The organism is Gemella haemolysans (assembly GCF_001553035.1).
In the GTDB taxonomy this organism is placed as follows: domain Bacteria; phylum Bacillota; class Bacilli; order Staphylococcales; family Gemellaceae; genus Gemella; species Gemella haemolysans_B.
On the sequence record NZ_KQ959927.1, the window covers coordinates 1 to 42,601 of the forward strand.

Annotated in this window: 45 protein-coding genes, 1 tRNA gene and 1 riboswitch; of the genes, 17 read left to right on the forward strand and 29 right to left on the reverse strand. The window is 29.1% G+C overall.

Annotated features, from left to right (window positions below; translation table 11 throughout):
- Positions 1–6: 6 nt before the first annotated feature.
- From HMPREF3186_RS01495 to HMPREF3186_RS01555, 13 genes are all read right to left on the reverse strand, one after another.
- Positions 7–171, reverse strand: coding sequence for a hypothetical protein (locus HMPREF3186_RS01495; RefSeq protein WP_060913604.1), 165 nt, complete (start codon positions 169–171; stop codon positions 7–9).
- 189 nt (positions 172–360) lie between these two features.
- On the reverse strand, positions 361–534 hold the full coding sequence (gene rpsU, locus HMPREF3186_RS01500; protein WP_003147339.1) for a 30S ribosomal protein S21: 174 nt from the start codon (positions 532–534) through the stop codon (positions 361–363).
- Positions 535–748: 214 nt separating this feature from the next.
- Positions 749–1,651, reverse strand: coding sequence for a class I SAM-dependent methyltransferase (locus tag HMPREF3186_RS01505; protein WP_060913605.1), 903 nt, complete (start codon positions 1,649–1,651; stop codon positions 749–751).
- A gap of 301 nt (positions 1,652–1,952) precedes the next feature.
- A complete protein-coding gene (locus HMPREF3186_RS01510; RefSeq protein ID WP_060913606.1) occupies positions 1,953–2,390 on the reverse strand; it encodes a GNAT family N-acetyltransferase in 438 nt (145 codons plus the stop codon).
- 66 nt (positions 2,391–2,456) lie between these two features.
- Positions 2,457–3,839 (reverse strand): L-seryl-tRNA(Sec) selenium transferase, encoded by a 1,383-nt coding sequence (selA, locus tag HMPREF3186_RS01515; RefSeq protein WP_060913607.1) that lies wholly within the window; start codon positions 3,837–3,839, stop codon positions 2,457–2,459.
- A 10-nt stretch (positions 3,840–3,849) separates the two neighbouring features.
- Positions 3,850–5,001 (reverse strand): aminotransferase class V-fold PLP-dependent enzyme, encoded by a 1,152-nt coding sequence (locus tag HMPREF3186_RS01520; RefSeq protein WP_060913608.1) that lies wholly within the window; start codon positions 4,999–5,001, stop codon positions 3,850–3,852.
- Positions 5,002–5,048: 47 nt separating this feature from the next.
- The gene (gene selB / locus HMPREF3186_RS01525; RefSeq protein ID WP_060913609.1) at positions 5,049–6,932 is read right to left on the reverse strand and encodes a selenocysteine-specific translation elongation factor; all 1,884 of its coding nucleotides are present in this window, start codon (positions 6,930–6,932) and stop codon (positions 5,049–5,051) included.
- A gap of 96 nt (positions 6,933–7,028) precedes the next feature.
- Positions 7,029–7,301 carry a putative Se/S carrier protein gene (locus tag HMPREF3186_RS01530; protein ID WP_060913610.1) on the reverse strand — a complete coding sequence of 91 codons (273 nt, stop codon included), beginning with the start codon at positions 7,299–7,301 and terminating at the stop codon, positions 7,029–7,031.
- 11 nt (positions 7,302–7,312) lie between these two features.
- Positions 7,313–8,113, reverse strand: coding sequence for a sulfurtransferase-like selenium metabolism protein YedF (gene yedF / locus HMPREF3186_RS01535; RefSeq protein WP_060913611.1), 801 nt, complete (start codon positions 8,111–8,113; stop codon positions 7,313–7,315).
- A gap of 26 nt (positions 8,114–8,139) precedes the next feature.
- Entirely contained in the window at positions 8,140–9,114 is a 975-nt protein-coding gene (gene selD / locus HMPREF3186_RS01540; protein ID WP_419865824.1) for a selenide, water dikinase SelD, read from the reverse strand.
- Positions 9,115–9,308: 194 nt separating this feature from the next.
- On the reverse strand, positions 9,309–10,412 hold the full coding sequence (locus HMPREF3186_RS01545; RefSeq protein ID WP_060913612.1) for a tyrosine-type recombinase/integrase: 1,104 nt from the start codon (positions 10,410–10,412) through the stop codon (positions 9,309–9,311).
- 574 nt (positions 10,413–10,986) lie between these two features.
- Positions 10,987–11,712 (reverse strand): Fic family protein, encoded by a 726-nt coding sequence (locus HMPREF3186_RS01550; RefSeq protein WP_060913613.1) that lies wholly within the window; start codon positions 11,710–11,712, stop codon positions 10,987–10,989.
- Between the two features lie 74 nt (positions 11,713–11,786).
- Complete coding sequence (locus HMPREF3186_RS01555; RefSeq protein ID WP_060913614.1) at positions 11,787–12,884, reverse strand: helix-turn-helix domain-containing protein; 1,098 nt, start codon at positions 12,882–12,884, stop codon at positions 11,787–11,789.
- A gap of 176 nt (positions 12,885–13,060) precedes the next feature.
- Between HMPREF3186_RS01555 and HMPREF3186_RS01560 the strand changes: the two genes are divergently transcribed.
- The 10 genes from HMPREF3186_RS01560 (at position 13,061) to HMPREF3186_RS01595 (ending at position 20,497) form a co-directional block, all read left to right on the forward strand.
- Positions 13,061–13,273, forward strand: a complete 213-nt coding sequence (locus HMPREF3186_RS01560; RefSeq protein WP_060913615.1) for a helix-turn-helix transcriptional regulator — start codon at positions 13,061–13,063, stop codon at positions 13,271–13,273.
- Positions 13,274–14,056: 783 nt separating this feature from the next.
- Positions 14,057–14,647: a hypothetical protein gene (locus HMPREF3186_RS01565; protein WP_060913616.1), complete on the forward strand. Its 591-nt coding sequence runs from the start codon at positions 14,057–14,059 to the stop codon at positions 14,645–14,647.
- Between the two features lie 16 nt (positions 14,648–14,663).
- Positions 14,664–14,795 carry a hypothetical protein gene (locus HMPREF3186_RS09495; RefSeq protein ID WP_003147358.1) on the forward strand — a complete coding sequence of 44 codons (132 nt, stop codon included), beginning with the start codon at positions 14,664–14,666 and terminating at the stop codon, positions 14,793–14,795.
- Positions 14,796–14,814: 19 nt separating this feature from the next.
- Complete coding sequence (locus HMPREF3186_RS01570) at positions 14,815–15,084, forward strand: hypothetical protein (protein WP_060913617.1); 270 nt, start codon at positions 14,815–14,817, stop codon at positions 15,082–15,084.
- 16 nt (positions 15,085–15,100) lie between these two features.
- Complete coding sequence (locus tag HMPREF3186_RS01575) at positions 15,101–15,451, forward strand: hypothetical protein (protein WP_060913618.1); 351 nt, start codon at positions 15,101–15,103, stop codon at positions 15,449–15,451.
- A 273-nt stretch (positions 15,452–15,724) separates the two neighbouring features.
- Positions 15,725–16,045 (forward strand): hypothetical protein, encoded by a 321-nt coding sequence (locus HMPREF3186_RS01580; RefSeq protein WP_003147360.1) that lies wholly within the window; start codon positions 15,725–15,727, stop codon positions 16,043–16,045.
- A 194-nt stretch (positions 16,046–16,239) separates the two neighbouring features.
- Positions 16,240–16,788: a tyrosine-type recombinase/integrase gene (locus HMPREF3186_RS01585; RefSeq protein ID WP_060913619.1), complete on the forward strand. Its 549-nt coding sequence runs from the start codon at positions 16,240–16,242 to the stop codon at positions 16,786–16,788.
- A gap of 304 nt (positions 16,789–17,092) precedes the next feature.
- A complete protein-coding gene (locus HMPREF3186_RS01590; protein ID WP_060913620.1) occupies positions 17,093–19,288 on the forward strand; it encodes a virulence-associated E family protein in 2,196 nt (731 codons plus the stop codon).
- Positions 19,289–19,915: 627 nt separating this feature from the next.
- Entirely contained in the window at positions 19,916–20,065 is a 150-nt protein-coding gene (locus HMPREF3186_RS08970) for a hypothetical protein (protein ID WP_156438952.1), read from the forward strand.
- A 135-nt stretch (positions 20,066–20,200) separates the two neighbouring features.
- Positions 20,201–20,497 (forward strand): hypothetical protein, encoded by a 297-nt coding sequence (locus HMPREF3186_RS01595; protein WP_060913621.1) that lies wholly within the window; start codon positions 20,201–20,203, stop codon positions 20,495–20,497.
- Positions 20,498–22,797: 2,300 nt separating this feature from the next.
- Here HMPREF3186_RS01595 and HMPREF3186_RS01600 read toward each other — a convergent pair.
- From HMPREF3186_RS01600 to HMPREF3186_RS01610, 3 genes are all read right to left on the reverse strand, one after another.
- Positions 22,798–23,070: a VldE C-terminal domain-containing protein gene (locus HMPREF3186_RS01600; protein ID WP_060913622.1), complete on the reverse strand. Its 273-nt coding sequence runs from the start codon at positions 23,068–23,070 to the stop codon at positions 22,798–22,800.
- Between the two features lie 147 nt (positions 23,071–23,217).
- Complete coding sequence (locus HMPREF3186_RS01605) at positions 23,218–24,585, reverse strand: CAP domain-containing protein (RefSeq protein WP_060913623.1); 1,368 nt, start codon at positions 24,583–24,585, stop codon at positions 23,218–23,220.
- Between the two features lie 436 nt (positions 24,586–25,021).
- Positions 25,022–25,744 carry a metallophosphoesterase gene (locus tag HMPREF3186_RS01610; RefSeq protein WP_060913624.1) on the reverse strand — a complete coding sequence of 241 codons (723 nt, stop codon included), beginning with the start codon at positions 25,742–25,744 and terminating at the stop codon, positions 25,022–25,024.
- A 195-nt stretch (positions 25,745–25,939) separates the two neighbouring features.
- Here HMPREF3186_RS01610 and HMPREF3186_RS01615 point away from each other — a divergent pair, with 195 nt between their 5' ends.
- Complete coding sequence (locus tag HMPREF3186_RS01615; protein WP_060913625.1) at positions 25,940–26,779, forward strand: TehB-like domain-containing protein; 840 nt, start codon at positions 25,940–25,942, stop codon at positions 26,777–26,779.
- A gap of 45 nt (positions 26,780–26,824) precedes the next feature.
- Here HMPREF3186_RS01615 and HMPREF3186_RS01620 read toward each other — a convergent pair whose 3' ends face one another.
- Entirely contained in the window at positions 26,825–27,328 is a 504-nt protein-coding gene (locus tag HMPREF3186_RS01620; protein ID WP_060913626.1) for a GNAT family N-acetyltransferase, read from the reverse strand.
- 140 nt (positions 27,329–27,468) lie between these two features.
- Positions 27,469–27,927, reverse strand: coding sequence for a low molecular weight protein-tyrosine-phosphatase (locus HMPREF3186_RS01625; RefSeq protein ID WP_060913627.1), 459 nt, complete (start codon positions 27,925–27,927; stop codon positions 27,469–27,471).
- Positions 27,928–28,087: 160 nt separating this feature from the next.
- On the opposite strand from HMPREF3186_RS01625, the gene tehB reads away from it, so the two are divergent.
- The 4 genes from tehB (at position 28,088) to HMPREF3186_RS01645 (ending at position 31,748) form a co-directional block, all read left to right on the forward strand.
- Positions 28,088–28,951 (forward strand): SAM-dependent methyltransferase TehB, encoded by an 864-nt coding sequence (gene tehB / locus HMPREF3186_RS01630; RefSeq protein ID WP_060913628.1) that lies wholly within the window; start codon positions 28,088–28,090, stop codon positions 28,949–28,951.
- Positions 28,952–29,014: 63 nt separating this feature from the next.
- A riboswitch (TPP riboswitch) is annotated at positions 29,015–29,103 on the forward strand.
- Positions 29,104–29,183: 80 nt separating this feature from the next.
- Positions 29,184–29,741: an ECF transporter S component gene (locus HMPREF3186_RS01635; RefSeq protein WP_060913629.1), complete on the forward strand. Its 558-nt coding sequence runs from the start codon at positions 29,184–29,186 to the stop codon at positions 29,739–29,741.
- Positions 29,741–31,111, forward strand: a complete 1,371-nt coding sequence (locus HMPREF3186_RS01640) for an ABC transporter ATP-binding protein (RefSeq protein WP_060913630.1) — start codon at positions 29,741–29,743, stop codon at positions 31,109–31,111. The genes HMPREF3186_RS01635 and HMPREF3186_RS01640 overlap by 1 nt, the downstream gene beginning before the upstream one ends.
- Positions 31,092–31,748 (forward strand): energy-coupling factor transporter transmembrane component T family protein, encoded by a 657-nt coding sequence (locus tag HMPREF3186_RS01645; protein ID WP_060913631.1) that lies wholly within the window; start codon positions 31,092–31,094, stop codon positions 31,746–31,748. The genes HMPREF3186_RS01640 and HMPREF3186_RS01645 overlap by 20 nt, the downstream gene beginning before the upstream one ends.
- A gap of 61 nt (positions 31,749–31,809) precedes the next feature.
- Here HMPREF3186_RS01645 and HMPREF3186_RS01650 read toward each other — a convergent pair.
- A tRNA-Sec gene (locus HMPREF3186_RS01650) sits at positions 31,810–31,906 on the reverse strand.
- Positions 31,907–32,134: 228 nt separating this feature from the next.
- Between HMPREF3186_RS01650 and HMPREF3186_RS01655 the strand changes: the two genes are divergently transcribed.
- Together HMPREF3186_RS01655 and HMPREF3186_RS01660 are read left to right on the forward strand one after the other, a co-directional pair.
- Complete coding sequence (locus HMPREF3186_RS01655; RefSeq protein ID WP_060913632.1) at positions 32,135–32,587, forward strand: LytTR family DNA-binding domain-containing protein; 453 nt, start codon at positions 32,135–32,137, stop codon at positions 32,585–32,587.
- A 6-nt stretch (positions 32,588–32,593) separates the two neighbouring features.
- On the forward strand, positions 32,594–33,277 hold the full coding sequence (locus HMPREF3186_RS01660; protein ID WP_060913633.1) for a LiaF transmembrane domain-containing protein: 684 nt from the start codon (positions 32,594–32,596) through the stop codon (positions 33,275–33,277).
- A 44-nt stretch (positions 33,278–33,321) separates the two neighbouring features.
- Here HMPREF3186_RS01660 and HMPREF3186_RS01665 read toward each other — a convergent pair whose 3' ends face one another.
- The 10 genes from HMPREF3186_RS01665 to HMPREF3186_RS01710 form a co-directional block, all read right to left on the reverse strand.
- Positions 33,322–33,900, reverse strand: a complete 579-nt coding sequence (locus tag HMPREF3186_RS01665; RefSeq protein ID WP_060913634.1) for a TVP38/TMEM64 family protein — start codon at positions 33,898–33,900, stop codon at positions 33,322–33,324.
- 10 nt (positions 33,901–33,910) lie between these two features.
- Entirely contained in the window at positions 33,911–35,401 is a 1,491-nt protein-coding gene (locus tag HMPREF3186_RS01670; RefSeq protein ID WP_060913635.1) for a TIGR04282 family arsenosugar biosynthesis glycosyltransferase, read from the reverse strand.
- A 123-nt stretch (positions 35,402–35,524) separates the two neighbouring features.
- Entirely contained in the window at positions 35,525–36,373 is an 849-nt protein-coding gene (locus HMPREF3186_RS01675; RefSeq protein WP_060913636.1) for a rhodanese-like domain-containing protein, read from the reverse strand.
- 218 nt (positions 36,374–36,591) lie between these two features.
- Entirely contained in the window at positions 36,592–37,323 is a 732-nt protein-coding gene (locus HMPREF3186_RS01680; RefSeq protein WP_060913637.1) for a rhodanese-like domain-containing protein, read from the reverse strand.
- Between the two features lie 222 nt (positions 37,324–37,545).
- Positions 37,546–38,259: an HAD family hydrolase gene (locus tag HMPREF3186_RS01685; RefSeq protein ID WP_060913638.1), complete on the reverse strand. Its 714-nt coding sequence runs from the start codon at positions 38,257–38,259 to the stop codon at positions 37,546–37,548.
- 223 nt (positions 38,260–38,482) lie between these two features.
- Entirely contained in the window at positions 38,483–39,022 is a 540-nt protein-coding gene (cysE, locus tag HMPREF3186_RS01690) for a serine O-acetyltransferase (protein WP_060913639.1), read from the reverse strand.
- Positions 39,022–39,930, reverse strand: coding sequence for a PLP-dependent cysteine synthase family protein (locus tag HMPREF3186_RS01695; RefSeq protein ID WP_060913640.1), 909 nt, complete (start codon positions 39,928–39,930; stop codon positions 39,022–39,024). The genes cysE and HMPREF3186_RS01695 overlap by 1 nt, the downstream gene beginning before the upstream one ends.
- A gap of 282 nt (positions 39,931–40,212) precedes the next feature.
- Positions 40,213–41,094 carry an RluA family pseudouridine synthase gene (locus tag HMPREF3186_RS01700; RefSeq protein ID WP_060913641.1) on the reverse strand — a complete coding sequence of 294 codons (882 nt, stop codon included), beginning with the start codon at positions 41,092–41,094 and terminating at the stop codon, positions 40,213–40,215.
- Positions 41,087–41,899 (reverse strand): NAD kinase, encoded by an 813-nt coding sequence (locus HMPREF3186_RS01705; protein ID WP_060913642.1) that lies wholly within the window; start codon positions 41,897–41,899, stop codon positions 41,087–41,089. Before HMPREF3186_RS01705 ends, HMPREF3186_RS01700 begins: the two co-directional genes overlap by 8 nt.
- Entirely contained in the window at positions 41,880–42,446 is a 567-nt protein-coding gene (locus HMPREF3186_RS01710; RefSeq protein ID WP_060913643.1) for a DUF402 domain-containing protein, read from the reverse strand. Before HMPREF3186_RS01710 ends, HMPREF3186_RS01705 begins: the two co-directional genes overlap by 20 nt.
- Positions 42,447–42,601: the final 155 nt, after the last annotated feature.

Here is a 42,601-nt window from a genome sequence, read left to right on the forward strand (position 1 = left end):
ACGAAATCACGATTTTTGAGTCACTCCCTCTTCTAATGCTGATAATCTTTTAATTGCTTTATTTAAATCATCTTCTAAACTATTAATTTTAGATTTATTCTTTTGATTTTCCGCAATCAAATACCAACATGAGATTAATAACATAACATTTAAACAAATTATTGCAAACATACTATTCTCCTAATGTTTATAATTAAAATTAGAATAACACAGTTTCTCTTTTTTAACAAGTGATGCTCTATTCATTAATAATAGATATAAAAAAACCTCATCTTACGATGAGGTCATTATTTCTAAATAAATCTAAAAGAGGGAAAATTTTTAGATTTTATTAATAAATTGCGTGTTAATTACCAATTATTAATATTTACGTTTTCTAGCCGCTTCAGATTTTTTCTTACGACGAACGCTTGGTTTTTCATAAAACTCACGTTTACGAACTTCTTGGATAGTTCCGTTTTTAGAAACAGCACGTTTGAAACGACGTAGTGCATCTTCTAGTGATTCATTTTTACGAACTACAGTTTTTGACATTGGATTTCCCTCCCTCCGATACTACAAAATCTTAATTTAATACTTAATTAAATGTTTAAGATATAAAATAAATACAAACATTCAATCAATAAGACTGCTCTTTAAGCAATCTACTTACATATTGTATTATATTCTCACGTTCTTGTCAACCTTTAATAGCAATTTATTAACATATTTCTACGAAAATAACCTTTTTATTTATACATTAATGATGCTATTTTTCTGATAACCAATTTTTAAATTCTTCAATAAAATTAGCATAACCATCTTTATTTTTGTGGCTAGGTACTTGTGCTAAGAATACTTGATTTGGCAATTTAGTTTGTTCTTTTTTAGTTATTAAAATAATAGCTTTTTGTTGAGAAGCATTTTTGAACATCTCATCAGGTAAAGTAATTACCGCATTTAGATTAATATCTTCTTCTAAAAATTTCTTGAAATTGTCTTCAAGCTCAAGAACTTTCTTAGGTACTACTAATACCCCTACACCATTATCATTTAAGTAATTAGCAGCTTGTTCGATAAATAGTAAAGCATTTAAACTGTATCCTTCTGCACTGCAAAGTTTATAGTTTAGGCTGTTATCCTCATCTGAATAATAGCCAAAAGGTACATCACTGATGATAACATCTTGCTTCTTAATATTTAATGGTTTAAGAGCATCTTGGTTAATAATTTCAACATTAGTTTCTAATAAATTGAAAATATTTTGTTGTAATCTAGCGTAGTTATTATCAACATCAACAGAAGTTAACTCATAGTCTCCTTTTGATAAAGCTGATAAATTAATTAAAAAGTTTCCACTTCCACTAGCAAAATCAGCTACAGAAATCTTCTCGTTATTGTATAAACACTCTAAAATATGAGATACATACATAGTTATCACTTCTGGTGTAATGTCATAACTAGGGTTATTTAACTCTTTAAGAGCTTTTAATAGTAAAAACTGATAAGCTTTTTTAATATCCTCTTTAGAGAAATTGTCGACAATATCAAAATAATCCTCATCATTCTCCAAAGTTAAGTAATTCACTAAAGAATCAAAATACAACCCTTCACCTTTGTTCTCTTCTACCTGTTTATCTATCTTAAAAAATAATTTTTCTAAATCTGACATGGTTCCTCCTATATCAATATCTATTTATAATTCTAACACCTTACTATTATAACCTAATATTACAAAAGAGGAAACATTTTGTAATTAAAACCTTCATAATTTTTATAAAGCTTCATCTCTAATAAAATTCTCATGCAAATTCATGTGGAGTTAGTGCGGAATTTTACATCTATCTATTTTCTCTATAAACCGAAAACAAACGAAAAAGATTTACATAATTAAACACTTTACATGTAATTATATAAATCTTTTTAAATTCTATAAAAGTGAGTTAAACTGTCAAACTTCTGTTTCAACATCCTTACTCAAATACCTTTATAAACCTTTTTTGAACTTTATCACAGGTATAACCAATATGTTCATAGAAATTATGCGCATCTTCACGTTTCAAGGCAGAATTTAATCTAATAAAACTAATATTATTGTCTACGGCATAGTTTTCTAACTTACTCATAAGTTTTTTACCTATTCCTTTACCTTTAAAATCAGGATTAACAGCAAGTCCTAGAATATTTAAACCAAGATCACTATAAAAACTTTCATACATTTGGGCATGAACAAATCCTATAATCTTTCTTGTATTTTCGTCTTCATAGCCTATAATAATATGCTGTTTCTTGTCATTAGTTAGTTTCTCTATTTGTCTTTTCACGTTTTCAACATCTACATCATAGTCTAATGCTACTTTACAGATTTCTGCAACTTCTTGTGCATCTTCTATATTTATTTCTCTAAACATATACTCACCTTCTGATTTTATCAAATATTATTTAACGTGCAACTTACTGCAACTTAAATTCTATCTTTACTTCACAACTTCTATTAATGCTTGTTTTACTAAATCAAATTCTCTAGTACGAAGAGTTCTCATATCAAAGATAAGCTCGTTATCTTTGATACGTGTAATAATTGGAATTTCTACTTCTAATAATCGACGTTCAATATCTGTCGCACTTAGTCTTGGATGCTCTAATTTAACTACAACACTATCTAAATAACTTGCTGGATAACTTCCACCACCTACTTCTGCTTTATCTTCAGCTATTGTAATCTTGAAGTCTAAGTCGCTAAGTCTTGTTTTCAGTACTTCTGCTTTTTCAAATAAACGTTCTTTTGATAATGAAATCATGTGTAATGTAGGAATGTGTTCCAACGCTTCTTTTTCATCTAGATATAATTTCAATGTAGCTTCTAGAGCTGCTAGAGTCATCTTATCTACACGTAATGTACGAGTAAGTTGGTTCTTCTTCATTTGTTCGATATATTCTTTCTTACCAACAATAATACCTGCCTGTGGACCTCCAAGAAGTTTATCTCCACTAAATGTTACAATATCAATACCACTATTCAGAACCTCTTTTACAGTTGGTTCATATGGTAAGCCAAATTTAGAGAAATCAACAAATTGACCGCCTCCTAAGTCATTTATAGATACCAGTTCATTCTCACGAGCAAGATATGATATTTCTTCATTTGATACTTCTTTAGTGAATCCTACAATCTTATAGTTACTAGTATGAACTTTTAGTAACGCCCCTGTATTGTCAGTAATCGCGTTCTTATAGTCTTTTAAGTGTGTTTTATTCGTAGTACCTACTTCTACAGGAGTACCTCCACTTAATTTAATAATCTCAGGAATTCTAAATGCTCCACCGATTTCTACCAGTTCTCCACGAGAGACTACTATTTCTTTATCTTTAACTAGAGTATTCAATGTTAATAATACCGCCGCCGCGTTGTTGTTAACTACAAGTACGTCTTCTGCTCCTGTTAATTTTTTGATAATATCAATAAGATGAACATAACGACTACCGCGTTTTTTATTATCAATATCAAACTCAAGGTTAGAATAGTTAAAAGCTACACTTTCAATGTTTTCTTTAATCTTCTGGCTTAGCAAACTACGTCCTAAATTTGTATGTAAAATTGTTCCAGTTGCATTAATAACTCGACGTAAAGAATTTTTATCTTCACTTTTCACTATTTGTGTAACTTCTTCTACAATATTCTCTAAACTTGGAACTTCATGTAGTTCTTCGTTTAATATTTCTTGTTTGATTTCATTAATATAGTTTTTTATCGCTGATTTTACTCCTACTTCTGTATACTCTTGAATTAATGATTTCACTTCATCTAATAATAAAATCTTATTTATTGCAGGAATTTGTGATAATAATTGTTTTGACATAATATTTCTCCTAAATTTCTTTTGCTAATGTTTTTATAGCGTTAATAGCGTAGTCTACTTCCTCATCTGTATTCATACTTGAAAATGAGAACCTTACTATCCCTTGTTCTTTTGTTCCCAATACTTCATGCATTAAAGGTGCACAATGTGCTCCAGGCCTAACTGCAATATCGTATTCTTCAGCAAGAACATCTGCAACGTCTGAGGCTGATATTCCTTTGAAGTTTAATGCTACTACCGCAGTACGATCTTTTGTAAAATCTCCATAGAACTCTAAACACTCTAAGTCTTTTAATTCATTATAGAATCTATTCGCAAAGTCGACTTGTTTTTTATAAAGATTTTCAATGCCATGCTTATTTATATATTTTATTCCCTCATGTAAACCTAGGATTCCAGAAGTATTCAAAGTACCCGCTTCTAAGCGCAGTGGATATTCCCCAGGGTGTTTCTCATCAAATGTTCTAACACCACTTCCACCTACTTTAAATCTCTTAATCTCTGGTTCTTTAAGTCTCACACATAGACCACCTATTCCCTGCGGCCCATATAAACTTTTGTGTCCAGTAAAGCATAATACATCTATTCCCAATTCATCCATATTAATAGGTACTACTCCTGCTGTTTGCGAAGCATCTACAACTGAAATAATATTATGTCTTTTACAAATATCCGCAACTTTTTCTAGATCCACTATACTTCCTGTTATGTTAGAACTATGTGTAATAGCAATCATCTTCGTATTAGGTTTAATAGCTTTTTCTAGTTCATCATAATCGATTAATCCTGTTTTACCAGCTTTAACAATAGTATATTCACAACCTATTGTTTCATGCGCTAAATATATCGGTCTTAAAACTGAATTATGCTCCATAGAAGTCGTAATAACGTGATCTTCTTTTTCCAATAATCCTAAAATCGCAATATTTAAGCTTTCCGTAGAATTACTAGTAAAGACAACCCTATCTTCTTCCTTAATACCGAAAAATTTTGCAACATCACTTCTCGCTTCAAAAACTTCGCGGAATGCATTATTTGCTTCATAATAACTACCTCTTGAAGCATTGGCATACTTTGCCGATGACAATACCTCATAGACTTTATCAGCTACTTCTTTTGGTTTTTTTAGTGACGTTGCACCGTAATCAAAATAATAACTCATATTACTTACCCTGTCTAAGTTATAAACAACCTAGCTCCCTTCAATATTTATTTCTTAACTAAAACTCTATAATTTTCTAAGCGTCTAGTTATGCCAATTTTATCCATATACTCTAAAATGGCCATAGAGTACTTTCTACTAGAACCTGTCATATCTCTAAATTCTGCTAGTCCTATTTGATCATTAGTTTTAAAATGATCTTCTACTTTTTGAACAGCATCTTTAAATACTTTTTCATGTAAAACTAAATCAGCATCTAGTCTTACTACCGTATTATCTATAAGAGATTCTAACAACTCAACATTTGCTTTTTCTCCATTTGTTAGTTCTTTAACACTTGGAGGTGTGAAGCCACCATCTAGTAATGCTTTTTCAATTCTTTCTTTTTCTGCCAGTTGTTTTTTATCATAATTAACTACGAAATCTTTTTCTGCAACTAAATTACCTTCTAAGCGAATTTCGTTATTTAGTATGAATAAGTCTAATAACTCTAACATTTCTTTTTGAGAGATTTTAAACTTAGAAAGTACTTCAATCTTAGGAATTCCTACTTTTAATTTATATCTATTGTGGTAGTCACTTAATAGTTTCTTAAGTTTTTCTAACACTTCATCATATTTTTTCTTATGAATATAGCCTAATTTTGTTTCATAGATTGTAGTGTTTTCTACTAATTGTGTTAGTGACTCCTCAACCTCTTCTTTAGGAAGTTGAAGTTCTTTTAAAATATTCTCTTTAGAATTTAAGTAGTCAGTATGCGATAATAAATAGTTGGCAATTAAATCAGTTGTATTACCTTCAAGCTGAACTTTCAGTTTTTCTAAGACTTCTTCATTAAATCTACTGTGTTTTTTAGGATTAGCATCTAATATTACTCCTCCACCTATTGTGATCATAGGTGAATATGTACGTATAATAAATTTATCATAGTTTTTAACCGCAATTTCTTCTTCAAGTCGAAGCTGCGCAAAACTACTTTCTCCAGCTTTTAATAAATCTGTTCCAAGTGGTACAACACGTGCCATTACTTCCTCAGTACCGATATAAACACGTACTCTATCCCATAATTCAAGATTTGCTCTCTCATCATTTATTAGTTTGATTTCAGTATCAAGCATATATGTTTTTGTTAATGAACCTGCAGTGGCTAATGTATCACCACGTTTCACATCATCAAACTTAATATTCGCTAAGTTTATAGCTGTTCTTTGCCCTGCATAGGCAGTTTCTACATCCTTCGAGTGAACTTGAATATTTCTAACTTTTGCTTTTACTTCTTTTGGATAAATTACTAATTCATCTCCTACATTTATAACACCTTCTGTAAGAGTTCCTGTTACAACTGTTCCAAATCCTTTTACTTGGAATGAACGGTCAATGTTAATTCTAGCATTTTTCTCAACATTTTTTGCTGCGATATCTTCTGTTTTCTTATCGATTGTAGCTAATAATGTATCAAGTCCTTTTTTGCTAATTGAATCAACTTCAATTATTGGAGAATTTTCAAGAACTGTACCTGAAATAAATTCTTGGATATCTTCTTTTACTAATTCTCTATATTCTTCTTCAACTAAATCTATTTTCGTCATTACGATAATATAATTTTCTATCCCTAATAACGTTAAAATATCAATATGTTCTTTAGTCTGTGGCATGATTCCTTCTCTAGAATCAACTAGTAGTAAAACTAAGTTTATACCACTAACCCCAGCAAGCATATTTTTAATAAACCTCTCATGGCCAGGAACATCAACAACTCCACATCTTTTTCCACTCGGTAGATCAAAATATGCGAACCCAAGGTTAATAGACATCCCCCTATCTTTTTCTTCTTGAGTAGTATCTGTCTCAATTCCGCTCAGAGCCTTAATCAACGTAGTCTTACCGTGATCGATGTGCCCTGCCGTACCAATAATTACATTGTTATTCATATATTTCACCTTTACACTATATTAAGAATAGAGATTATTTAAGAAAATTAAATCAAACATTTTAATCTTTCTCTATGTTAATCTCTATTCAAAATTTTATTTAATTTTATAATCTTCTAATTCTTTTATTACTCTCTTGATTCCAGTTTTTTTAGAATAGTATAGTCCACGATATTCAATATTTTCCTCTTGTAACATTCTTACAATGTTATCAAAATTATCCCATGCTGTTTTTAGCATAAAACCACATCCTATACTTATTGATGGGTGAGTAGGGATTAATGATGCTGCAAGTTTTCTTTCTAAACAAATGTTATCAGCCTTTATCGAATCATGCGTACTATTAAAAACAATTAAACCTTCTTCCACGCTATTTCCTCCTATGGTTGAATTACTTTGTTCGCTTTTCTCATATCTTCTACGATGAAGTACATGTTTGTTGGATTACCAACTGCTAAGTCAATCTTATGATAGTCAATACATGCTCCACAACAAACTATTTCTACACCAGCATCTTCTAGTGTTTTTAATTCTTCAATTACATGACTACGAGTTTTATCTACTAAAACTCCTCCATTATTGTAGAAAATAATTTTTTTAGGTAATACTTCTTGTTCCCCTAAAGCGTATAGATAAGCTTTTATTAATCTTTTACCTAGCTCTTCACTACCATGCCCCATTTGATCTTTGTTAATTACAACAATGTAGCTATCATCTTTAACAACTGGAGCAACTTCTAATTGCGGTGCTTCTTCTTTAGTAATTTCTACTTTAAAGCCACCTTCAATATCAGAAACTTTAAATTCATAACTATTTTTATCGGCAAATTTTCTAAGACTTTCAACACTGTCTTCAGTTTTTACTAATAACGTGACTTTTGTTTCTTCTTCTAATACACGTATAGCTTGAGTTACAGGTACAACACATGTATCACATAATGTATCAACAACTACACCTTCAGTAACCTCTCCTTTAGAGATTGTAACGATGTATTTATCTTTTGCTTCCTCTTTTACCGCAAAGTTATATCCTAATTGAGTTGCCATTTTTTCTAAATTTTGTGTAGCAATAACGTTATCTACAATTGTTTCGACTACATCATTATCCACTAATAATTTTTTTGTTTGAATAACTGGCATTGGACAAACTAAACCTTGTGCGTCTAGAATTTCTTTTTTCATACTTATATTCTCCTTTTATAACAGTTCTATTTAACGATAACTGCTTTTTCTTGTTTTTCTATAACTTTTCCTACGATAGCACTCTTAATTTCAAGAGTATTAAGTTTTTCTAATAATTCATGTGCTTCATCCTCTGGTAAGCTTATTAATAACCCACCTGAAGTTTGTGGATCATACATGATTTCTTCTAATGCAAAGTCTTTAACCTGATATTCTACATTCGGCTCAACAAACGTTCTGTTTAATTGTCCACCGGCAGTAATAACAAATTCATTAGCACATTTATATGCTTCTTCAATATATGGAATATCTTTTGTATATACTTCTGCAGAATATTTGCCATCTAGCATCTCTACAAGATGTCCTAGGAAACCAAATCCTGTGATATCTGTACAACTATTTACGTTGAAATCTTTCATCATTTGAGCAGAGTATTTATTAAGTGTTGTCATTTGTTTAACGCTTTGAGCAAATGCTTCTTCAGAACACTCTTTAACCATATGGGCTGTATTAATAATACTTACACCTAAAGGTTTTGTTACTATTAGTAAATCCCCTACTTTACAATTGTTATTTTGTAATATTTTATCAGGATGAACAATTCCTGTTACTGATAAACCATATTTTGGTGTAGCATCATGAATAGAGTGCCCTCCAGCAAGCACTCCCCCTGCTTCATGAACTTTCTCAGCTCCACCTTTTAATATTTGATGTAATATTTCTAAGTCCATATTTTCTGGGAAGGCAACGATATTCAATGCTGAAATAACTTCCCCACCCATTGCATACACATCACTTAGTGCATTAGTAGCTGCTATTTGACCATATAAATATGGATCATTAATCATCGTTGTGAAGAAATCTAAAGTTTGAATAATCGCCTTATCTTCAGATATTTTATAAACGGCTGCATCATCTGAAGATTCATATCCTACTATTAAGTTTTTATCTTCTTTTTTAGGAAGATCTCTTAAGATATCTGACAAGGCCCCTGGCCCTATTTTCGAGTTTCACCCTCCGCAAACTATCATGTTCATTTTTTTCTCTGACATATTTACCTCCAATTTATACTACTACTTAACTATAATTATACTACTTCAAAACATTTTTTAAAAGTATTATTTAGTTTTTTAATGTAAATTATCCTTGTTCTATTAGATATCTAGCAACCTGCTCTCCGTTAACTCTCCGACTTTTAAATACTCATGAATTTATAGAATTTTTCTGTAGTTTCTTTACTTTTTTCATCTGTAATATGAGTGTATGTATTCAATGTAGTTGTTATATCTTTGTGACCTAATCTATTTTGAATTTCTTTCGCACTCAAGTCACTTTCAAATAATAAAGTTGCGTGAGTATGGCGGAAACCGTGCGGGGTTATCTGTTTTAGTTTTGGAAAATCTCTGTATATCCTTAGTAACATACCATTAAAATAGTGTCTTGAGTTTTTTATAAATACTCCATTATTAATACTTATAAAGTTATCTAGTTCTCTATAACTCTTCAATTCTTTAATGGTTTCATCATCAAGAAATATAATTCTTTCACTTGATTTTGTTTTAGTCGTTGAGATTTTCGACTTACTTCCGATATTCATCATATTTTTACTAATAGTTAATGTTTTTTTCTTAAAATTAATATCTTTCCATGTTAAAGCCCTCAACTCTCCTAAACGAATACCAGTAAAAGCTAGTATGCGAAAAGCTATATAAGTTTCACTTGAATAATTTTCCTTAACTATTTTTAAAAACTGTAACAATTCTTTTTTAGTGTAATAATTCTTTTTCTTTTCTTCTATCTTCTTAGGTACTTTAGTTAATTTCATATAGTTGGTAGGTATTATCTCCATCTTAACAGCATAATCTAAAATTTGAACTATAGTACCTTTTATTAAAGTTACATAGCCTTTTTTATAAGTTTTTGAAACCTCATTTATAAAGTTTTGGCAATATGGCAACTTAATATTAATGATTTTTAACTCTTTAAAAACTGGTAGTATCCTTTTATCTAGAATAGTTTTTATAGTATGATAGCTACTTTCTTTTACTTGTGTTTTGTGTTGTTCTTCCCAAAGTTTGTACACATCACCAAAAGTAATATTTTCACTTCGTAGAAAGTTACTACCATTTAAAAACTCGTTCTTAGCCTTAACTATATAATTTTGTGCTTCTCTCTTTGTTCTAAACCCTTTTTTAGAAATTCTTTTTTCTTTTCCTGTGTAAACATTTTTACCAAGGTATTCATTTTTTACCTCGTAGTATTTTTTATTTTCTTTACTGTTAATGTATTCTTTTATCATTTTCTCTCATTCCTCTCACTAGTGCCAGTAGTTTTATAAATAAATGAAAATGTTAGCTACATTATGTAAGATATGATATAATGAAGTTATCTTTATTAGATGCATTCAAAATATCATTTTCGATTAAAATCACTGGTTTAAGTCAGTGATTTTTTTATTTTGTCAAATAAAGTTAGCTTTCTCATAAAAAACACCTCATATTTTAAATGATACAGCCTTTAAAAAGATTTTTAGGGTTATTACTCCAAAAGATAAAGAAACCTTTTAGAAGCTGTTTAAATAGCTAATATAAGAATGCAGTTTACATAACTATATAAATTTATGTTTATATGCTATTTTTTCTTAAATCAAGTAGCAAAATGAAAGAATACCGCATCTTTCTCCAGTTAAGCAACACATTTACTAAAAATTCAAGTGGTTGTAAATTATTAGTTGATAACCATTAGAGATATTGATAATGGAAAAAACCTCTAGATTTTCCATTTTGAGTTACTAAATTATTTCCATAATGGAAAAATCACCTGTATTTTCCATTTTGAACTGTAAGCTATTGATTGACTGTTCAAACTCAATTTTAACAATCCATCATACTAATGTATTTTTCAAGTTCTTCAATTTCATAATTCGCTATTAAGTCAGTAAGGTAATCAGCATTGTTATTAATATGATATTCATCAAAACTATTGTAGTACTTTTCTCTATCTGTAAATTTAATATTTACTGGTAGCAATCCATGTTTTATTAATTCAAAATTAAGAAGTAGTCTTCCTGTTCTTCCGTTTCCATCAATAAATGGATGTATACTTTCAAATTCTAAGTGTAATAGAGCTATTGCCTTTAATATATGATGATGTTGTTTCCACTCCTCATATTTAACTAGCAATTCATCAATATTTCTTTCTATTTCTTGCGGTTCGCTAGTCTTATGACTTGAACCTAATATTTGAACGTTAACTTGTCTAAATACTCCTTTATTCTCTCTATCATTCATTAAAACTAAGCTGTGTATATCTTTTATAACTTGTTTTGTCAATGGCTCGTTAACAATATCTAGAATATAATAAAAAGCGTCCTTATATCCTATTACCTCTAAATGTTCACGTACCTTTTTACCTTGAATGGTAATTCCTTGTTGCAATATTAAAGCCGTTTCCCTTAAAGTAAGAGTGTTCCCCTCAATAGCGTTAGAGTTATACGTATTCTCTATAATAAAATTTTCTCTTAGCTTTTCAAGTTCAGTCTTGTTTAAAGGTCTAAGCTTTGCTATTTTCTCTTGTAACTTATCAATCTTATCAAACATTGTTTCACTTCCTTTAAAAATCTGTGGTTAGTTTCACTTCATATTACTATAATCAGATACTAATATCATTGTATCTACTCCATTTTACCTAATATAGGGGCTAGATATTTACAATCAGGCTTTTCAGTTATCTTTGTTATAAAGTAAGAATTATCATGATTTAATATGAAGTATTGTACTTCTGTATTTAGTGGTACGTCTTCTATATAATCATAATCGGCTAGATAATAGAGTACATTGTTTTTCTCAATTATCAGCCCCAGTATTTTTTTATAATTATCTAGACCGTATTTATTAGTATTTAAAAAATAACCGCTAGATTTTAAATAAAATGTATTTTTTTTAAAAATAACTTCCATATCATTTTCACACAGTTTAATCAGTGTTTCATAATTCATATATTCTATATGTTTTTTTGTAAGCATACCAAAAGACTGTTTATAATCTAGTTCATGAATAATGTATGAAAAGAATACATAAATAGAAATTTTATTTTCTATATTACTTTTTGATAATAAGAGTAATGAAGTATATGTATCAAAATTAGCAATTATATATTTTTTTGTTTTATTAGAAATTCTAGAATTATGAACAATTAAATTTCTTAAGTAAGACAAGTACTCATAATCGTATGATTTTGAAATACAATATATAGCTTGAATTAAAACTTCATTTTTTAAAATAGAACGTACTTCATTTTCAAAAATCTCTATAGATGATGTTTGACTATCGATAAAATCAAGTATTTCAATAACTTTATTTTCTAATAAAGAATTAAACGCTTGCTCTATACTTTTTATATCATTTACAGAAATTTCAATTATTTTACTTGAGCAAATTTTCTCTATATATTCTATACAAAGTTCTACTAAATTATAAGTGTATAAAAGGCTTTTATACGGATATTTACTATTCATTAATAATACTTCAATATTATTTTCTAAAAACTCGTTAATAGAACCGTACAACAATTCATTAACGGTAATACCTGCCATTTCACTAATATTAGCTAATCTTTCTTTATTAGGTAATGTAAAACCAGTTTCCCACTTTTGTGCATTACTTTTGGTAGCACTAAATACTTTTCCAAAACTTTCTAAAGTATACCCCTTACTAATTCTAATTTCTTTTATTCTAAAGCCTACTTGTTGTTTATCTATCTTTATTTTCATTGAATATATCACCTCAAATACTAATACATATTTTCATTATACATTATCTTTATAAAAAAAGAAACAAGAAAGTATAAAAATGAACTCAAAAAATAGTTGACATTACTTTTTTAGTATGTTATTATGTTTATAGAGTATAAAACTGTACTCAAGAAAAAAAGAAGGTGGTGAATATTATGGAAAAACCTAAAATTAATAAAATACGTGCATATCGTGAAGCATTAAATTTATCACAAAAAGAAATGGGAAAATTAATAAATGTACATCATGTTGTATACAGTCGTAAAGAAAGAAAAATAGTTAATTTTACAGATAAAGAAAAAATAACTTTACTCACTTATTTTAAGAAGTTTTTTCCAGATGAAACTATTGATACTTTATTTTTTTAAATCTAAAGTATCAAAAAGGAACCAAAAAACTTTGCATTAAATTAAAATGCGAGCCAGTCTAATAAAAAAAATTCTCTTTATACCTTTTGTTGAATTATGAAAATGCATTTGCTAAAAATTAATCAATCAGAAATGTTAAAAATTAACAAATGGATTTGTCAAAAACTAACAAATGTAATCAAAAGAAAAATAAAAGATTAAATAAAGAGAATGTATATATAATCATTCATCATTATATATATTATATATAGGGTGGGAAGAATTGGGAATATCGAAGTAGACAAAATGACCATATCTGAAATGGTCAAAATGACCACTTCTCAAGTAGACAAAATGACCACACCTATACCAAATAATAAAAAATAATAACAATGATTTATATTATATCATCATTCATCATATATATATTATATATAGGGGGTGATTTGACTGAATGAGAGATAAAAAAAGAACCTTTATACCGTTATCAGTTCGCCAAAACAATCTAACGTTATAAGGTTTGAAAACCGCTATTTACTAAAAAATAACTTACTTTTATTATATCGTAAGAACCCTTATTAGTAAATAGCAAAGCACAAAATAAATATAACTATCTAAATTTGTTGAATAGATTTTCTAATGTGTTTAAACCTACTCTATAGATTTAATGAACACTTTAGAACCTATATAAACCTTTATTTAGTCAGCAGTATTTATTTTGAAAGAATAGAATTACTATACTCTATTCTTCTATTTAATTTAATAAGGGCTTTTTGTCACGCCCTAGAAATGAGGTGAAAGACAATGACAAACACAAATATAATAAAAATTGATGGCAATACAGTAGAGGTAATAAGTGAAACATTACATATTACTGATATTAATAATAAAACAGAGTGGACTAGCGTCGAACTTGTAGACGTTATAAACCATTTTAGAACTCTAGACGGGAAAAAAACTCAATTAAGACATGATACACTTTTAAATATCTTACGTGATGAATTTAGCGAAGAAATCTCACTCCAAAATATTTTGGAACGAACTTACACTAATTCACGTGGTCAAACATATCCAATGTATAAACTTTCAAATTCACAAGCTAAACAAATATTAGTAAGAGAAAGTAAAGCTGTAAGGCGTGCGGTTATCAAACTACTAGAGTACCTAGAGCAACATAACAAGCATAATCTTAATATTTTAAATGAGCGTGAAGCTTTTCTATATGAGCAAGGCTTAATTATTGATACTGTTGATAAAATGGCGGACTTGATAAAGAAAACTAAAGAACTTAGCAATAAAAAAGATATTTGCCAAAGAATTATCAATCTTATCAACGCTAGTCAAAGTAGTGTACCGTTGCCAACTAGAACAGCTTACACTACTACTTATAATTAAAAGGCGGTAAAGTATTATGAAACAAACAAAAATGAATAACGAGCACAAAGAAATGTACATTAATACTTTATGTTTAGCGTTAGTAGGGTTTCCGTTAGTGTATGCTTTTACCTACATTATAGCCCGATTTATGGACGTATTTTATTAAAGAAAGGTAACAATAGATTATGGAAGTTGTTTTAACTGAAAATCAAAGTTTGAAGATTAAAGAGCAAATTACTAATTTAATTAATGAGGTGATAAAAGAAAGACTGAACACTATTAACCCCGAAAAAAGGTATTTTACACGTACTGAATTACAAAAGTACCTAAATATAGGGGCTAGTAGCATGGAGCAACTACAAGCGTTAGGGCTTCATTATGTAAAGGTTGGTAATAGACATTTATTTGATATTCAAGAAGTATATGATATTTTTGAAAATCACAAAGTAAGATAGTTATGAGGTAATAAAAATGGAACTAAACGAGATTATAGAAGATAAAAAAGAATTAACCGAAGTTATAAAGGATATTGAGGAAATAGCCCAAAGATTAGCAAGCTTGCATGTTTCAATGCGAATATTAGCTACACATTGCTTGGTTATTAACACACTCTCAACAGATGAGTTTAAAACCTTAAAAATAACGGAAGAAGAATTGTGGAAGTATTGGGACAAAGTGCAAAACGGTAGAAACTTACATACGTTAACAGAAGAAACCGCTCTTCAGTTATCAGAAGAGTTAAGCTTTTTAATATATGTATCTCTAGAAGAAGTAAAAGAAGCACTACAAAATATTAATAAAGTATCAAACGATATTATTTAATAGATGTAGAGCAATTACAAAATAGAACAATTTTAAAAAATATAAATCTAGTGCCAGTAGTTTTATAAGTGAATGAGAATGTAGCTGTTTAAAGCACATATGAGCCTTTTAAAGTATTTCTTAGGTGAAATCATATCAAAGGAAAATAAACGGCTTGTATGTGCCTTTATTTTAATCTACAAAAGCGTTTATTTACTAAAAATACTGTTGTTAGGCATAGCACTAGTTATTTTTATAAAATCAAAAAACTAATTTTAAACAAGAGGTAAAACCATGGAAATAAAAGACTTTAAAGAACACGTACTTAAAACTTTGTTAGAGTATGAACAGCTAAACAAAGAATTACAAACAGTTAGAGAAACTTATATTACAGCCCTATCTAATTTTTACAAAGATAATAGAGTATTTTTTTGTACAGATAAAGAGGAACTTGTAAGAGAATTTTTTAACAGTGAAATTTTTAATCAAGCCCACTTTTTAACAATTCATAAATCACTAATTAATGAAGTTGAAACAAATGTGAAAATTAAACACACTGAACTTGTAGAAGCGTTCAACATGTTAGATAAGTTATGGGAGAGAAAAGAAAACTAGCTTGTATTAGCTAATATTTTGCTTGTTAAAGCTCAAGAATAAATAAAATGGTATATTTTTATCAAAAAAGAAAATAAACAGCTTAGAAGTCGTTTAAATAATTCTGAATTTTACGTACAGGAAATTTATTTCTTGTGTACAAGTTGAGATTAGATAACTTAAACGATATTGTAAGCTAGAAAGGAACAAATACAATGTATTATGTAGAACCGTTAAAGAACAAGGAAGACATAAAAATCCTTGATAGTTATTTTAAACAGCAAAATTCTAGAAATCACTTGTTATTCAACTTAGGTATTAATACACCTATGCGAGTAAATCAATTAGTAAAATTAAAAGTACGTGATGTGCTAGATAAGGAAGAAATAACAGTAATAGTTGGTAGAAAGGTTATATCATTTCCATTAGGTAAAAAACTACAGAAATTGATAAAAGATTATTGTATAGATAAGGAAACTAATGACTTTCTTTTTAAATCTTTGAGACTAAAAAGAGGTTATAAACCACTAACAGAAAACTATGTAAATAAAATTATAAAAAATGCAAGTCAAAAATGTAATCTAAATAATATTGGTGCTAGTTCACTTAGAAAGACATTCGCATATTTCTATTATGAGCGAACTAAAAATATACGTAGTTTAATGAAACTACTAAACCACCATGACCAATATTTTACTTTGCAATACATAGGGAAAAATGAGAATTTCTATAATGATAATTTCATAGAATGGGAAGAACTTTAACTATGAAAATAAAAAATATTTTTGTTCATTCCTCTTGTAGGTGATATGCGGAATAAAAATAAGTGAAAGTTGTTGAATATCTTGAAGAGAAAAGAAAAAACTCTATATATAGATACGTAACAAACTATAAGATATGATACATAGTCAATGACTAAAATATATATTTTTAATATTTGTCAGTCAGTCAATCAACAGTCAGTCAATCAATAATAATGTTAGCTAAACTTTGTTACATTGAATGCTTTAACTAGACTTACATTTCTATATAGAGCAAATAAAATAAACTTAGAAAGGAGTTGTTAGTTTGATTTATAAACAAATTGGAACAACTACAAATAAACTTACTAAAGTACACCATAAACTATCACCTTTTGAAACCATAGCAATAACGCCGATAGACATCATAGAAGATACGGAAAACAAAGAGAATTATAAACGTTATAAAGCTATTCAATTCGTAAGTGGTGAATTTAGCGAGGAAGAGAAAAAGCCAATCATTAGGAATAACGAGAATTTATATTATAGAGATTTAATTATAATTGATATTGATGAAATAGAACTCAACAGTAATCAAGCAATTAATTTAATTAAATGTGAACTACAGGAATTTAAATATTTATTGTATGCTACTCTTAACCATACGGAAGATAAACCACGTTTTAGGCTTGTTTTAGAGCCAACAAAGAAAATGAATGAGAATGAGTATAAAGCTACTATAATTCATGTTATGGCTTTGTTAAATATGAATTTTGATGAACATAGCTTCACATGGTCACAACCTCAAGGAGCACCAATAACCACTAAAAGTAATAGTAATAACTATGTTTTCATCAAAAAATTACAAGGAAATAAATTTCCAGTACAACAGCCAAAACAAGAATATTTTCAATACTCTAATACTTATGAAAACTATTCAATTTCTCATGATGAAGCTATACAAAGAGTAAAAGAATACACTGAAAGAGAAAGTAAAAATCTAGAGAAAAGAAGTAATTTTATTTCTTGTATTATGGTACTTTGTAAAGCAGTTACAACAGGTGAAATAGAATATGTTACGGGGCTTGAATGTAGTAGACTATTAGCAAATATTCCTAACAGTTTCCCAAAATGGGAACAAGAAAATCAACAAATGTTTAATGAAGAGCTAAAACGCTCTAGAGGTAACGTAAATTATTTTAAAACAAAATATAGTTTTAAAGAAAAATTTTCACATAAAAATAAAAAAACTAAGAAGCAAGATAAAAAGAAAGGTGGAACAATTTTGATAGAATTAACAAACTCAATCAAACAAATAAGAAATATTAAGTACAATGAAATGACAAATCTAATTGAAATAGAGAAAGACGGTTGTTTTAAAACTCTAGAAAATAGAGATATACAACTATTAAGATTGAATTTATCTGAAAAAAAAAACACAACATTTTCTACAGATGATATTAAAACCTCTATATATGGAATTAGCGAACTAAATAGATACCATCCTATTAAAGAACTTATAGAAGCTGTTCAATGGGATGGAGTAAAAAGAGCGGAAAAATTCTTTATTGATTGTTTAGGGGTTGAAGATAACGAACTTAATAGAGAAGTTACAAGAAAATGGTTATTAGCTTGTATTACTAGACTATATGAAAAAGGGCGTAAATTTGATGAAATGTTAATATTGTTCGGTGGTCAAGGTATTGGGAAAAGTACCACTCTTGAACGCTTGGCATTAGATACATTTTATACAAAAGTAACTGGTAAATTGAGTAATGAAACTATTCTACAAACTTCAAAAACATGGCTAGTTGAATTGGACGAACTAAGCACTTTATTAAGAACACCAAGTGAAGAGTTTAAAGCGTGGTTATCTTCAAGAAAAGATACTACTAGAGTACCTTACGAAGCCCAACCGCTAGACTTTGAAAGAGGGTTTATAGTATTGGGAACAACTAACAACAAGAAGATATTGAAAGATAATACAGGAAATCGTAGATTTTGGATATTAGACTGTAATAAAGATAATATCAAGACATCTATTTTTAGCTTAACTAAACAAGATATACTTCAAGTATGGGCGGAAGTTAGAACATGGTATCTTAAAAATGAAAGTCTTTTGTTAAGTCAAACAGCTAGAAAGATGATGGAAGAAAAAACAGAAAACTATGTTATACCTATTCCATTTACTGATGAAATAAAGAATATTACTAATATGAAATTTCCTCGTAACTGGAAAGAAATTATACACGGTAAACACAAGTATAGGTTACATAGATACGTTACTGATATGTTAAACGCTGGAACAAGTACAGAAGATATTTCACAAGATGTATTGTTAGATGATATTACTACACAAGAACTTTTCTTCTTACTAACTGGTAATTATAGAACCTTTCTAAATGGTTTAAAAGCTACTAAAGATTTTAGTAACGTTTTTAATATGTTAGATAATTGGAAATCTTCCAAAGCCATTTCACGTGGTGAAAAAAGAGATTTGAGGGGCTATAAAAAAATCAATTAAAGATGGCGTTAAAGAACATTTCAAAGTTAGTAAACGCCACCTATAAAATGTTATAACATCAGTATTTAGGACGTATTGGACGTTTAAGGCATTTTTTCATATATTATATATAATAATAAATATATATAATATAGTATATATTATATTCCTACTAATACGAACCAAAAAAACGTCCTAAAACGCTGTAACGTCCTAAGCCTTTCATATCAAGGATGAATAAGAGCCGTTTAGATGAAAATCAAATGGAGTTTTAAACGCCCACTACAAATAGTTTGAGGATTGTTATGTAATAATTAGAAAATATTACACATCAACTTTATTGAATAAAGAAAGATATTACATAATTAATAAAAATAGCTTTTCAAGAATGTTTTTCAAAAATTTACAATAATATATTTAGAAAGAAAACTAATCAAGTTAAGATAACAAGATTAGTTTTCTTTATTTTACTATTATTTCAAATGCTAACAGCTTTTAAGAGGTTGAAAGGTATTAATTTTATCAAAATAAAATTAGAATGCTTATACACCTTTTAAATGGCTCTTAATTTTAAGAAAAGAACTTGAAACAGAAAAATATATAGTATATCATTGAATTTCAATATTAAAACAAAGAGGTTAACTCATTATGAATGAAAACTCACCAAAGCAATATGATATTGAATGTTTAGAAGATATACACGATTTAATAATAATGAATGAGTATGAAGAAAGAAAAGCAAATAATGAAGTTGAATATATAACTTTTGAAGAGATGAAAGAAGTACTTGATATATAGAGTTTATTGCTAAGAACAAGTACTGATTTAAGTTTATATTTCTTACTACATTTAACTAAAAATTTCTTGTAATTACATAAAATATTATTTACAATAAAGGTATAAGATAACATTTTTAAAAGGGAGTAGATTTATATGTTAGAATTAAAGATATTTTATAAAACTGGTGTAGAAACGTTTTATTGTACAAATTATAACGCTATGTTAGATACAATATCAGATGAAGTAAGTAACAATATTATAGATGACTTGCTAGCATACATTGAAGATATTACTTTACTTGAGAATAAGGGAGTTATGAACGAACAACTATTTAACAAGTATTTACGTAGACTGAAAGAACAGCAATACAAAGAAATAATATTACTACATCTTGAGAAATTAGGGTTAGATTATGAGATTAATAAATTAAAACGTTCTGAATATAGATAATAAAATTTTAGTAACGGCTATTTGAGATAATTTAAAATTATTAGAAATGAAAACTTGTGAAGATTAAAAAAATTCTAGTAATTAAGATTAAGTCAAATAGCCCCTTTTTTATCATCTTTAAATACGGTATTTAATTTTTAAGTACTCTAGAGCCTTGATATACTTGACTTTTTAAAAATACTCTCCGAAAACTCTCCGAAGTTAGACGAAAAAAACTATTTTTTGTTAAAAATCATTTTAGAAACTGAAAAGCAAAATAGAAATATTTTAAGATAAACAGATTTAATTGCTAGTAAAAATATACACATTCAAAAGCTAGATATTTTAAATACTGGTATGTGCATTTTTTACACATACCATACTACATTATTTATTTTAGTGAATTAAAAGAGATTAATATAAATCGTATAGAGCTAAGTTAATATAGGTTGGTGCATTTTGCACTAACTTTATTTTTTAGTTTGTATATTTTTATAAAGAAATTAAATATTAAACCCTCTGTATATCTTTTGTATGCTCTCTACTCTAGATACAAACCTAGTAATCATACAAGGTACATTGATTATACTGGAGTATACAAGAGCTTGTTTATTTTATGTAGTTCTCTATAAAAGGTATTTATCTTAAAAGAATATCTAACAAAGAATTACAAGAGTATTGATATTCAAGAGAAGTAATATTATATGGTGATAATTGCTTCGCTACATTAATGCAAGAGGTAGCTAAGTATATATACTAATCATATACAAGTAATTAAGATTATGTATAGATATCTAAATAAGTTGATTAATGGTATCAGATACTAGAGGATAAGCAACACTAATATATATTCATTCGGTTATATCATATCATTATATATTCATAGATAGCTAACTAATGTAGATTGATATGTACTATATACTGTTGGGCTTATTCCAGTTACCTAATCACCTTATACCATATGGCTATATACTTGATACAAGTATCATGATTGAATAGGTTTGTTGTAAGTGATAGATAGATACATCAAGTAATTAGTAACAATGAACTAAGATGTAAAGATAATATGAAAGTAGATTAGATTAATATGTTATCAATGAATGTAATATGATTATGAAAAGAATATGTAAAAGATTAAATAATTTAAACAAAAGAATAAATATTAATTTGTTTAATTGTATTTAACATTAAAGATGAAAGATAGAAAGATACAAAGATACAAAGGTATGAGCCAAGCCAAGGGCTAAGGATAGCATAAGGATATATTACTATAAAAGGTATGAGGTATACTTCCCTTAATTGAGAAGACCGCCCCCCCTATTAAAAATCTCAAAAAATAAAAAAACTTAAAGACCAACCTGCCCTCATTCATTCACAATGGCACAACCTCGCTAACCATTATTGGAAAAATAAAGACAAAAAAAAGAACCTCTCATTTAATTTTGAGAAGTCTTCTAATATTTGCTAAACTTATTTCTACAGTAATTATAAACCATTAAAAATAAAAAATCAATAGGTTTATTTCTTGAAATTCATCAATGATAAAATGTAGTTAAAAATACTTGCTGTAAATTTAATAAAAAGAAAAACGCTAAGGGCTGCAACCCAAAGCGTAAAAAATAAACATATATCTGCAAAGATAGGTAACCTGTACCGCCTATCTTCCTTAAAATTATTATAACATATACTTCTAAAGAATGAAAGTTATAATGTAGTTACAAAAAATAAAAAAAGCCTAGTGCCGAACACACTAAGCAAAAATAGAATTCATTCTTTAAGTGGGCGTGTTCCCGCATGCTCCACCTTTTAAAAATATCATATCATATACTCTTAAAGAATAAAAGTTATGATATAGTTAAGCCTAGTGCCACAAACACTAAGCTAAAATAACATAATTTACTTTAAAGTGGACGTGTTCCCTCACGTTCCACCTTTTCAATTATTATATCATAGCAATACATAGCAAGTAAAACGATATACTAGAAATAATCAAAATTCTTGTTAAACTACTTTAATTTAACAAGAAAAAACAGATAGCAAAATACTACCTGTTATCTCATTTATTTATAGAACTACTGGCACTTATTTTATGTGTTTTTGTTTCCGAAAACTCTCCGAACTCTCTCCGAAAAGTCTTGAAATTTGATATTGTATAGAAATCTATTTCTTTAATATATCGTTATTATATCAACGGTTAGAAGTATTTTATATTAAAGTGAAATAGTATCATTATCAAAAGTATTATTTAGTTTTTTAATGTAAAAATAGACAACTAACTTAGAATCAATTTCATCTGTTAGTTGTCTATAATTTTTTATATTTTATTTTACGAAACTCACGTGTACGTGATCATAGTGATTAGCAGTTGCACCACCACAATCCGGCATTAAATTCCATGTGTTCGCTGGATCATAAATGTTATATTGTGGCATATAGAATCTTTGTTTCCAAATAATATAATATACACCTAATTCATTCATATTTTTAGTCAGATATTCTGCAAGTTGATCTCCTTGTGCCGAATCTACTGGAACCATAAAATCGACTGACATACCTGTTCCATGCCCAGTTCCATCATCACCCTCTCGATACATTGAGAAACTAGTTATTCCAAATTTCTTAAATTATTTACTTAACAAAATTCTCATCATAATGCTATTAATAAAAACAACAAACTTGTAACATAAAAACAGCTAACTAAGATTACTTAATTAGCTGTTAATAAATATTCAAATTAATTATTAAATGTAAGAATTACCGTCTAAGAATTTTCCAGGAGTTGGAGTTGAACCATTATACCCTCCTGTGTTATCTTGATGTTGTACTAAGAATACTTGACCATTAACTATTTTAACTCCCACACCTACTAATGATGAAGTATCTGAAAGAAGTGTATTTCTGTGTCCGTATTTATGAGCTGGTGTTAGGTTATGCTCTTCAGTGAATAATTCTTTTAATAAATTATAAGCAATTTCATCAATCGTTCCAGAATCTCCTACTTGAACTACATTGTACAAGATATTATCCGCACCTGGGAAACCTGCATTTCTAGCAGCCTCTTTTTCTAGGTTAGTTGCTGTTCCATGCACTCCAGCATGCACTCCACCATTATTTGCCACGTAGTTAGCACGAGCTGCCGTTGCTGTATTTAATGCTACGTTTTCTGCTAACTGTTTTTTATTGTTATTACCACGTAATTGATTTAATTGTCTAATAAACGATTGTTTAATTTGTTCTTCTTTAGTTCCAGCAACTGGTGTTGTAGCTGTTGCTTGATTAGTTTGTTTAGTCACTTCAGTTTTAACTTCAGTTTTTGTTTCAGTTTTCGGTGTATTTGTCATCACCGTGTTTACCGAAGTTACTGGTGCAGTTGCTACAGGTGTAGCCACTAAATTCGTCAGGTTAGCCGATGGTTTTGTACCTTCAGGTGTACTAGGTGTAGTTGATGGGGCTAGATCTCCTGTACTTGGTTTAGGTGTTGCAGCTGGTTTTGCAGTATCTGCAGGTTTAGTAGTTTCAGCTGGCTTTTTAGTTTCTGTAGCTGGTGCTGAAGGTTTTGGTTGTTCCGTTTTAGAATTCTGATCTTTTTTCAAATCTTCAATACTTGGAACGTTTGTTGGTTTATCATATTTTTCTACTATTATTCTTTTTTTAATGTCATCATTAGCTTTTTGTTGAGCTTTTACTTCGTCTGTTGCTACTTCATAACTAACTGAAATTTTGAATGTGTGTCCTGCTAACTCAGTTACAGTGTTAAATGATTCTTTTTTAACACCAGTGTGAGGCAATTTTCTTGTAGGAGCTTGTGCATTTAAATCTAATTCTACTACAACCTCTTCTCCTGCTTTAATGATGTCTCTTTTAATTAAGAATTCAGCTTTAGTTTCAGTTGTAATACGAGCTACTACATTAGCTACCTCTTTGTCTGCTACTAACTTAGCATAGAAGTGTCCTTCTTTTTCATAAACACTAGCTTTTACATTCTTCACATTTACATCTACAGCTGCAGGTTTAACGTCGATAGCCTTAGTTGGAAATGCAGTCACACCTGATAATAATACTAGACCCGTTAGTACCTTACCAGTTAATTTTAATCCCTGTTTTTTCATTTGATATCTTTCTCCTTATCAATATTCTTTAATAATTATTTCTCCTATATTATAATTCATTTTCTTCCTCACAATCAATAGATTTCTGATTTTGTAATACAAAATACATTTTGTAACAATTTAGAAATATTAAAGAATCTTCAATTACTTTATTTTTATTATTTACTTAAAATGCTTACTTCAAACTAAAAATAATTTAAACTTCTATAATCATTATTAAAACAGCTTTTTATATTTAAATTTTAAATATACTTTAAAACTAAATTTAAAGTATATTTAAGGTTTAGTCAGTATAATTATCACATAACTAGTAAATAGTTATAAACTTCATAAACTTTCCTTTTCTATAAGAGACCGAGACAAATGTGCTCGGTTTTTTTTTTGACTAAACTAAAAAGATGAACAGATATAGATTCTACCTATACCTGCTCATCTTTTATTTTTTATAAATATCTTCTTTTAATATAGCGCTTTGTTTTACCGTTAAACTACTTCCATCTATTACTACTATGTTTAACTTTCCTCCATATACACAGCCACCATCTATATTAAATCTATTTTCTTTTTCATCATAATATGGTTCTTGTTTTACTGGACTGTGTCCATGGAATACAATTTTATTGTATTTGACATTACTGCTTAAAAATGGTTCTCTTATCCAAATCATATCTCTGTGTGTTTGATTCCAAAAATTCTTCGTAAAATCTACACCGGCATGAACGAAATAATAATCTGAATTTTCGTATCTTGTTGGAAGGTTCTTTATCCACTTTCTCAAATGCTTATGTTCAGTAGCAAATTTCTTAAAATAAATACCTCTAGTTTCAACTGTAGCTTCTGGGTAAAATGATTGTAGTGTTGTTAAACCACTATTTCTAAAATAATGATCCTGTCTTACAGAAAGATTACTACCATATCTCGCTTCTTTTATGGCCAAATTAAACATATCTTCATGATTTCCTAATAGAACTACATGATGAGGAAATTCTTGTTGCAAGTTATAGAAAAATTCCCAAACTAACTTTGTGTTCTTTCCTCTATCACACATATCTCCCAGACAGATTAACTTATCATGCTCTCTATTAAATTCTACCTCGTCTAATAATTTTTTCATTGTATAAAAACTTCCATGAATATCTGAAATCACTATTGTTCTCATAAAAACACCTACTTTATTAATCTCTTGTTTCTATAATAAATCAAAATAAAGAACTTGTAAATAGCAATACTCTAACATCACTAATGATATAGTAATGTTTTTTATACTATATTTAGATAGTTGTTTCGGTTATCATTTTTAATCAAGCATCTCACATGATATAATGTTAGTAAATTATCCAAAAAGGAGCAGCATATGGAAAGTAACTTACTTTGTTTTAAACGTACACCTATTCTTACTGCTCTCTCTTTACCTAAAATTTATAAAGAGGGCTTCTTTACAGAAAGTGGAGTTTGGACAAAATTAATTATTATAAAAGGTAAAATGAAATTTGCTTTTCTTAATTTAGAAAACAAAATTATTAGACGATATTCACTAAATTCCAAAAGTGAAGTTGAACTTATTAAACCTCTCAGTGTTTTTAAAATTACACCTAACTCTACGGATTTACAATTCAATCTAGAATTTTATTGTTCGCGTGAAGACTATTTCTATAATAAATATAATTTTAATTATCCTCATCTTGAGGTTGTTAAAGCAACAAAATTTATAGAGCCATGTAAAACATTAGATCTTGGTGCTGGTAAAGGGCGAAATTCTCTATATCTTTCATCATTAAACTTTAATGTTACGGCAATAGATTATAATGCTGAGTTTTTACACGAATTAACAGATATTTCTATTAAAGAACAACTAGATATAAATGTAATTGACCATGATATTTCAAAAGCTAATATTAAGGGGAGTTATGACTTTATTTTCTCTACAGATGTTTTCATGTATTTGAACCCAACAAGAATTCAAAGTATTATTACTAACATAAAACAACAAACACACCTTAACGGTTACAACCTAATTGTCAGTGCATTAAATGCGACAAGACACGGTCGCCCTCTAATGCCTCTTCCTTTCACTTTTATTGAAGGAGAACTTAAGGAATATTATAAAGATTGGAAAATCATCAGTTATTCTGAGAATATTACAGCTTCTCCTTATCCATATGCTATGATACTTGCTCAAAAAGTGTCAGAATAAAAACTAAACCCCACAAGACTTTTCATTTTCTTGTGGGGCTTTCTTCTATTCAATATTTTCTCTAATATCTTTTTGATACCAAACTACATCATACCAACGATTAAATTTATAACCTACTTTCTCAAAGTGAGCTACTTTTCTAAATCCTCTTTTTTCATGGAAAGAAATACTTCCTTCATCTGGATAGGCAATACATGACGTCAATCTACATATCCCTCTGTCATAAAGTTGTTTTTCAAGTTCAGAATATAACTTCTCTCCAACACCTTTACCACGAGCTTTTTCATCTAGATAGATTGTAATCTCAGCTGTCCATTTATATGCATCTTTCGGATAAAACTCACTAGCATAAGCATATCCTAGTATATCATTTCCTTCTGTTGCTACTAAAAACGGATATCTTTGTATAGCTTTCGAAATTTTCTCTTCAAACTCATGCACACTCGGTACTGTATAATCAAAGGTAATGGCTGTATGTTCTACATATGGTTTATAAATATTTACCAACTTCTCAGCATCTTCTAGTTCAACCGTTCTAATATTTATCATGATTTTCTCCTTAAATATTTTCTCTTACGAAATCAATAATTGCCTTAGTAGCTTCTTCTTGTTGAGCTCTTCAAAACTTTTCCTACTCCAATTCCTCCTTGCGTGTAATTTAATATTAGTACTTATCCTATTTTGTCTCATTAAAGATTATCTTTCTTAATTTTATCTAATAAAGCCGTACATCCTTTAGTTACATCATTGAATGTTGTTTTGAAATCTCCTGTATACCACGGATCATCAATAATTCTATCTTCTCCGGCGTATTCTAATAATTTTTTAACCTCTCCTGTTTCTCTACCTGCAATAAATTTTTTAATATTTTCTATATTGCTGTCATCCATTCCTACGATATAATCTGCATCTAGGTCATTATCGTTTAAAATACGAGAATACATCCCTTCTACACCGATACCAATTTTAGCAAGTTCTTTTCTAGTTCCACTGTGAACTGGATTACCGTGTTCCCAACTACTTGTTGCAGCTGAATCAATCAGGATTTTTTCACTTAAACCTTCTTTTTCAACCATATCTCTAAATATCGCTTCTGCCATAGGTGAACGACAAATATTTCCTAAACAAACGAATAACACTTTTACCATTTTTTCAATACCTCACTTATATTTATTATCTATCTTATTATAACACAAAGAGATTAATTCAACATAATAAAGACACAGGTGCTAAACTCCCCTACTATTTTATTTTTATATTTTAAATGATATAATTAAATTAAACTTAACAACCAATAAGGAGATTAGTATGACAAAAAACTTAGTATGCTATAAACGATTACCACTTTGGACAGCCGAAACACTTCCTAAACCATTTAGGCAAAAACACAACACTAGAAAAGACGTCTGGGCTAAATTAACTATTCTTAAAGGAAAACTCCAATTTACAGAATTAACTGAAGATAATGAAGTTGTGAAGGAGCATATATTTACACCCGAGAGTAATATTCCATTCGTGGAACCACAGGCATGGCATCGTGTCTCACCTTTATCAGATGATTTAGAATGTTTCTTAGAGTTTTACTGCGAACCAAAAAATTATTTCAAAAACAAATACGATATTAACCCTGCTCACTCTGAAGTAGTAGAAGCCCTGAAGACTATTAAACCTTGTAAAACATTGGACTTAGGATCTGGACAAGGTCGAAATTCTTTATTCCTTTCTAAACTTGGTTTTGAAGTGACTGCAGTAGATAATAATATTCCTGCTTTAGAGTTTTTAATGGAAACATCAAAAATCGAAAATTTAGACATTAAAATAGGAAGCTATGACATAAATACAGCAGCTCTTAGAAATACCTATGACTTTATTCTTTCAACAGTAGTTTTAATGTTTATCGAAGAACAATCTATACCTAATGTTATTAAAAATATGCAAGACCAAACTAATATAGGTGGCTATAATTTAATAGTAGCCGCAATGTCTACTGACGATGCACCTTGTCCACTTCCCTTCCCTTTTACTTTTAAAGAAAGTGAACTAAAAGAATATTACAAAGACTGGAAATTTATTAAATATAATGAAGATTTTGGACAACTTCACAAGACTGATGCTAATGGTAATAGATTTAAACTGCGTTTTGCTACTATGCTAGCTAAAAAAATTAAATAAATTTTTTCTGTAAGCTACTTTTTTGACACCGTTATCAACTCATGTTATAATTTTAACTAATCATTAAAACATTTGGGGTGCTTTTTGCTGAGAATATACCCATAGAACCTGATGTTGTTAGTACAGCCGTAGGAAAATGTTTATTTTTTATCAAGTCTATTTTAAAGTATATATATAATTTAAAAATACCTCTTGTTGTTTTAATGAATACAAATAACAGGAGGTTTTTCTTATGAAAAAATGGTCTACAAAGGACATAATTATTATAGCTTTAATAGGTTTCTTATTCGGAGGGATATTTCTTGCAACAAGTTTGGTTTACGTTCCATTAAAAGCTGCTCTTGGAGCAGTAGGATACGCACCATTCGCTAACTCAATATTATTTGGATTATGGGTAATGGCTGGGCCGGTTGCTGCAGTACTTATTCAAAAACCAGGTAGTGCTACACTTGGAGAAGTTCTAGGAGCATTAGCTGAAATGCTATATGGTTCATACTTTGGTGCTGCAGTTCTTATTTCTGGTTTAGTACAAGGGGTAGGCTCTGAGGTTGGTTTCTTAGCTACAAGATATAAACGCTACGATACATTTTCACTATTCCTTTCTGCAGTGGGTATTACGCTACTTAGTTTCGCTTACAAATATTTCCAAGCTGGATATGAAGCATTCTCTGTACAAATGATTCTTGCACTTCTTTTAGTGAAATTTATCTCTGTATTTTTCTTCGGAGTTATCTGCGTTAAACTAATCTTGAATATCGTAAATAAAGTACAAAACAGCGAGAATAAATAATGAATATCATAGAAATCGATAATTTTTCTTTAAAAATTAAAGATACAGTCTTATTTGATAACGTTAGTTTAAAGATAAAAGAACATAGTTGGTTAGTTTTAACTGGTAATATTGGTAGTGGTAAGTCTACCCTACTTCGTACTATTTGTAAATTAAATAAAGAACATTATGAGGGAGTAATTACTTATAAAGGGAAAAATATTGTTGATATTCCTATGCAAGAACACGTTAAAAATATTGGCTATGTCATGCAGCATGCAATTAATCAGTTTGTTATGCCTACTTTGGAAGAAGAAATAATCTTTGCATTAGAGAACCTATGTCTAGAGCCACAAATTATTGATGAAAAATTAGACTACGCTTTGTCTATTACAAACACTCAAGAAATTTCTACTAAGCATATCCATACATTATCTGGAGGAGAGCGTCAACGAGCTGCTTTTGCAGTAGCATTAGCTATGGGGAGTGAAGTTTTAATTTTAGATGAGCCATTTGCCAATGTCGATAAGAAGACTCGTAATTCTCTATTAACTCTTCTGAAAGACTTAAACAACCAGGGTGTGACTATAATCGTGTGCGACCATGAGCATCATCTATACTTGAACTATGCAGATACCTTTACTTATCTTTCTGATGGAAATTTAGAGTTAATAACAAATCCAATATCTAAAAATTCTAATGTGAAATTGTACAACAACACTCACTCTGAACAAATCTTAAGACTAGAAAACATTTCTATACAACAAGGGAATAAAGAATTATTAAATGTCGATGATTTCCATATCTTTAAAGGAATTACGACTTTAACAGGAGATAATGGAACAGGAAAAACAACATTATTACATGCTATTTCACAATTAAAAAAATACGATGGAAAGATATACTTTAATGAAGAAAAGGTAAAAAAATCAAGAAAGTTATATAAAAAAATAAGTACTTGTTTACAAGATGCCTTTCAACAGTTTATTAGCTTGATGCCTCGTGAAGAGATTTCAATGCAAAAAGATATTTGGGAGCATGCCACCTTATGGCAAGAAAGACTTTTAAAAGAATTTGATTTAGAAAAAGAGCTTGATAAAAGCCTCTATTATTATAGTGGAGGGCAACGAAAACTTATTCAACTTATGTGTTTATTAAGCCAAAAAACTGAACTATTGCTTCTTGATGAACCCTTTACCCATCTTGATGAAAGAGCCTGCTCATTTATAATGGATTGGATTGAAGAAAATAAAAGACTTGCTGGACAATCATTTATTATTGTCAGTCATAGATTAGAGCCTTTAAATAATAGGAGCGATTATCATATTGAAATTTCAAATAATACGCTACATCATATAAAGGGGGATAATTATGGAAAAGAAAATAATTAGTCCTACTCTTGCTTTAATAGTATTATTGTTAACTATTTGGATTTCATTTAGCAAATTATTAGTTCTAAATTTTGTAATTATAGGTTTAACTATTCTCTATTTTTGTCTATCAAGATACTGGAAAAAGCTACTGTATTTCATACTAGTACCGCTATTACCTGCATTAGGTTCTGCTTGGGCTATTATTGTTCATAGTTCAAATTATAAATTTGCTCTATTAATTTTTTCTAGGACATATAGTTTTGCAGCCTTAGGATTGATCACAGCAACATATATTTCACTTGTAGAATTACTAAAATATTTTGAACAACATGGACTTTCTTCAAATATCGTATACGGACTCTTAGTAGTAATTCAAGCATTACCAAGAATACAATATGAAACTCAAATGATTACAAAATCTAGTCGTCTTCGTGGTATATTTTTACCATTTTGGTCACCTTATTATTATGCTAAAGCTATATTTATCGCGTTAACTTGGCAACCTCAAATATCCGAGGCGATGACAATCCATGCTTATGAAGACTTCAAAGCTCGAACACACTATAATAAATACACTATCGATAAAATCAAAAGTCTCTTTATTATAGTACTTTTCTCAATAGTAGTAATACTTTTATTAATCATAAATAAATAAAAAGATGCCATCATGGATAAAACCCATGATGGTATTACTATGTTCAAAAAATAAAAAAAACTGGCGGGAATGTGTGGGAATCGAACCCACCCAAGAGGCTCTTAACCCCTCATACTAGTTTTGAAGACTAGAGAGCACACCAGAACTCATCCACTCCCATGTATGTTTATATTATACAATAAATACAATAAAAAATCAAGATTATATGTTAACGTATTCAGAACGCTTTACTTTCATTTTTAATTTAGCTTCTGTCTAATATTCCAAAAGAAACAATTAAATTATTAACCACTTGCTTCCTATTTTTTACCACTTACCTAAAAGCTATTAATTTTTAAACTGAAATAATATATAATATAACTATAAACATTTAGAAAGGTGACAATATGAAAATTAATATCGAACTAGATTCAAATCTTAAAGAAATTGAACTAGTTATTAAGACCCCAGACTTAAATAGTGATGTCATCTTAATTAAAGAATTAGTTGAAAAAGCTATAGTTAATTCGCAAAAAATAGTTTTCTATAAAGGTGATTCTGAATATTTCATTCCTCTAGAATCTATTTTATTTTTTGAAACCGATGATAATAAAGTCTATGCTCACACTACCGATAAATTTTTCGAGGTTAAATTCAAATTATATGAATTAGAGCAACTTATTCCTTTTTACTATTGTCGAATTTCTAAGAGTTCAATAATAAATACAAAAGCAATTTATTCACTAGAAAAATCTTTTTCTGGTTCAAGTACCGCTTCTTTTTCTAATTCAAAGAAGCAGGTCCATATTTCAAGACACTACTACAAAATATTAAAAGATAAATTAAAAGAAATGAGGTAAAAATAAATGAGAAGAAGTTTTATTGGATTATTTTTTATAATCCTTGCGGTAACTACTTTACTTGATGGATTTAGTATTTTTCCAAACGGATCAATCTTCTTAGCTATATGTACTGTTGTACTAGGATTTTTCGCTATTCGTGGCTTAATGGATTTTGATTCATTTGGAACTATCTTTCCTCTAGCATTATTATTCTATGTATACAATAAAAATTATCACTTTGCTGATATATCAGGTGGAAAAATATTCTTTATTGCTGTTTTTCTTAGCTTAGGTATCTCTATGTTTGTCCCTAGAAAATATAAATATAGAGAATTTAAAAGTTTTTACAAAGTAAAAAAACATCAAAAAATAAAAAATGGTAATGATTTTTCTGATGTAACATTCGGAGAAAATGTTCAGTATGTAGATATAACTAAATCTGATTCATTCTCTGCTTCTACAACATTCGGAACTACTACTATCTACTTTGAAAAATTAGATACTTATCCTATTAAGAACTTTGACCTTAATGTTTCTATTTCTTTTGGTAATCTAAAAGTGTATGTTCCAAAAGAATGGGCAATCGAGAATAATACAAATAACTTCCTAGGAAAAGTTCAAAAACATACTCACAGCATCGGGAAAGATGTTAAAATTATCCTAAATGGTTCGGTAACATTTGGAGAAGTTGAAATAATTCATGTATAAAAATAAAACTCTCAAGAATTCAAGAAATCTTGAGAGTTTTATTTTTAGTTATTTTCTACTTTTTTTTGCTGTTCTCTTTTTTCTACTAACTTAGATAAATAGATAGAACCTACAGTCAATAAAATTACTAATAATGAAGCAATTAAAAATTCTTTACTGAAGATATTTGTACTAGTAGCTCCGAAGTTTAAGAATACTACAGTTCCAGGGATAATACCAAGCACACTTGCTATCATATATTTTGATAAACTGATATTAGTTAGACCATATCCGTAGTTTATCATATTATATGGTACTAAAGGTATTAGTCTCAGTATTACTAAACTCATCATTAGTTTTTCATCACTAACATTAAAAATTCTATCGTGTTGCTTAGGTGTCATTTTTTTCTTAAGGTAGTTTTTCACCCATTCACGACCGAAACGACGTGATATTACAAACATAATATAACAATTTAATGAAGCTCCAACGAAAGTTAGTAGACTTCCCTCTACAAAACCAAACGCTACTCCTCCAGCAACAGCAAGTATTGGAACCGGAAAGAAAAATACCGGTAAGAACATAAACATTAATACATAAATTATCGGTGCTAAGACACCAAAACTCTGAATAAACTCCGTCATTACTCTCCTCCTATTTAAAGTACGCTGATACTTTTTCTAAAAATTCTAATTCAATATATGACGCTATTTTTTTAAATGTAGTGTCATCCATCAGCATTTTATCATTTTCACTATACTGTCTAAATGCCATGCTACACCAAGTAACTCCTCTTAGACAATTAAATATTAAATACCTCTCGAATCTCTTTCTATCGAAATTTCTATAATTCCCATATTCTTCTAAAAAGTCATTAATTTCAGTTTCTGATAAAATAATATCAGTTTTCCAAAATGTCGTTGTCGGTGCTAGAAAATGTGCTAAATCTTGTTCACATTCTCCTATTAATGCCTTCTCCCAATCGATAACATAGCTGTCCTCTTTTCCTTCACCTATTAAGAAATTTCCTGAATTTAGTTCAGTGTTTATAATACACGGATTAGCAATACTATACTTTTCAGGTATAAGTGTCAGACACTTTTCTAAGAATCTATTAATATAAGAACTAACTTTCTCATCGGCTTTGTCCCAAGCTAAATACTCACCTGCCATTTGTTTACATTCATCAAACATAAGTTGGAATGGGTTGGCTGCATTGATTAAGTTATTGTCTCCATATGATGTATTATGAACCTTACTTAATAAATAAGCTGCAATATGCATATCTGTTTGGTAATTAAGTGGTCTTCCTTTTAAGAATTCCATTGTTAAATATTTATACGGTAATAAATTCGTCTCTGTTACTAAATCATAAGGTTTCGGTGTAACTCCACTATCTTTCAACAATTGTAGCGTTTCGTATTCATATTCTATTTGATTTTCAAGATTCATCTGGCTCTTCATATTTATTCTGAGAACCTTTTTCAAATCTCCTTCATCAAAGGTAAAGTTAATATTATACTCCCCTGCACCTAATAACTTAATATTATTATAACCTGTCTCTGCTAATAAAAGGTCTTCTTTAGTATCGATATCTAAGCCAGCTTCTCCTAGATAATAACTTAGCTTTTGTTCATTACATACAGTAAGTAAATTCTCTAACACGGTGTTATCCCCATAGCTTGGAAGATCAAAAACTTCTTTAATAGCTTTTTTCATACCTATTAAAAAATAACCACCATCAACACTTGGATTTATAATGACATCATACTCATCTAATTTTTCAAACGCAGCATGAATCATATTTTCTTGAAGATTATAGATATCTGAACCTAATAAAATTACCTTATCACTAGACTTTAACTCCTCATCAATTGCGTTATACATTTTATCACCAAGTGTTTCACCTACTTGATAAGAAAATTCTCTATTTTCTAAGATATTCTCCATCACTTTATCATCAATGCTTTGACCATCATGATAGACTACTATTTCTTCCCCACACTCTTTTAAAACATTATAGTTTTTTTTCATTAATTTTTTTTGAATTTCTACAGCAGTATCCGGAGATACAAAGTCATATAACCTTGTTTTCGTTGTGCCTACCTTCGGTACCCTTGTAAAAAATATTATTCTGTTTTTCATCTCTGAAATTTTCCTTTTTTAAAATTTAGGACTTTTGGGTCAGCCCCCTATATAAAAAGGGAAACTCAACTATAAAATTTCTAATTGAAATTACTATTTTGAGTCACCCTTTTACTTTATATATTAATGTTTGTGTCCAGCATGATCATCTTTCTTTTCTTCAGAATGATTATGTCCAGAATGGTCTTCTTTCTTCTCTGAAGAATTACTGTGTCCTTCATGTTTCTCTGAACCTTTTACTGCATCACTTGGATCTTTACAACAGTCAGCAATTTCAAATTTATAACTAAATTCTTTAGTTCCATCAATTGCATTAAAGACATTTTTATATCCTAAGTCAACTAGTTTTTGAGCTACTACAGATGAACTGTTTCCAGTATTACTATAAACATATATAGGAACCTCTTTATTTTCAGGTAAAATAGACTGTAAACTATCTAATTTATTTACATCGATATTCTTAGCCCCTGCACCATGTCCTTTTTCAAAATCAGCTTTATCTCTTACATCTAAAAATACATTATTTGCTGCAGTATCTAATAATGCATCCTGAAATTTACTTCCACTTAGTGACATATATTTTACAAGATCATAGCTGAAATCTTTTACATTTTGGGCTCCAGATACATCTTTAAATCCTTGTTTTGTAAGTTTATCTATAGCATCTTTAGTTTTATCAGATTTATCGCTATAAACAACAACTTTTTTCTCTCTCCATTTACGGATTTCTTCGATACTCTTATCTATTTTTGATAATGGAATGTTAATTGCGTGTTTAAGGTGACCTTCTTTATAAGACGCTTCATCCCTAATATCTATAACAAGATAGTTTTCTTTTTCCTTATCGTCTTTTTGGATTTTATTTAACTCCTCACCTTTTAATTCTTTTGCAGATGAGGTAGTTGAACATCCCACTAAAGTTAATGATAAGATTGCTGACATACTAACAGCTAAAAATTTATTATATTTCATTTATTTTTCTTCCTCTCCTTATTTAATAAAAGACAAGGTGGTACTTAAATATTTAATACATTTAGGTATACCTCATCCCTTATTAGTATAACTTAAAAATAGTTTTTTTTCTAATAAATAATATTATTTTTTACTCATTTTTTAGAATATTTATATTTTTTTAAAGTAACTTTCTTTTTTATTTCTTACTAGAACTTACTCTGAAAATTTACAATTTTTTAAAATTTATATTCATGCTCTTTTGTTCCATCCCAAGCATTATAAACATTTGTATATCCTAGTTCTACTGCTTTTTGGGCAGCTTTAGATGAACGATTTCCACTATAGCAATAGGTGTAAACTGGTGCATTTTTATCAGTTGGTAATAATGCTGCTAAGTCTTTATCAATATTCTTAACGTCGATATTTTTAGCTCCAGCTACGTGCCCTTTTTCATAGTCTTTTGCTTCACGAACATCGATAAATGTCCCCTCTTTTTTATCAATTGCTGCTTGGAATTCATGAGCAAGTAAAGTAGTGAATTTAACTATTTCATAGTCTTTATAGTCTTTCACACCTTGAGCATTAGAAACTTTTTTAAATCCCGCTTTTACAAGTTTATCAGCAGCCTCTTTACTTTTCTTACCAGTATTGCATATTGTTACCACTTCTTTATCTTTCCATGCACTTAGGTGCTCTGCGTGTTTTTCAATATCAGCTAATGGAATATTAATAGCGTGTTTTACATGCCCTTCTTTATATTCATTAGCATCCCTTACATCGATAACAAGATATTTTTCTTTTTCTTTGTCATCTTTTTCTATTTTATTCAGTTCCTCCCCTTTAAGTTCTTTTACTGCAACAGTCCCATTACTGCTGGTCGAAGTACTATTTGAAGCCGAAGAACACCCTACTAATGATAAAGACAATACAGCAGCCATACTGACAACTAATAATTTATTCTTTTTCATAAATTTATCTCCTTTGTAATAGCTTTCATAAATAGTATAACAAATTCAATAAATTCAATCAACAACACTTCCCAAGATAACAAATAATTATTTTACTTTTTACATTGTATTTTAATTTACATAAAAATATAATAAAGACCATAATTCACTAGTAATTATAGCCTTTATTATACACCTTATTTTTTTTATACTTTCGTTATATTCAGAAAAATAATAATATTTTTACAGTTTATTAGTTTCTAACTCTGTAAAAAACTGGATAATGTTTTTAACTTTATAACCTGTATAATTTTCTAACTCATCATCAAAATGCCATTTTCTTTCTATTAAACAAGTTTTCATTCCTAGTTTATTTGCTGGGTTTATATCATAATGTAACGAATCTCCAATCATCATAGTTTCACTAGCCACTATCTTTTCCTTCTCTAAAACATTAATAAATGCTTCTGCTTTAGGTTTACTAATATGCGTTTCACCTGAAATATACAGTTTAAACATATTGTCTAAACCAAGTTTCTCAATTTTTCTTCTTTGTTCACAAGATTTCCCATTAGTTAAAATTATCATTTTATATTTTTTATTTAATCGCTTTATCCACTGATTTACTTCTTTATTAGGTTTAATTGACTCCAAGATAAATTTGAATTGTTTTTCATAATAAAATTTACAATCTTCTTCTGTAAGAATAATTCCAAATTTCTCTAAGGTTAGCTTTAATCGTGTATTCCTGATTTCCCTTAGCTTCATATTCCCCTTTAAAACCTCATCAACCAGCATATTGTTGATAGCTTTATAGTGTTTGAAAAACTCTTCATAACTTGCTATTCTATCATATTTTAAATATTCATATACCTGTTTGTTAGATTTTTCCCAAATAATACTAAAATCATATAGAGTATTATCTAGATCAAAAATTAAATTGTTTATCTTAGTCATCAATTTCACCTCCCTAATAAAAATTTATTTTAACTATTAATACGTTCTCAATATTATTATAACATAAAATATAAAAAATAAAGGAGCTAATATCTAAAATTACGATTTTTAAGAAATCAATTAATTAGATAGCTCCTTTATTCTTCCATTATTAAATATTTAATTATTGGATTCTTATTAATTTAAAAGTAAGCAACTGCAGATGCTTCTATTGTTTTTTATTTTAAATCTTAGTTTGCTCAGATTCTAGATACTTTATAGCTGGTCTTGCTTCATAGACAATTGTCCCATCAGGAATACTATGCTTAACAACTGCATTTGCACCTATTTTAGAATTTTTACCGATTGTAATATTTCCTAAAACTTTTGCTCCAGCACCTATCATAACATTATCACCTATCGTTGGATGTCTTTTAACTGGATCTAATGTTGTCCCACCTAAAGTAGTTCCGTGGTACATCGTCACATTATCACCTATTACTGCTGTTTCTCCTATCACTACCCCCATACCATGATCAATAAATAAACCTTTGCCTATTTTTGCTCCTGGATGTATTTCTATACCTGTCTTTCGACGCGCCCTTTTCGATACTAAACGAGCAGTTGTATGCCAGCCCTTTTTATATAACTTATGTGCAAAGAAATGATAATTAAGAGCTTTTATATGAGGATATGTAAGATATATCATAAGTTTAGACTCAGCTGCAGGATCATCTTTCAAAACTCGATTCAAATTATAATTTAAATTTTCAAAATAACCCATTACACTTCTACGTGTGTAACATCCTCGAAATCAAGTACTGATAAATACTTATCTACTCCATCTGGTAAGATTGTTACGATATTTTTTCCTGGATATTTCTCAGCAGCTTTCTTAGCTCCAACTATTGCTGCACCTGAAGAAATACCTATACCTATACCTGTAGAGCGTAAGAAGTTTTTAGTTTCTTCGATTGCTTCTTCACTTGTAACAGTGTATACATCATCCATGTACTCTTTTCGGAAGTTTTCTGGAATAAATCCTGTCCCGATCCCTTGGATTTTGTGTACTCCTCCACGTCCTTCGCTTATAGCTGGTGATTCTGCTGGTTCTACAGCGATTGCTACAACTTCTGGTTTTTGTTCTTTCAAATATCTTGCTACACCAGTAAATGTTCCTCCAGTACCAACACCTGCAACAAAGATATCAATATTTGGAACTTGTTCTAAAATTTCACTTCCTGTTGTTTTGTGGTGATACGCTGGGTTAGCAGGATTATCAAATTGACTTAAAGAAATTGCATTGCTGTATTTTTCTCGAATTTCTGCAGCTTTTTCGATTGAACCTTTAATACCTAATTCTTTAGGAGTTAAAATTAGTTGTGCTCCATACGCTTTGATAATATTACGTCTTTCAATACTCATACTTTCAGGCATGATTATAACAGCTTTTAAGCCTAAAACTGAAGCTAAAATAGCCACAGCTATACCAGTATTTCCACTAGTCGGTTCTACTATAATAGTATCTTTATTAATAGCACCTTGAGACATAGCTTCTTCTAACATACCTAGTACAGCTCTGTCTTTTACACTTCCTCCTAAGTTATATTTCTCTAATTTCACGAAAATATTTGTGTTATCTAGTTGATATACGGGTGTGTTACCCACGAATTTTAATGATGTCGAAATCATAAAATCCCTCCTCTTCTTCTGACTTATTAAAATAACTTTATTATTTGATTTTGATTATATCATATTTTCTTACTGAAAATAAAGTAATTAAACTAACCTTTTTTATCGTTTACATAGACCTAATACAACTTAAATTTTAAAAAATATGAGAATAGTAACATTGAAAATTATAAAATTCTAATTTTTCAGCATTCTTTTATGAATAATTATTTATATAAATTACTACAATTTTTCCAAAATAAATCACTAAAAAATTAATAAAAAAACATAACAAGTAAATAATTACTCATTATGTTTAATTATGTTAATCATATCTTCTGGTAAATCTGCTCTTACATTCACTACTTCGTCAGTAATAGGATGAATAAATTTCAAATTCGTACAATGGAGAGCTTGTCTAGATATATTGCTTACATCTCCACCATATAATTCATCACCAAGGAGAGGGTAGCCTTTATATTTCATATGTACTCTTATTTGATGCGTTCTTCCAGTATAAAGCTTTAGTTTAACAATACTGATACCTTCTTCTGAAATATACTCTTCTAGCCAATATTCAGTCTTAGCGAATTCTCCACCTTCTCCTACTTCACGCTCTATAATGCTAGAACTAACTCGTCGGATAGGAGCTTCGATAGTTTCATTATCCTTTACTTTTCCATTTACCAAAGCAGTATAATACTTATCTATCTTAAGATTACTAAACAATGCATGAATATGTCTATGTTTAGCTATTAACACCAATCCTGACGTATTCTTATCAAGACGTGTTACAATATGAGGAATTGTATTAATATTTTTCTTCTTAAAATAGTAATTTACTATCTCAAGAAGTGATTCATCTTCAAGGTTTCTAGATGGTATTGAAGGTAGATTAATCTCTTTATTTACAATTAAAAAATAAGGATCCTCGTAAACAATATTAATATCTCTATTAATAAATCTAACAAATTCACTAAAATTTTCACTCGGTAAAGTAATCTCTACAATATCATTTTTTTTCAGAAGATATCTAACGTTCTCTTCTCTACCATTTACTTTTATACTCCCGTCACTATCAAACTTTATTCTTGTTAAAGTTTTTCTAGAAATGTTATTTTCTAATAAAAACTCCCTTAAAATTTGTTCTTCTTTAATGGTATATTTTAAAACAATATTAGTCATTTTTAATAAATGATCTCTTTACTCTTTGCCAGAAACTATCTTCATTATAGCGAATAAAAGAAACCTTCTTATCCTTTGCTAAAGTTATTTTTATTTTAGCTACACTATCATAATTATAATGCATGTGATCTACGGTAATACGATGATTTTCCGGACTCATAGGTTTAATCATAAGCTCATCATTCTGAGATAAGATTAATGGATTCCCTAGTGTTCTATAAACAAGATTATTTAATGCTGCTATCTCTGTTACCTGATACAATGGTAATTGCGGGTGAATTACGGCACCTCCTAAACTCTTATTATAAGCTGTTGATCCAGTTGGCGTACTTATACATAAACCGTCACCTCTAAAACTTTCGAAGTGAACACCATTAATATAAACTTTTGCAGCATACGTTACACCTGTATGATTATTTACAGTCACCTCATTTAAAGAATAATAGTCAGAAACCAAATCTCCATTAGAACAATATGCTTTAACTCTCAATAACGGATATTCCTCAATTTTGGGAATCAGAGCTAACATATCAAAGAATATTTTCTCATAGTTTTGTACTGAATAATCAGTATAAAAACCTAAATGTCCTGTGTGAATTGATAGAAATTTCACTGTATCTAACTTATCCATGTATTTATTAAAAGTACGAAGTACAGTTCCATCTCCACCAATCGCAAAAACATAATCTGGATTTTCTACATCTTCTGTCAAATTACTAGATAATAAAAATTCTTTTAATTGCAAACCTATTTTTTCTGAAATTTCATCATGTCTTACTTCGACACTAAATTTTCCTTTTAACATTTTGATCTTCACCCATTATTTTTTCATAGTTTTCTAACCATACATCAGCAAAATCTGGTGCAAATGCTCCATGATTTTTATCGATCCATTCTTGAAGTTTATTTACATTATACTTCAAAATTTTATCAATTTTTTCACCATACTTATAACGTACTTTATTCTGATTGTATTCATCTTCATCTAATAAGAAATATTTTCCATCAGGATATTTCTTTATATCTAAATCATAATCAATATATTTTACCCCGTCTACATCATATGCAAATGGACTACTTAAATTTGAATAATAATGAACTCCATCTTCCCTAAACATACAAATTATATTAAACCAACATTCATTGTGAAAATATACTAAAGCTACTTCTTTAGTAACCCAGGTTCTTCCATCATTTTCAGTGACAAGTGTTCTGTTGTTAGCTAAAATCAGAACTTGTTCATCCGCTTCTAGTACAACATTTTTATGCCAAATTCTATGAATAGAGCCATCATGTTTATATGCTATTATTTTAACTACATCGCCTTTTTTAGGTCTTTCTCCTCTGTACATAGTGCCTCCTTTCATACTCTTTTTTTAATGTCTTTTTAATTATAACATATTTAATATATTTCATTCTACTGTAATAACAATTTTTTTATAAATTTCTCTATTCATTTTCTATAAATAATATTAAAGGCTCTTTGTCAAGTTCGGGGCATGGAAAA

What these genes read in the sequence shown, in the direction of transcription:
- HMPREF3186_RS01545 (WP_060913612.1), bottom strand. Translation starts at nt 10,412, where the DNA reads ATGATAAAAGAATACATTAACAGTAAAGAAAATAAAAAATACTACGAG.
- HMPREF3186_RS01635 (WP_060913629.1), top strand. Translation starts at nt 29,184, where the DNA reads ATGAAAAAATGGTCTACAAAGGACATAATTATTATAGCTTTAATAGGT.
- HMPREF3186_RS01560 (WP_060913615.1), top strand. Translation starts at nt 13,061, where the DNA reads ATGGAAAAACCTAAAATTAATAAAATACGTGCATATCGTGAAGCATTA.
- HMPREF3186_RS01675 (WP_060913636.1), bottom strand. Translation starts at nt 36,373, where the DNA reads ATGAAATATAATAAATTTTTAGCTGTTAGTATGTCAGCAATCTTATCA.
- HMPREF3186_RS01680 (WP_060913637.1), bottom strand. Translation starts at nt 37,323, where the DNA reads ATGAAAAAGAATAAATTATTAGTTGTCAGTATGGCTGCTGTATTGTCT.
- HMPREF3186_RS01610 (WP_060913624.1), bottom strand. Translation starts at nt 25,744, where the DNA reads ATGAGAACAATAGTGATTTCAGATATTCATGGAAGTTTTTATACAATG.
- tehB (WP_060913628.1), top strand. Translation starts at nt 28,088, where the DNA reads ATGACAAAAAACTTAGTATGCTATAAACGATTACCACTTTGGACAGCC.
- yedF (WP_060913611.1), bottom strand. Translation starts at nt 8,113, where the DNA reads ATGAAAAAAGAAATTCTAGACGCACAAGGTTTAGTTTGTCCAATGCCA.
- HMPREF3186_RS01600 (WP_060913622.1), bottom strand. Translation starts at nt 23,070, where the DNA reads ATGTATCGAGAGGGTGATGATGGAACTGGGCATGGAACAGGTATGTCA.
- HMPREF3186_RS01655 (WP_060913632.1), top strand. Translation starts at nt 32,135, where the DNA reads ATGAAAATTAATATCGAACTAGATTCAAATCTTAAAGAAATTGAACTA.
- HMPREF3186_RS01665 (WP_060913634.1), bottom strand. Translation starts at nt 33,900, where the DNA reads ATGACGGAGTTTATTCAGAGTTTTGGTGTCTTAGCACCGATAATTTAT.
- HMPREF3186_RS01555 (WP_060913614.1), bottom strand. Translation starts at nt 12,884, where the DNA reads ATGAAAATAAAGATAGATAAACAACAAGTAGGCTTTAGAATAAAAGAA.
- HMPREF3186_RS09495 (WP_003147358.1), top strand. Translation starts at nt 14,664, where the DNA reads ATGAAACAAACAAAAATGAATAACGAGCACAAAGAAATGTACATTAAT.
- HMPREF3186_RS01710 (WP_060913643.1), bottom strand. Translation starts at nt 42,446, where the DNA reads ATGTACAGAGGAGAAAGACCTAAAAAAGGCGATGTAGTTAAAATAATA.
- HMPREF3186_RS01695 (WP_060913640.1), bottom strand. Translation starts at nt 39,930, where the DNA reads ATGATTTCGACATCATTAAAATTCGTGGGTAACACACCCGTATATCAA.
- HMPREF3186_RS01640 (WP_060913630.1), top strand. Translation starts at nt 29,741, where the DNA reads ATGAATATCATAGAAATCGATAATTTTTCTTTAAAAATTAAAGATACA.
- selB (WP_060913609.1), bottom strand. Translation starts at nt 6,932, where the DNA reads ATGAATAACAATGTAATTATTGGTACGGCAGGGCACATCGATCACGGT.
- HMPREF3186_RS01495 (WP_060913604.1), bottom strand. Translation starts at nt 171, where the DNA reads ATGTTTGCAATAATTTGTTTAAATGTTATGTTATTAATCTCATGTTGG.
- HMPREF3186_RS01620 (WP_060913626.1), bottom strand. Translation starts at nt 27,328, where the DNA reads ATGATAAATATTAGAACGGTTGAACTAGAAGATGCTGAGAAGTTGGTA.
- HMPREF3186_RS01605 (WP_060913623.1), bottom strand. Translation starts at nt 24,585, where the DNA reads ATGAAAAAACAGGGATTAAAATTAACTGGTAAGGTACTAACGGGTCTA.
- selA (WP_060913607.1), bottom strand. Translation starts at nt 3,839, where the DNA reads ATGTCAAAACAATTATTATCACAAATTCCTGCAATAAATAAGATTTTA.
- HMPREF3186_RS01615 (WP_060913625.1), top strand. Translation starts at nt 25,940, where the DNA reads ATGGAAAGTAACTTACTTTGTTTTAAACGTACACCTATTCTTACTGCT.
- HMPREF3186_RS01520 (WP_060913608.1), bottom strand. Translation starts at nt 5,001, where the DNA reads ATGAGTTATTATTTTGATTACGGTGCAACGTCACTAAAAAAACCAAAA.
- HMPREF3186_RS01700 (WP_060913641.1), bottom strand. Translation starts at nt 41,094, where the DNA reads ATGACTAATATTGTTTTAAAATATACCATTAAAGAAGAACAAATTTTA.
- HMPREF3186_RS01625 (WP_060913627.1), bottom strand. Translation starts at nt 27,927, where the DNA reads ATGGTAAAAGTGTTATTCGTTTGTTTAGGAAATATTTGTCGTTCACCT.
- HMPREF3186_RS01580 (WP_003147360.1), top strand. Translation starts at nt 15,725, where the DNA reads ATGGAAATAAAAGACTTTAAAGAACACGTACTTAAAACTTTGTTAGAG.
- HMPREF3186_RS01645 (WP_060913631.1), top strand. Translation starts at nt 31,092, where the DNA reads ATGGAAAAGAAAATAATTAGTCCTACTCTTGCTTTAATAGTATTATTG.
- HMPREF3186_RS01510 (WP_060913606.1), bottom strand. Translation starts at nt 2,390, where the DNA reads ATGTTTAGAGAAATAAATATAGAAGATGCACAAGAAGTTGCAGAAATC.
- HMPREF3186_RS08970 (WP_156438952.1), top strand. Translation starts at nt 19,916, where the DNA reads ATGAATGAAAACTCACCAAAGCAATATGATATTGAATGTTTAGAAGAT.
- HMPREF3186_RS01660 (WP_060913633.1), top strand. Translation starts at nt 32,594, where the DNA reads ATGAGAAGAAGTTTTATTGGATTATTTTTTATAATCCTTGCGGTAACT.
- HMPREF3186_RS01670 (WP_060913635.1), bottom strand. Translation starts at nt 35,401, where the DNA reads ATGAAAAACAGAATAATATTTTTTACAAGGGTACCGAAGGTAGGCACA.
- HMPREF3186_RS01505 (WP_060913605.1), bottom strand. Translation starts at nt 1,651, where the DNA reads ATGTCAGATTTAGAAAAATTATTTTTTAAGATAGATAAACAGGTAGAA.
- HMPREF3186_RS01565 (WP_060913616.1), top strand. Translation starts at nt 14,057, where the DNA reads ATGACAAACACAAATATAATAAAAATTGATGGCAATACAGTAGAGGTA.
- cysE (WP_060913639.1), bottom strand. Translation starts at nt 39,022, where the DNA reads ATGGGTTATTTTGAAAATTTAAATTATAATTTGAATCGAGTTTTGAAA.
- HMPREF3186_RS01570 (WP_060913617.1), top strand. Translation starts at nt 14,815, where the DNA reads ATGGAAGTTGTTTTAACTGAAAATCAAAGTTTGAAGATTAAAGAGCAA.
- HMPREF3186_RS01585 (WP_060913619.1), top strand. Translation starts at nt 16,240, where the DNA reads ATGTATTATGTAGAACCGTTAAAGAACAAGGAAGACATAAAAATCCTT.
- HMPREF3186_RS01705 (WP_060913642.1), bottom strand. Translation starts at nt 41,899, where the DNA reads ATGTTAAAAGGAAAATTTAGTGTCGAAGTAAGACATGATGAAATTTCA.
- rpsU (WP_003147339.1), bottom strand. Translation starts at nt 534, where the DNA reads ATGTCAAAAACTGTAGTTCGTAAAAATGAATCACTAGAAGATGCACTA.
- HMPREF3186_RS01595 (WP_060913621.1), top strand. Translation starts at nt 20,201, where the DNA reads ATGTTAGAATTAAAGATATTTTATAAAACTGGTGTAGAAACGTTTTAT.
- HMPREF3186_RS01685 (WP_060913638.1), bottom strand. Translation starts at nt 38,259, where the DNA reads ATGACTAAGATAAACAATTTAATTTTTGATCTAGATAATACTCTATAT.
- HMPREF3186_RS01550 (WP_060913613.1), bottom strand. Translation starts at nt 11,712, where the DNA reads ATGTTTGATAAGATTGATAAGTTACAAGAGAAAATAGCAAAGCTTAGA.
- HMPREF3186_RS01575 (WP_060913618.1), top strand. Translation starts at nt 15,101, where the DNA reads ATGGAACTAAACGAGATTATAGAAGATAAAAAAGAATTAACCGAAGTT.